The sequence below is a fragment of the Micromonospora sp. CA-111912 genome, from assembly GCF_050948415.1.
Taxonomy (GTDB): Bacteria; Actinomycetota; Actinomycetes; order Mycobacteriales; family Micromonosporaceae; genus Micromonospora.
On sequence record NZ_CP192007.1, the window covers coordinates 2,760,001 to 2,817,671 of the forward strand.

48 protein-coding genes, 1 tRNA gene, 2 rRNA genes and 3 pseudogenes (2 of these 54 only partly in view) are annotated in these 57,671 nt (G+C 70.6%); 36 read left to right on the forward strand and 18 right to left on the reverse strand.

Annotated features, from left to right (window positions below):
* Both ACQPZO_RS11645 and rrf read left to right on the forward strand, forming a co-directional pair.
* Window positions 1-2,207: ribosomal RNA gene (locus ACQPZO_RS11645) — 23S ribosomal RNA — on the forward strand; it begins 901 nt to the left of the window's first position.
* Between the two features lie 85 nt (window positions 2,208-2,292).
* Window positions 2,293-2,409, forward strand: a 5S ribosomal RNA gene (gene rrf, locus ACQPZO_RS11650).
* 91 nt (window positions 2,410-2,500) lie between these two features.
* On the opposite strand, the gene ACQPZO_RS11655 is transcribed toward rrf, so the two are convergent.
* Entirely contained in the window at window positions 2,501-4,285 is a 1,785-nt protein-coding gene (locus tag ACQPZO_RS11655; protein WP_433349602.1) for a hypothetical protein, read from the reverse strand.
* On the opposite strand from ACQPZO_RS11655, the gene ACQPZO_RS11660 reads away from it, so the two are divergent.
* Entirely contained in the window at window positions 4,262-5,164 is a 903-nt protein-coding gene (locus ACQPZO_RS11660; RefSeq protein ID WP_433349604.1) for a Replicase polyprotein 1ab, read from the forward strand. The two genes, ACQPZO_RS11655 and ACQPZO_RS11660, sit on opposite strands and share 24 nt — an antisense overlap.
* Entirely contained in the window at window positions 5,161-6,183 is a 1,023-nt protein-coding gene (locus ACQPZO_RS11665; RefSeq protein WP_433349606.1) for an HAD-IIA family hydrolase, read from the forward strand. The genes ACQPZO_RS11660 and ACQPZO_RS11665 overlap by 4 nt, the downstream gene beginning before the upstream one ends.
* Window positions 6,184-6,206: 23 nt before the next feature.
* Here the strand turns inward: ACQPZO_RS11665 and ACQPZO_RS11670 are convergent, their stop codons facing one another.
* Window positions 6,207-6,545: an SCP2 sterol-binding domain-containing protein gene (locus ACQPZO_RS11670; RefSeq protein ID WP_396672091.1), complete on the reverse strand. Its 339-nt coding sequence runs from the start codon at window positions 6,543-6,545 to the stop codon at window positions 6,207-6,209.
* Between the two features lie 113 nt (window positions 6,546-6,658).
* On the opposite strand from ACQPZO_RS11670, the gene ACQPZO_RS11675 reads away from it, so the two are divergent.
* From ACQPZO_RS11675 to ACQPZO_RS11735, 13 genes are all read left to right on the forward strand, one after another.
* Window positions 6,659-7,243 (forward strand): hypothetical protein, encoded by a 585-nt coding sequence (locus tag ACQPZO_RS11675; RefSeq protein WP_433349608.1) that lies wholly within the window; start codon window positions 6,659-6,661, stop codon window positions 7,241-7,243.
* A gap of 28 nt (window positions 7,244-7,271) precedes the next feature.
* The gene (locus tag ACQPZO_RS11680; RefSeq protein ID WP_433349610.1) at window positions 7,272-7,517 is read left to right on the forward strand and encodes a hypothetical protein; all 246 of its coding nucleotides are present in this window, start codon (window positions 7,272-7,274) and stop codon (window positions 7,515-7,517) included.
* A 19-nt stretch (window positions 7,518-7,536) separates the two neighbouring features.
* The gene (locus ACQPZO_RS11685; protein ID WP_433349612.1) at window positions 7,537-8,418 is read left to right on the forward strand and encodes a TlyA family RNA methyltransferase; all 882 of its coding nucleotides are present in this window, start codon (window positions 7,537-7,539) and stop codon (window positions 8,416-8,418) included.
* A 52-nt stretch (window positions 8,419-8,470) separates the two neighbouring features.
* On the forward strand, window positions 8,471-9,355 hold the full coding sequence (locus tag ACQPZO_RS11690) for an NAD kinase (protein WP_387025896.1): 885 nt from the start codon (window positions 8,471-8,473) through the stop codon (window positions 9,353-9,355).
* A gap of 151 nt (window positions 9,356-9,506) precedes the next feature.
* Window positions 9,507-11,264, forward strand: a complete 1,758-nt coding sequence (gene recN, locus ACQPZO_RS11695; RefSeq protein WP_433350946.1) for a DNA repair protein RecN — start codon at window positions 9,507-9,509, stop codon at window positions 11,262-11,264.
* 120 nt (window positions 11,265-11,384) lie between these two features.
* A complete protein-coding gene (gene steA, locus ACQPZO_RS11700; RefSeq protein ID WP_433349614.1) occupies window positions 11,385-12,563 on the forward strand; it encodes a putative cytokinetic ring protein SteA in 1,179 nt (392 codons plus the stop codon).
* Between the two features lie 27 nt (window positions 12,564-12,590).
* Complete coding sequence (locus ACQPZO_RS11705; RefSeq protein WP_433349616.1) at window positions 12,591-13,526, forward strand: copper transporter; 936 nt, start codon at window positions 12,591-12,593, stop codon at window positions 13,524-13,526.
* A 67-nt stretch (window positions 13,527-13,593) separates the two neighbouring features.
* Window positions 13,594-14,460 (forward strand): hypothetical protein, encoded by an 867-nt coding sequence (locus ACQPZO_RS11710; protein ID WP_433349618.1) that lies wholly within the window; start codon window positions 13,594-13,596, stop codon window positions 14,458-14,460.
* Between the two features lies 1 nt (window position 14,461).
* On the forward strand, window positions 14,462-16,159 hold the full coding sequence (gene murJ / locus ACQPZO_RS11715) for a murein biosynthesis integral membrane protein MurJ (protein ID WP_433349620.1): 1,698 nt from the start codon (window positions 14,462-14,464) through the stop codon (window positions 16,157-16,159).
* 52 nt (window positions 16,160-16,211) lie between these two features.
* A complete protein-coding gene (locus ACQPZO_RS11720) occupies window positions 16,212-17,372 on the forward strand; it encodes a glycosyltransferase family 4 protein (protein ID WP_433349622.1) in 1,161 nt (386 codons plus the stop codon).
* Window positions 17,372-19,663, forward strand: a complete 2,292-nt coding sequence (locus tag ACQPZO_RS11725) for a hypothetical protein (RefSeq protein WP_433349624.1) — start codon at window positions 17,372-17,374, stop codon at window positions 19,661-19,663. Before ACQPZO_RS11720 ends, ACQPZO_RS11725 begins: the two co-directional genes overlap by 1 nt.
* Before the next feature lie 151 nt (window positions 19,664-19,814).
* Window positions 19,815-21,575 (forward strand): CTP synthase, encoded by a 1,761-nt coding sequence (locus ACQPZO_RS11730; protein ID WP_433349626.1) that lies wholly within the window; start codon window positions 19,815-19,817, stop codon window positions 21,573-21,575.
* Window positions 21,572-22,177: an NUDIX domain-containing protein gene (locus ACQPZO_RS11735; protein WP_433349628.1), complete on the forward strand. Its 606-nt coding sequence runs from the start codon at window positions 21,572-21,574 to the stop codon at window positions 22,175-22,177. Before ACQPZO_RS11730 ends, ACQPZO_RS11735 begins: the two co-directional genes overlap by 4 nt.
* A 155-nt stretch (window positions 22,178-22,332) precedes the next feature.
* On the opposite strand, the gene ACQPZO_RS11740 is transcribed toward ACQPZO_RS11735, so the two are convergent.
* Entirely contained in the window at window positions 22,333-22,587 is a 255-nt protein-coding gene (locus ACQPZO_RS11740; RefSeq protein ID WP_433349629.1) for a TM2 domain-containing protein, read from the reverse strand.
* Window positions 22,588-22,874: 287 nt separating this feature from the next.
* On the opposite strand from ACQPZO_RS11740, the gene ald reads away from it, so the two are divergent.
* From ald to ACQPZO_RS11785, 9 genes are all read left to right on the forward strand, one after another.
* On the forward strand, window positions 22,875-23,990 hold the full coding sequence (gene ald, locus ACQPZO_RS11745) for an alanine dehydrogenase (protein WP_350888769.1): 1,116 nt from the start codon (window positions 22,875-22,877) through the stop codon (window positions 23,988-23,990).
* Window positions 23,987-24,994, forward strand: coding sequence for a site-specific tyrosine recombinase XerD (locus ACQPZO_RS11750; RefSeq protein WP_433350948.1), 1,008 nt, complete (start codon window positions 23,987-23,989; stop codon window positions 24,992-24,994). The genes ald and ACQPZO_RS11750 overlap by 4 nt, the downstream gene beginning before the upstream one ends.
* Window positions 24,995-25,213: 219 nt before the next feature.
* Window positions 25,214-26,137, forward strand: coding sequence for a ParA family protein (locus ACQPZO_RS11755; RefSeq protein WP_433349632.1), 924 nt, complete (start codon window positions 25,214-25,216; stop codon window positions 26,135-26,137).
* A gap of 87 nt (window positions 26,138-26,224) precedes the next feature.
* Window positions 26,225-27,262, forward strand: coding sequence for a segregation and condensation protein A (locus tag ACQPZO_RS11760; RefSeq protein ID WP_433349635.1), 1,038 nt, complete (start codon window positions 26,225-26,227; stop codon window positions 27,260-27,262).
* Window positions 27,259-28,221, forward strand: coding sequence for an SMC-Scp complex subunit ScpB (gene scpB, locus ACQPZO_RS11765; RefSeq protein WP_433349636.1), 963 nt, complete (start codon window positions 27,259-27,261; stop codon window positions 28,219-28,221). Before ACQPZO_RS11760 ends, scpB begins: the two co-directional genes overlap by 4 nt.
* Window positions 28,208-28,978: a pseudouridine synthase gene (locus ACQPZO_RS11770; RefSeq protein WP_433349638.1), complete on the forward strand. Its 771-nt coding sequence runs from the start codon at window positions 28,208-28,210 to the stop codon at window positions 28,976-28,978. Before scpB ends, ACQPZO_RS11770 begins: the two co-directional genes overlap by 14 nt.
* Before the next feature lie 188 nt (window positions 28,979-29,166).
* Complete coding sequence (cmk, locus tag ACQPZO_RS11775; protein ID WP_433349639.1) at window positions 29,167-29,847, forward strand: (d)CMP kinase; 681 nt, start codon at window positions 29,167-29,169, stop codon at window positions 29,845-29,847.
* Window positions 29,844-31,247, forward strand: a complete 1,404-nt coding sequence (gene der, locus ACQPZO_RS11780) for a ribosome biogenesis GTPase Der (RefSeq protein WP_433349641.1) — start codon at window positions 29,844-29,846, stop codon at window positions 31,245-31,247. The genes cmk and der overlap by 4 nt, the downstream gene beginning before the upstream one ends.
* Window positions 31,248-31,443: 196 nt before the next feature.
* Window positions 31,444-31,517, forward strand: a tRNA-Pro gene (locus tag ACQPZO_RS11785).
* Between the two features lie 352 nt (window positions 31,518-31,869).
* On the opposite strand, the gene ACQPZO_RS11790 is transcribed toward ACQPZO_RS11785, so the two are convergent.
* The gene (locus tag ACQPZO_RS11790; RefSeq protein ID WP_433349643.1) at window positions 31,870-32,706 is read right to left on the reverse strand and encodes an aminopeptidase; all 837 of its coding nucleotides are present in this window, start codon (window positions 32,704-32,706) and stop codon (window positions 31,870-31,872) included.
* Window positions 32,707-33,414: 708 nt separating this feature from the next.
* Window positions 33,415-34,035, reverse strand: a complete 621-nt coding sequence (locus ACQPZO_RS11795) for a DUF3885 domain-containing protein (protein WP_433349645.1) — start codon at window positions 34,033-34,035, stop codon at window positions 33,415-33,417.
* Window positions 34,036-34,583: 548 nt separating this feature from the next.
* On the opposite strand from ACQPZO_RS11795, the gene ACQPZO_RS11800 reads away from it, so the two are divergent.
* A complete protein-coding gene (locus ACQPZO_RS11800; RefSeq protein ID WP_433349647.1) occupies window positions 34,584-34,961 on the forward strand; it encodes a hypothetical protein in 378 nt (125 codons plus the stop codon).
* A 927-nt stretch (window positions 34,962-35,888) separates the two neighbouring features.
* On the opposite strand, the gene ACQPZO_RS11805 is transcribed toward ACQPZO_RS11800, so the two are convergent.
* The 4 genes from ACQPZO_RS11805 to ACQPZO_RS11820 form a co-directional block, all read right to left on the reverse strand.
* Window positions 35,889-36,650 (reverse strand): GNAT family N-acetyltransferase, encoded by a 762-nt coding sequence (locus tag ACQPZO_RS11805; RefSeq protein ID WP_433349649.1) that lies wholly within the window; start codon window positions 36,648-36,650, stop codon window positions 35,889-35,891.
* 68 nt (window positions 36,651-36,718) lie between these two features.
* Window positions 36,719-37,390, reverse strand: coding sequence for an isocitrate lyase/PEP mutase family protein (locus ACQPZO_RS11810; RefSeq protein ID WP_433349651.1), 672 nt, complete (start codon window positions 37,388-37,390; stop codon window positions 36,719-36,721).
* 132 nt (window positions 37,391-37,522) lie between these two features.
* A complete protein-coding gene (locus ACQPZO_RS11815) occupies window positions 37,523-38,656 on the reverse strand; it encodes an MFS transporter (protein ID WP_433349653.1) in 1,134 nt (377 codons plus the stop codon).
* Window positions 38,657-38,729: 73 nt separating this feature from the next.
* A complete protein-coding gene (locus tag ACQPZO_RS11820) occupies window positions 38,730-39,356 on the reverse strand; it encodes a mycothiol-dependent nitroreductase Rv2466c family protein (protein WP_433349655.1) in 627 nt (208 codons plus the stop codon).
* A gap of 39 nt (window positions 39,357-39,395) precedes the next feature.
* Between ACQPZO_RS11820 and ACQPZO_RS11825 the strand changes: the two genes are divergently transcribed.
* From ACQPZO_RS11825 to ACQPZO_RS11845, 5 genes are all read left to right on the forward strand, one after another.
* The gene (locus ACQPZO_RS11825) at window positions 39,396-39,887 is read left to right on the forward strand and encodes a MarR family winged helix-turn-helix transcriptional regulator (protein WP_433349657.1); all 492 of its coding nucleotides are present in this window, start codon (window positions 39,396-39,398) and stop codon (window positions 39,885-39,887) included.
* A 302-nt stretch (window positions 39,888-40,189) separates the two neighbouring features.
* Window positions 40,190-40,540: a YrdB family protein gene (locus ACQPZO_RS11830; RefSeq protein ID WP_433349660.1), complete on the forward strand. Its 351-nt coding sequence runs from the start codon at window positions 40,190-40,192 to the stop codon at window positions 40,538-40,540.
* 194 nt (window positions 40,541-40,734) lie between these two features.
* Window positions 40,735-41,076: a transposase family protein gene (locus ACQPZO_RS11835; RefSeq protein ID WP_433350950.1), complete on the forward strand. Its 342-nt coding sequence runs from the start codon at window positions 40,735-40,737 to the stop codon at window positions 41,074-41,076.
* A gap of 16 nt (window positions 41,077-41,092) precedes the next feature.
* Window positions 41,093-41,761, forward strand: a complete 669-nt coding sequence (locus ACQPZO_RS11840) for a hypothetical protein (protein ID WP_433349662.1) — start codon at window positions 41,093-41,095, stop codon at window positions 41,759-41,761.
* On the forward strand, window positions 41,730-42,083 hold the full coding sequence (locus ACQPZO_RS11845; protein ID WP_433349664.1) for a DUF6086 family protein: 354 nt from the start codon (window positions 41,730-41,732) through the stop codon (window positions 42,081-42,083). The genes ACQPZO_RS11840 and ACQPZO_RS11845 overlap by 32 nt, the downstream gene beginning before the upstream one ends.
* A 396-nt stretch (window positions 42,084-42,479) precedes the next feature.
* On the opposite strand, the gene ACQPZO_RS11850 is transcribed toward ACQPZO_RS11845, so the two are convergent.
* From ACQPZO_RS11850 to ACQPZO_RS11860, 3 genes and pseudogenes are all read right to left on the reverse strand, one after another.
* A complete protein-coding gene (locus ACQPZO_RS11850) occupies window positions 42,480-42,932 on the reverse strand; it encodes a SitI3 family protein (RefSeq protein ID WP_433349666.1) in 453 nt (150 codons plus the stop codon).
* Between the two features lie 12 nt (window positions 42,933-42,944).
* Window positions 42,945-43,357 (reverse strand): annotated as a pseudogene (locus tag ACQPZO_RS11855) (hypothetical protein).
* A 209-nt stretch (window positions 43,358-43,566) separates the two neighbouring features.
* Window positions 43,567-43,791 (reverse strand): annotated as a pseudogene (locus ACQPZO_RS11860) (DUF6244 family protein); the annotation flags it as partial.
* Window positions 43,792-44,115: 324 nt separating this feature from the next.
* Between ACQPZO_RS11860 and ACQPZO_RS11865 the strand changes: the two are divergent.
* Window positions 44,116-44,523, forward strand: coding sequence for a hypothetical protein (locus ACQPZO_RS11865; protein ID WP_433349668.1), 408 nt, complete (start codon window positions 44,116-44,118; stop codon window positions 44,521-44,523).
* 26 nt (window positions 44,524-44,549) lie between these two features.
* Window positions 44,550-45,017: a hypothetical protein gene (locus tag ACQPZO_RS11870; protein ID WP_433349670.1), complete on the forward strand. Its 468-nt coding sequence runs from the start codon at window positions 44,550-44,552 to the stop codon at window positions 45,015-45,017.
* Between the two features lie 518 nt (window positions 45,018-45,535).
* Here ACQPZO_RS11870 and ACQPZO_RS11875 read toward each other — a convergent pair.
* A complete protein-coding gene (locus ACQPZO_RS11875; RefSeq protein WP_433349672.1) occupies window positions 45,536-46,279 on the reverse strand; it encodes a DUF6444 domain-containing protein in 744 nt (247 codons plus the stop codon).
* Window positions 46,280-46,513: 234 nt separating this feature from the next.
* Here ACQPZO_RS11875 and ACQPZO_RS11880 point away from each other — a divergent pair, with 234 nt between their 5' ends.
* Complete coding sequence (locus tag ACQPZO_RS11880) at window positions 46,514-50,638, forward strand: S8 family peptidase (protein WP_433349674.1); 4,125 nt, start codon at window positions 46,514-46,516, stop codon at window positions 50,636-50,638.
* A 214-nt stretch (window positions 50,639-50,852) separates the two neighbouring features.
* Here ACQPZO_RS11880 and ACQPZO_RS11885 read toward each other — a convergent pair.
* The 4 genes and pseudogenes from ACQPZO_RS11885 to ACQPZO_RS11900 form a co-directional block, all read right to left on the reverse strand.
* Window positions 50,853-51,434, reverse strand: a pseudogene (locus ACQPZO_RS11885) (transposase); the annotation flags it as partial.
* A 139-nt stretch (window positions 51,435-51,573) separates the two neighbouring features.
* Window positions 51,574-51,978, reverse strand: a complete 405-nt coding sequence (locus tag ACQPZO_RS11890; RefSeq protein WP_433351409.1) for a hypothetical protein — start codon at window positions 51,976-51,978, stop codon at window positions 51,574-51,576.
* Window positions 51,979-52,621: 643 nt separating this feature from the next.
* Entirely contained in the window at window positions 52,622-53,827 is a 1,206-nt protein-coding gene (locus tag ACQPZO_RS11895) for an MFS transporter (RefSeq protein ID WP_433349676.1), read from the reverse strand.
* Window positions 53,824-54,708, reverse strand: a complete 885-nt coding sequence (locus tag ACQPZO_RS11900; RefSeq protein ID WP_433349678.1) for an NAD(P)-dependent oxidoreductase — start codon at window positions 54,706-54,708, stop codon at window positions 53,824-53,826. The genes ACQPZO_RS11895 and ACQPZO_RS11900 overlap by 4 nt, the downstream gene beginning before the upstream one ends.
* 84 nt (window positions 54,709-54,792) lie before the next feature.
* On the opposite strand from ACQPZO_RS11900, the gene ACQPZO_RS11905 reads away from it, so the two are divergent.
* Window positions 54,793-55,401, forward strand: a complete 609-nt coding sequence (locus ACQPZO_RS11905) for a CGNR zinc finger domain-containing protein (protein ID WP_433349680.1) — start codon at window positions 54,793-54,795, stop codon at window positions 55,399-55,401.
* 1,057 nt (window positions 55,402-56,458) lie between these two features.
* Here the strand turns inward: ACQPZO_RS11905 and ACQPZO_RS11910 are convergent.
* A protein-coding gene (locus tag ACQPZO_RS11910; RefSeq protein ID WP_433349682.1) for a chitinase C-terminal domain-containing protein crosses the window boundary here: on the reverse strand, window positions 56,459-57,671 show its 3' portion. 1,133 nt of this gene lie beyond the right edge of the window; only the last 1,213 of its 2,346 coding nucleotides appear in the window; the start codon falls outside the window, past its right edge — the gene reads right to left on this strand; it ends in the stop codon at window positions 56,459-56,461.

The window sequence follows — 57,671 nt, forward strand, 5'->3', positions numbered from 1 at the left end:
GAAATGCATTTAGGTGCAGCGTCGCGTGTTTCTTGCCGGAGGTAGAGCACTGGATGATCTAGGGGGCCCACAAGCTTACCGAAATCAGCCAAACTCCGAATGCCGGTAAGTGAGAGCGCGGCAGTGAGACTGCGGGGGATAAGCTTCGTAGTCGAGAGGGAAACAGCCCAGATCACCAGCTAAGGCCCCTAAGCGTGTGCTAAGTGGAAAAGGATGTGGGGTCGCATAGACAACCAGGAGGTTGGCTTAGAAGCAGCCACCCTTTAAAGAGTGCGTAATAGCTCACTGGTCAAGTGGTTCCGCGCCGACAATGTAGCGGGGCTCAAGCACACCGCCGAAGCTGTGGCATTCACATTTTAACTTTGCTTGGACTTGATTCCTTGTGCAGGTGTGTGGATGGGTAGGGGAGCGTCGTGCCGGGGGTGAAGCAGCGGGGTGACCCAGTTGTGGACGCGGCACGAGTGAGAATGCAGGCATGAGTAGCGAAAGAAGGGTGAGAAACCCTTCCGCCGGATGACCAAGGGTTCCAGGGCCAGGCTAATCCGCCCTGGGTGAGTCGGGACCTAAGGCGAGGCCGAGAGGCGTAGTCGATGGACAACGGGTTGATATTCCCGTACCCGCGAAAGAGCGCCCATGATGAACCTTGTTGTGCTAACCGCGTGAACTGGCTGATGTCTTCGGATGGATGTTGGGGAGTGTGGGAACCTGGCGGGTAGTAGTCAAGCGATGGGGTGACGCAGGAAGGTAGCTGAGCCCGGCCGGTGGTTGTGCCGGGGTAAGCGTGTAGGCCGTGTTGTAGGCAAATCCGCAACACATTAAGGCTGAGACGTGATGCCGAGCCGATTCAGGTGAAGTCAGTGATCCTATGCTGCCGAGAAAAGCCTCTAGCGAGTTCTTAGCGGCCCGTACCCCAAACCGACACAGGTGGTCAGGTAGAGAATACCGAGGCGATCGGGCGAACTGTGGTTAAGGAACTCGGCAAATTGCCCCCGTAACTTAGGGAGAAGGGGGGCCGGAGACGTGAAGCCCCTTGCGGGTGGAGCGTTGTATGGCCGCAGAGAGCAGGGGGAAGCGACTGTTTACTAAAAACACAGGTCCATGCGAAGAAGTAATTCGATGTATATGGACTGACGCCTGCCCGGTGCTGGAACGTTAAGGGGACCTGTTAGCTCTTCGGGGCGAGGCGGAGAACTTAAGCGCCAGTAAACGGCGGTGGTAACTATAACCATCCTAAGGTAGCGAAATTCCTTGTCGGGTAAGTTCCGACCTGCACGAATGGCGTAACGACTTCCCCACTGTCTCAACCACAGGCCCGGCGAAATTGCATTACGAGTAAAGATGCTCGTTACGCGCGGCAGGACGGAAAGACCCCGGGACCTTTACTATAGCTTGACATTGGTATCCGAATTAGCTTGTGTAGGATAGGTGGGAGCCGGTGAAGTCCATACGCCAGTATGGGTGGAGGCAATCTTGAAATACCACTCTGGTTGATTTGGGTTTCTAACTTCGGGCCGTTATCCGGTTCAGGGACAGTGTCTGGTGGGTAGTTTAACTGGGGCGGTTGCCTCCTAAAAGGTAACGGAGGCGCCCAAAGGTTCCCTCAGCCTGGTTGGCAATCAGGTGTTGAGTGCAAGTACACAAGGGAGCTTGACTGTGAGACTGACAGGTCGAGCAGGGACGAAAGTCGGGACTAGTGATCCGGCACTTGCGAGTGGAAGCGGTGTCGCTCAACGGATAAAAGGTACCCCGGGGATAACAGGCTGATCTTCCCCAAGAGTCCATATCGACGGGATGGTTTGGCACCTCGATGTCGGCTCGTCGCATCCTGGGGCTGTAGCAGGTCCCAAGGGTTGGGCTGTTCGCCCATTAAAGCGGCACGCGAGCTGGGTTTAGAACGTCGTGAGACAGTTCGGTCCCTATCCGCCGTGCGCGTAGGATACTTGAGAAGGGCTGTCCCTAGTACGAGAGGACCGGGACGGACGAACCTCTGGTGTGCCAGTTGTCCCGCCAGGGGCACGGCTGGTTAGCTACGTTCGGAAGGGATAACCGCTGAAAGCATCTAAGCGGGAAGCCTGCTTCAAGATGAGGTATCCCACCCACTTTGGTGGGGTAAGGCCCCCAGCTAGACTACTGGGTTGATAGGCCGGAAATGTAAGCTCGGTAACGGGTTGAGTTGACCGGTACTAATAGGCCGAGGACTTGACTACTAAGCTGCTACGCGTCCACTGTGCAACTCTCGACAAATGAACAACAGACCAGTTGTTGTGGTGTTGTTTGATATGTCGATAGAGTTACGGCGGTCATGGCGGAGGGGAAACGCCCGGTTACATTCCGAACCCGGAAGCTAAGCCCTCCAGCGCCGATGGTACTGCACTCGTGAGGGTGTGGGAGAGTAGGACACCGCCGGACATTCTTTCCAGTCGAGGGCCGCCCCACCCGGGTCGGCCCTCGACTGCGTAGCGTCGGTTCCGGCGCAATCAGGAAGGATGTACCTGTGAGTTCAGGACCGCACGACGGCGACCGTCCTCGTCGTTCCGAAGACCGCTCCGACCGACGTGACGGGGCACCAAACCGACGCGACGACCGTCCCCCGTACCGCGGCGATCGAGCCGGTGGTCAGCACGGCGGCCAGGGCGGTGGTTTCCGTGGCGGTGAGCGCCGCGAGGGCGGGTTCCGGGGTGCTTCCCGTGACGACTCCCGCCCCGCAGGCAGCGGTGACCGCCGGGATGGCGACAGCCGCAGCTTCCGGTCGGGTCCGCGTGAGGGTGGTTTCCGCCGTGACGGGGATGGCCGGCAGGGCGGGTTCCAGGGCGGCGACCGTCGTGAGGGCGGCTTCCGCGGTGGCGACCGTGAGGGTGGCTTCCGTTCCGGTCCGCGTGAGGGTGGCCCGTCGCGTGAGGGCGGTTTCCGTGGTGGTGACCGTCGTGAGGGCGGTTACCAGGGCGGTGACCGTCGTGAAGGCGGTTTCCGTTCCGGCCCGCGTGAGGGCGGCCCGTCGCGTGAGGGCGGTTTCCGTGGTGGTGACCGTCGTGAGGGCGGTTACCAGGGCGGTGACCGTCGTGAAGGCGGTTTCCGTTCCGGCCCGCGTGAGGGCGGCCCGCGTGAGGGTGGTTTCCGTTCCGGTCCGCGTGAGGGCGGATCCGGTGGTGACCGTCGTGAGGGCGGCTTCCGCGGTGGCGACCGTGAAGGCGGTTTCCGTTCCGGTCCGCGTGAGGGCGGCCCGTCGCGTGAGGGCGGTTTCCGTGGTGGTGACCGTCGTGAGGGCGGTTACCAGGGCGGTGACCGTCGTGAAGGCGGTTTCCGTTCCGGCCCGCGTGAGGGCGGCCCGCGTGAGGGTGGTTTCCGTTCCGGTCCGCGTGAGGGCGGATCCGGTGGTGACCGTCGCGAGGGTGGCTTCCGGTCGGGTCCGCGTGAGGGTGGTTTCCGCCGTGACGGGGATGGCCGGCAGGGCGGGTTCCAGGGCGGTGACCGTCGTGAGGGCGGCTTCCGCGGTGGCGACCGTGAAGGCGGTTTCCGTTCCGGTCCGCGTGAGGGCGGCCCGTCGCGTGAGGGCGGTTTCCGTGGTGGTGACCGTCGTGAGGGCGGTTACCAGGGCGGCGACCGTCGTGAAGGCGGCTTCCGCTCCGGCCCGCGTGAGGGTGGTTTCCGTTCCGGTCCGCGTGAGGGCGGATCCGGTGGTGACCGTCGCGAGGGCGGCTTCCGCGGTGGCGACCGTGAAGGCGGTTTCCGTTCCGGTCCGCGTGAGGGCGGCCCGTCGCGTGAGGGCGGTTTCCGTGGTGGTGACCGTCGTGAGGGCGGTTACCAGGGCGGCGACCGTCGTGAAGGCGGCTTCCGCTCCGGCCCGCGTGAGGGCGGCCCGCGCGAGGGTGGCTTCCGTTCCGGTCCGCGTGAAGGTGGCCCGTCGCGTGACGGTGGTTTCCGTGGTGGCGACCGTCGTGAGGGCGGCTTCCGTTCCGGTCCGCGTGAGGGCGGCCCGTCGCGTGACGGCGGCTTCCGTGGTGGTGACCGTCGTGAGGGCGGCTTCGGTGGTGGCGACCGGGCCGGTCAGGGCGAGCGTCCGCGCCGCGATGACCGCCGTGGTCCCGAGGACCGGCGACGGGAGGGCGGTTACGCCGCTGGCCCCGCCCGCGACGACCGGCGGGACCGCGCCGGGTCGGCGGAGGGCGACCGTACTACGGACGCGCCCGCGCTGCCCGACGAGATCGTCGCGACCGACCTGGACTCGACCGTCCGTGCCGAGCTGCTCTCGCTGGCCAAGCCGGTGGCGGACACCGTCGCCCGGCACCTGGTCGCGACCGGCCAGCTGATCGACGAGGCTCCGGTTGAGGCGTTGGCGCACGCGATGGCCGCCCGGCGGCTCGCGTCGCGGATCTCGGCGGTCCGGGAGGCGGTCGGGCTGGCCGCGTACCACACGGGGGAGTGGCAGACGGCCATCGCCGAGCTGCGCACGTACCACCGGATGACCGGGTTGCAGAGCCACTTGGCGGTGCTCGCCGACTGCGAGCGGGCGCTCGGGCGGCCGGAACGGGCGATCGACCTGTTCCGGGGCGCCGACCAGGAGAAGCTGGACCAGGCCGTCGCGATCGAGCTGCTGATCGTGGCCGCCGGCGCCCGTGGTGACCTCGGCCAGAAGGACGCCGCGGTGGCGATGCTCCAGGTTCGTGAGCTAACGAGCGAGGCCACCGAGCCGTGGTCCGGCCGGCTCCGGTACGCGTACGCCGACGCGCTGCTCGCGGTCGGGCGGCGCGAGGAGGCCCGGGAGTGGTTCTCCCGGACGGCCGAGGTCGACACCGACGGCGAGACCGACGCGGCCGAGCGGCTGCTCGAACTCGACGGGGTGTTGATCGAGGGCGACGACGAGGACGACGAGCCGGCCGAGGAGATCGCTGCCGGGCCGGGAAGCCCGGGTGCGGTGCCGGCTGAGCCGGTCGCCGGCCGGTCGGACGACGAGGACGACCTCGGTGCCGACGACCGGGATGAGGACCTCGACTCTTCGGACGCCGCCGACCGCGACGAGGACGAGGACGAGGACGAGGAAGACGAGGACGAGGAAGACGAGGACGAGCTGATCGACGACGAGGCCGGCACCGTTGCAGCGCGGCCCGGGTCGGCGCGTGGCGAGGAGCCGGCCGGCGACCGCGAATCGGGTACGGACCAGCGGTGACCACGGACGCCGGGGGTCGGCTGGCCGACGGGTACTCGCTGGTCGTCTTCGACCTGGACGGGGTGATCTACCTGATCGACCGGCCGATCCCCGGCGCCGTCGCGGCGGTGGGTCGGCTGCGCGCCGAGGGACGGGCGGTCGCGTACGCCACGAACAACGCGTCCCGTCGTTCCAGCGAGGTCGCCGACCTGCTCTCCGGGATGGGCGTGCCCGCCACCCCGGAGGAGGTGCTGACCTCCGCCGCCGCCTCCGCCGAACTGCTGGCGGAGCGGCTGCCCGCCGGTGCGGCGGTCCTGGTGGTGGGTGCGGAGGCGCTGCGTGCCGAGGTCGACGCGGTCGGGCTGCGTCCGGTCTCCCACGCCGACGACGCCCCGGCCGCAGTGGTGCAGGGGTACGGCCCACAGGTCGGCTGGGCGGACCTGGCCGAGGCGTCGCTGGCGGTGCGGGCGGGCGCGATCTGGATCGCCACGAACACCGACCGCACCCTGCCCAGCGGGCGTGGCCCGCTGCCGGGCAACGGATCGCTGGTGGCCGTGCTGCGCACCGCGCTCGACCGGGAACCGGACGTGGTGGTGGGCAAGCCCGAGCCGGCGCTGTTCGCCACCGCCGCCCGCCGGGCCGGCGAGGGGCGCACCCTGGTGGTGGGCGACCGGCTGGACACCGACATCGAGGGCGCGCGCCGGGCCGGACTGGACAGCCTGCTGGTGCTCACCGGCGTCAGCGATGTGCCCGAGCTGCTGGCAGCACCCCCGGCGCGTCGTCCGACGTACGTCTCGGTAGATCTGGCCGGGCTGTTCGATCCGGCGGCGGTGGTCCGGGTGCCCGGCGACCCGGAGACCGGTGGCTGGTCGGCGACCGTGGCCGACGACGGCGTGCTGGAACTGGCCGGGGCGGGACGGCCGCTGGACGCCCTGGCCGCGCTCTGCGCCGTCGCGTGGGCGGCGGACGCCGGCCCGGCGGTCCGGGCGGGGTCGCCGGAGGCCCTTGAGGCGTTGGCCGACCTCGGCCTGACGGACTGATGGGGGACCGGCGTCCCGGCCGGTCAGAGCAGCTTGCGGAGCTTCAGCAGGTCGAACGGGTTCGCCTTGATCGAGACCTGCTTGGACGCCACCGCCCGGGTGACGTCGAGCTCGCCGCGGACGAGGGCGAGCAGATTGTCGCTGCTGGTGCTCAGCGCGATCTTCGCCTTCGGGTCGTCGCCGTCGGTCAGGTCGAGTAGCCGCCCGTCGGCGAGTCGGCCGTGGAAGGCCGTGCCCAGATCGGTCACCCGGCAGGCCAGAGTCCGGTCCAGGTCGATCCGCCCCCGTACGGTCTCGGCGTTGCGGTCCAGCCGGGCGGCCAGATCCTGCAACGCCTGCCGGCACTCGTCCACGCTGGCCACATCGTCTCCTCACACCTCGCCACGCCCGTTTCCCGGCACCGTACCGCAATGGGCGTCGCGCGGCGCCCGGTAGCGTGACACCTGAAACCCCACCCCCGTGGAAGGACTCAGGCATGCAGGACGCGTGGCGCGCCTACCTCGGACTGGCCATGGGCCTGACGGAGGCCCCTCGGAAGAAGGCCCAGGACTTCGTACGCCGGTTGGTCGGCTCTGGTGAGGCGACGGCAACCCAGCTCCAGGCCCTCGCCGAGGAACTGGTCTCGACCGGTGTGGCCAACCGGGAGGCGCTGACCAAACTGGTGCGCTTCGAGGTGGACCGCGCCCTCGGCGCGGTGGGACTGGCGGCCGCCGACGAGGTGGCCGAGCTGACCCGCCGGGTGCACGAGTTGGAGCGTCAGCTCCGGGAGGCCAAGGCGGGCCCGGCCGCCCCCGTCGGGTCCGCACTGCCGGCCGGCGCGGCGGAGCCGGTCCCCCTGCCCTCCACCGCCGCGGAGCCGACGGGCCCCGCCGCCCCGGACGCGCTGGCGACGCAGTCCGTGACGAAGAAGGCGGTGGCCAAGAAGGCCGTCGCGAAGAAGACCATCGCCCGCAAGCCGCCGGCCACGGTGAGCCGTACCGGTATCGACGAGCACGGCGCGGAGCCGGCCCGGCCGGTGAAGGCGGTGCCGCGCAGGCAGCAGCCCGGCGGCGCGAAGTGAGCGTACCCGCGACGGGTCGAGGCGGGCGGTGAGCGCGCCGTTCCGGCCGGGCCCGCCGCCCGGTCCCCGGCCGGGCCCGCCGCCCGGTCCCCGGCCGGGTCCGCCGCAGCGCCCGGTCGGCGTCGACGACGGGGAGGTCCGGCACCCGGCGGTGGACGCCGCCGTCCAGGCGATGGCGAACGCCGCGGCGCTCTCGCCGGCCGACCAGATCCCGCAGTACGAGGCGGCGTACCAGACGCTGCGCGAGACGCTCGCCACCATCGACCAGGCCTGACCGACCGGAGAACCTTCCCATGGCACGTCGCACCCGGCTCGACGCCGAACTCGTCCGCCGCGGGCTGGCCCGCTCCCGGGAGCAGGCCGCCGCGCTCGTGGAGGCCGGGCGGGTCCGGCTTCGCGGGGTGCCGGCCCGCAAGGCCGCCGCGATGGTCGACCCCGCGGACCCGCTGCTGGTCACCGGTGCCGACCCCGTCTCGGAGTACGTCTCCCGGGGCGGGCACAAGCTGGCCGGCGCGCTGGCCGCGTTCGCCCCGGGTGGGCTGCGGGTGGCCGGCCGCCGCTGCCTCGACGCCGGTGCGTCGACCGGCGGCTTCACCGACGTCCTGCTGCGCGCCGACGTGGCCGAGGTGGTCGCCGTGGACGTCGGGTACGGCCAGCTCGCCTGGTCGCTGCGTACCGACGACCGGGTACGCGTCCTCGAACGCACCAACGTCCGCACCCTGACCCCGGAGGTGATCGGTGGGCAGGTCGACCTGACGGTGGCCGACCTGTCGTTCATCTCGCTGCGGCTGGTGCTGCCGGCGCTGGCCGCCTGCACCCGGCCCGACGGAGACCTGGCACTGATGGTCAAGCCCCAGTTCGAGGTGGGCAGGGAACGGGTCGGCGCCGGCGGGGTGGTGCGCGACGAGGCGTTGCGCGCCGAGGCCGTACTCGATGTGGCGGCGGCGGCGGCCACGCTCGGCCTGGGGCTGGCGGACGTTACCGCGAGCCCACTGCCGGGGCCCAGCGGCAACGTCGAGTTCTTCGTATGGTTACGCCGGGGCGCGTCGACGGCCGACCCGCAGCGGGTCCGGGCCGTCGTGGCGGCCGGCCCGCAGGGCCCGCCCCCGTCCGGCACCACGCCGGACGCGGCCCCGCAGGAGCCGGAAACGGCCCCGGAGGAGGTGGCAGGGTGAGCGCGAGGAGTGAGTTTGCGAGCCCCGCAGTCGCGAACGGAAGGCGGATCCGGTGAGTCGTACCGCGCTGCTCGTGACGCACACGGGTCGGCGCCGCAGCACCGAGCACGCCCGGGCGGTCGCGGCGGACCTGATCGCCGCGGGCTTCGAGGTGCGGGTGGTGGCCGAGGAGGCCGAGGACCTGGACCTGCCCGGCGTGGTGCCGGTGACCGGGCCTGAGGCCGCACAGGGCGCGGAGATCGTCTTCGCCCTCGGCGGGGACGGCACGTTCCTGCGCGCAGCCGAGCTGGCCCGCCCGACGAAGGTGCCGCTGCTCGGCATCAACCTCGGCAAGGTCGGCTTCCTCGCCGAGGCGGAGATCGACGACCTCGACGTGGCGGTGCGCGACGTGGTCGAGCGCAACTACACGGTGGACGAACGGCTCACCCTGGACGTGACCGCGGAGTTCGACGGCGGCCCGACGATCGAGTCCTGGGCGCTCAACGAGATCAGCGTCGAGAAGGGCGAGCGGGCCCAGATGCTGGAGCTTCTCGTCGACGTGGACGGCCGGCCGCTGTCGCGGTACGGCTGTGACGGCGTGGTGTGCGCGACCCCGACCGGCTCCACCGCGTACGCGTTCTCCGGCGGCGGGCCGGTGGTCTGGCCGGAGGTGGAGGCGCTGCTGTTGGTGCCGATCAGCGCGCACGCGCTGTTCAGCCGGCCCCTGGTCACCTCGCCGACGTCGACGTTCTCGATCACGGTGGACCCGTTCACCACCCTGGCGGTGCTCTGCTGCGACGGCCGGCGCGTGTACGACCTGCCGCCGGGCGCCCGGGTCACGGTGCGTCGTGGCGCGTTGCCGGTGTGTGTGGTGCGGCTGCAGGCCCGGTCGTTCACCGACCGGTTGGTGGCGAAGTTCGGGCTGCCGGTGCACGGCTGGCGGGGCAACCGTAGGTGAGCGAGGTCTCCCCGGCGTCCCGCCGACGGTGACCAGCAGGCTGGACGGCGGGCCGGTGGCGGCGCCGGGGCGGGTGTTCGCCCGGGTCGGCGCCGCGTCCCGACCGCGCCGGCTGGTCAACTGTCGGGGCCCGCGTCTACTGTCGGGTGCTGTGCTGGAAGAGCTGCGCATCACCGGACTGGGCGTCATCGAGGACACCACGCTGCCGTTGGCCGGCGGGATGAACGTCATCACCGGCGAGACCGGTGCCGGCAAGACGATGGTGGTGACCGGTCTCGGCCTGCTCTTCGGTGGCCGGGCCGACGCCGGCCGGGTGCGCGCCCAGCCGGGCCGTGCATTGGTCGAGGGGCGGCTGCGCCTCGTCGGCCGGGTCGCCGCGGCCGTGCACGCCCGGGTGATCGATGCCGGCGGCGAGCCCGACGACGACGGCGCGCTGCTGCTGAGCCGGACGGTCACCGTGGAGGGGCGCTCCCGGGCGCATCTGGGCGGGCGCAGCATGCCGGTGGCGATGCTCGGCGAGGTCGGCGAGCAGGTGGTGGCGGTGCACGGCCAGTCCGACCAGCTGCGCCTGCTGCGACCGGCCGAGCAGCGGGCCGCGCTGGACCGGTTCGCCGGGCCGGAGCACGAGAAGCTGACAGACGCGCTGCGTGAGGCGTACACCCGGTGGCGGACGGTGGTCGAGGACCTGGCCGACCGGCGGCGCAACGCCCGGGCCCGCAGCCAGGAGGCCGACCTGCTCCGGCTGGGGCTGGACGAGATCAGCCGGGTCGACCCGCAGCCGGGTGAGGACAACGAGCTGAAGGCGGAGGCGCAGCGCCTGGAGCACGCAGAGGGGCTGCGCACGGCGGCGCAGACGGCGCACCAGTGCGTGGCCGGCGGCGCTGAGTCGACCGACGAGACGCCGGACGCCACGGCGCTGCTCGGGCTGGCCCGGCGCACGCTGGCGGCGCAGGCCGGCACCGACGCGGCCCTGGGCGACCTGGCGGCCCGGCTGGAGGAGGCGGCGACCCTGGTCGCCGACGTCTCCGCCGAGCTGTCGGCGTACCTGGCGGCGCTGGACGCCGACCCGGCGCGGTTGCAGACCATCTACGAGCGGCGGGCGGCACTGCGGGGGCTGACCCGCAAGTACGCCGACGACGTCGACGGGGTGGTCGCCTGGGCGGAGCGGGCCCGCGTCCGGCTTTCCGACCTGGGCACCTCCGACGAGTTCCTCGACGAGTTGGGCCGGGAGGCGTCCCGGCTGGGCGGTGAGGTGGCCGAGCTGGCCGGGCGGGTGTCGACATCCCGACAGGAGGCGGCGACCCGGTTCGCCGAGCAGGTCACCGTCGAGCTGGCCGGGCTGGCCATGCCGCACGCCCGGATCGAGGTGGCGGTGCTGCCCCGGTCGGTGGGGAAGTCGGAGCCGAGCCTGCCGGTCAACGGCGTCGAGGTCGGCGTGGGTCCGGACGGCGGTGACGAGGTGGAGCTGCGGCTGCTGGCCCATCCGGGCGCACCGTCGCTGCCGTTGCAGCGCGGCGCGTCCGGCGGTGAGCTGTCCCGGGTGATGCTCGCCATCGAGGTGGTCTTCGCCGGTTCCGGTGGCCCGCCCACCCTGGTTTTCGACGAGGTCGACGCGGGCGTCGGCGGCCAGGCGGCGGTGGAGATCGGCCGTCGGCTGGCCCGGCTGGCCCGCAGCCACCAGGTGCTGGTGGTCACCCACCTGCCGCAGGTGGCCGCGTTCGCGGACCGGCATCTCGTGGTGGCGAAGGACACCGGGGGCGCGGTGACCACCAGCGGGGTGCGGGTGGTGGAGGACACCGCGCGGGCCCGGGAGCTGGCCCGGATGTTGGCGGGTTTGCCGGACTCGGATCTGGGTATCGCCCACGCGGAGGAGCTGTTGGCCGTCGCGGCTCGGGAAAGGCGGCCCTGACCGCGGCCGATTGTGAGCGCAGGCACACCAGTGTGCGCTGCGGTGTGCTTCCCTGGGTAGGCGGCCCTGCTCAGGCATGTCGCGACAGAATTGCCTGCCTCCCATGCCAGGATGGTCACGATGCGTCTACCCACGTTGCGCCGGAACCGGAGCGCGGAACCGGACACAGTCCTCGGCACCGCGCGCCTCGATCGCCGGACGAAACGCCTGGTCGGCCGGCTGCGCCCGGGCGACATCGCGATCATCGACCACGTCGACCTGGACCGGGTGGCGGCCGATTCGCTGGTCGCCGTCGGGGTCGCCGCCGTGCTCAACGCCAAACCGTCGGTCTCCGGTCGGTATCCGAATCTCGGCCCCGAGGTGCTGGTCGCCGGCGGCATCCCGCTCCTGGACGACCTCGGTGAGGGGATCTTCGAGCAGGTCCGGGAGGGCGACACCGTCCGGATCGAGGGCAACACCGTCTACGTCGGCGGCGAGCCGGTCGCGCACGGCGCCCTCCAGGACACCGAGACGGTGGCCAAGGCGATGGCCGGCGCCCGGGAGGGGTTGTCGGTGCAGTTGGAGGCGTTCGCCGCCAACACCATGGACTACCTCAGGCAGGAACGCGACCTGCTCCTCGACGGCGTCGGCGTGCCGGAGATCCAGACCCAGATCCAGGGCCGGCACTGTCTGATCGTGGTGCGCGGTTACGACTACAAGGACGACCTGGACGTGCTGCGCCCGTACATCCGGGAGTTCAAGCCGGTGCTGATCGGCGTGGACGGCGGGGCGGACGCGCTGGTGGAGGCGGGCTACACCCCCGACATGATCATCGGGGACATGGACTCGGTCACCGACGACGTGCTGCGCTGCGGCGCCGAGGTGGTCGTGCACGCGTACCCGGACGGGCGGGCGCCGGGGCTGCCCCGGGTCAACGGGCTGGGCGTCCCGGCGATCACCTTCCCGGCGGCGGCGACCAGCGAGGACCTGGCGATGCTGCTGGCCGACGAGAAGGGCGCCTCGCTCCTGGTGGCGGTCGGCACGCACGCCACCCTGGTCGAGTTCCTCGACAAGGGCCGGGGCGGGATGGCCTCGACGTTCCTCACCCGGCTCAAGGTCGGCGGGAAGCTGGTGGACGCCAAGGGCGTCAGCCGGCTCTACCGGCAGAGCATCTCCGGCTCCTCCCTGCTGCTGCTGGTGCTCGCGGCGGTGGCGGCGATGGCCTCCGCCGTGGCGGTCTCCACCGTCGGCAAGGCATACCTGGGCGTGGTCAGCGAATGGTGGAACAATTTCGTGTTCCAGCTCGGCCAGCTCTTCTAGCTCCCGACCGATCAAGAGGCTGCAAGCGTGATCAACTTTCGCTACCACGTGGTGTCCCTGACCGCGGTCTTCCTGGCATTGGCCATCGGCCTGGTGGTCGGCACGGCCGCCCTCAACGGCCCGGTGGCCGACTCGCTCAAGGAGCGGGTGAACGAGCTGAGCAAGGACAACCAGCAGAGACGCCAGATGGTCAACAGCATGCAGAAGGAACTGGAGATGGAGCAGCAGTTCGCCGCCGAGATCGCCCAGGTCATGCTGCCGGGCAAGCTCACCGGCCGCCGGGTCCTGCTGCTCGACCTGCCCAGCGGGCGGGAGCACACCGACGGCGTGCTGAAGATGCTCCGGACCGCCGGGGCCACCGTCACCGGCCAGGTCAACCTCCAGGACAAGTTCATCAACCCGGACAACAACAGCAACCTGATGGAACTGGCCGTCACCGCCGCCCGGCCCAGCGCCCCCGCCTCCCGCCTGCCCGGCAACGGTCACGGCGTGGAGACCTCCAGCGCCCTGCTGGCCAGCGTCCTGCTGGATCGGGCCGGCGGCACCCCCGTCACCGAGGCCGACCGCAGGGCGGTGCTGGCGTCGTACACCAAAGCCGGTTACCTGACGACCGACGAGAAGGTGACCGGGCCGGCCGAGGCGGTGGTGCTGGTCAGCGGGCAGCCGTACGTGGACAAGGACTCGGCGAAGAAGGACGAGTCGGTGGTCGAGGTCGCCGACCAGTTCGACCGGGCCGGCGCGATCGTGGTGGCCGGCACCGGCTCGGACGGCGGGAACGTGGTGTCGGTGGTCCGGAACGACCCGGTGCTGTCGCAGACCATCTCCACCGTCGACGACGCCAACACCACGCAGGGGCAACTGGTCACCAGCCTGGCGCTGGCGCAGCAGGTCGTCGAGAAGAAGGCCGGCCAGTACGGCGTGGGCGACAACGTCACCGCACTGGTGCCTAGAATGCCCCAGTGAGCGAACGACGTACCCGGCTGTCCGATCCCGCCCGCCACGTCGGCGGCGTCCTGAACGGGGTGATTGCGTGAGCCTGTTGGGCCGCCTGCTGATCGTCGGCGCCGGCGCCGCCGCCGCCCGGTACGCGCTGCGCGAGGTGCGCACCTCGCCGGTCGCCCCGGCCCTGGAACGCACCAACTTCCGGGGCCGCACCCTCACCCTGGCCGCCGGTCCGGCGCTCGCCGCCGGCGCCGCCGCGGCCGGCGCGCTCGGTGCGCCCAGCGGGCCCGCAGGCGCCGCCGCGCTGGTGGCCGGCGTGGGCGGGGGAGCGGTCGGCATCTACGACGACATGGTGGGCGCCCGGCCGGAGCAGAAGGCCGCCAAGGGCTTCGCCGGGCACCTCGCCGCCCTGCGGGAGGGGCGGGTCACCGCCGGCCTCGTCAAGATCGTCGGAGTGGGCGCGGCCGGTCTCGGCGCCGCCGCGCTGCTCGCCGCCGACCCCACCGTCGCCGCCCATCCCCGCCGGCAGCGCCACGGCGCGGTCGGTCGCACCGTCGACGTGCTGCTCGGCGCCGGGGTGATCGCCGGCACCGCCAACCTGCTCAACCTGCTCGACCTGCGGCCGGGGCGGGCACTGAAGTCCGGCCTGCTGCTCGGCGCGCCGCTGGCGAGCGGGCCGCACGGCGGGATCGCCGCCGGTGCGGTGGGTGCCGCCGCCGGCCTGCTCAGCGACGACCTCGACGAGCAGGTGATGATCGGCGACGGCGGAGCCAACGCGCTCGGCGCGCTGCTCGGGGTGGCCCTCGCGGCCCGCACCGGGCCGCTCGGCCGGGCCGGCGCGCTCGCCGTGCTGGCCGGGCTCACCGCGGCCAGCGAGAAGGTCAGCTTCACCCAGGTCATCCAGGCCACCCCGGGCCTGCGCGAGCTGGACGCACTGGGCCGGCGCACCGACTGACGTGAAGACTCCGGCACCCCTCGCCGGCGCCGGCCGGGTGGCCGGAGCGGCCGCGCTCATCGCCGTGCTCACCGTGGTCAGTCGGCTCGCCGGCTTCGGCCGCACGGCCGCGTTCACCTTGGTGATGGAGCGCAGCGACCTCGGCGGCATGTACGTGATCGCGAACACCGTGCCGAACATCATCTTCGAGATCGTGGCCGGTGGGGCGCTGGCCAGCCTGGTCGTACCGCTGCTTGCCGGCCCGGTCGCGGCGGGGGACCGGCGGGCGGTGGGCGCGACAACCGGGGCCCTGCTGACCTGGACGGTGACCCTGCTGGTGCCGCTGGCCGCGGCGGTCGCGCTGCTGGCCGGCCCGATCGTCGAGGCGATCAGCTCCGGCCGCAGCCCGGCGGAGCTGGCCGCCGGCGCCCGGATGTTGCGGGTCTTCGCCCCCCAGCTGCCGCTCTACGGCATCGGCATCGTGCTCGCCGGGGTGCTCCAGGCGCACCGCCGGTTCGCCTGGCCGGTCATCGCCCCGCTGCTGTCCAGCCTCACCGTGATCGTGGTGTACCTGGCCTTCGGGGGCACCGAGGGACGGGGGGCCACGATCGCCGGGGTGAGCCGGGCCGGTGAGCTGGCGCTGTCCGGCGGCACCACCCTCGGCGTGGTGGTGCTGTCGCTGTCGCTGCTGATCCCGCTGCGCCGGTTGGGCCTGCGGCTGCGCCCCGGGTACGCGTTCGACGCCGCCACCCGGGCCCGGGTCGGCGGCCTCGCGGTGGCCGGGGCGGTAACCGTCACCGCCCAGCAGCTCGCCCTCGCGGTGATCATCAAGAGCGTCTCGGGTGGCCCCACCGGCTCGCCGCAGGTGTTCAACCTGGCCCAGACGATGTACCTGCTGCCCTGGGCGGTGCTGGCCGTGCCCCTCGCGGTCGCCGCGTACCCCACCCTGGCGGCGGCGTCGGCAGCCGGCGACGAGGAGGCGTACCGGCGCACCCTCGCCTCGACCACCCGTGGGGTGTTCCTGTTCAGCTGCCTCGGCGCGGCGGCGCTGGCCGGCACCGCAGCTCCGGTCGCCGCGTTCTTCTACCCGGACGACCCCGCCCCGGTCGCCGCCGGGATCGCCGGCTTCGCCCCGGGCCTGCTCGGCTACGGGCTGTTCGCGGTGCTCTCCCGGGCCCTGTACGCCCGGGGCGACACCCGGCCGGCCACCGCCGCGATCAGCGTCGGCTGGCTCGCCGTGCCACTGGCAGTCGCCCCGCTCGCGGCGCTGCTGCCCCGTGCCGACCGGGTGCTCGCGGTGACCCTGGCCAACTCGGCCGGGATGCTGCTGCTCGGCGTCCTGCTGCTGCTCGCGGTGCGCCGCACGGCCGGGCACGTCGCGCTGGCCGGCGGGGCCCGCGCCGGGGCGGCCGGGCTGCTCGGCGGGGCGCTCGGCGCGCTCGCCGGAACGGGCGTCGCCCGGGTGCTGGCCGGGGCCGGCGACGGCACCCCGACGGCACCGGCGGCACTCGTGCAGGGCATGCTGTCCGCAGCCGTGGTCGGCATCGTGTTCCTCGCCGTCGTGTACCTGACCGACCGGCGGGACGTCCGGCCGCTGCTGGCCGCCGTGCGCCGCCGGCTGGGCGGGGCGGGCCGGGGAGCCGGGCGGGCCGAAGGGCCTCGGCAGGAGGGCGTGGTCCCCCCGGAACGGGGCGACGGAAAGGAGACGGTGTCCGGGTGAGCGCGACGACGTGCGGCGGGCCGACGGCGGCGGTGGGCCGGGGGTGGCCGCGATGACGGACGCGACGCCGAACGTCCGCCCAGACGGCACCGTGGCACTGCTGCTCGCCTCCAGCACCGGCGGCGTCGGCCAGCACGTCCGCTCCGTCGCCCGAGGGCTCGCTGAGGCGGGCGCCCCGGTGCTGGTCTGCGGTCCGGCCGCCACCGAGGAGCAGTTCGACTTCACCGGCGTGGGCGCCCGGTTCCGGCCGGTGGAGATCCCGGCCAGCCCCACCCCCGCCGACGCCCGGGCGGTCGCCGCGCTGCGCCGCGCGTTGGCCGCCGAGCCCGTCGCCGTGCTGCACGCGCACGGGCTGCGCGCCGGGCTGGTCGCCGTCCTCTCCAGGCCGGCGGCCCCACTGGTGGTCACCTGGCACAACGCGGTCCTCGCCCGGGGGTTGCGCGGCGGCCTGTCCCGCCTCGCCGAGCGGATCGTCGCCCGGGGCGCCCGGGTCGCGCTCGGCGCCTCGACCGACCTGGTCGAGCGGGTCGCCGCGCTCGGGGCCGCCGACGCCCGGCTCGCCCCGGTCGCCGCGCCGGTGTTGCCCGCGCCGCGCCGCCGCCGGGCCGCTGTCCGCGCCGAGTTCGGGGTGGCCGCCGACCAGCCACTGATCGTCTCGGTCGGCCGGCTGCACCCCCAGAAGCGGTACGACGTGCTCATCGACGCCGCCGCCCGGTGGCGCGGCCGGACCCCGCCGCCGGTCGTGGTGATCGCCGGCAGCGGGCCGGCGTACCTGCCGCTGGCCGCCCGGGTCTCCGCAGCCCGCGCCCCGGTCACCCTGCTCGGGCACCGCACCGACGTGGCCGACCTGCTGGCCGGCGCCGACCTGGCCGTGGTGACCAGCGACTGGGAGGCCCGCCAACTCTTCGCCCAGGAGGCGCTGCACGCCGGCGTACCCCTGGTGGCGACCGCCGTCGGCGGCCTGCCGGAGCTGGTCGGCGACGCGGCCGTGCTGGTGCCCCCCGGCGACGTGGACGCTTTCGACGCCACCGTGCGAGGGCTGCTCGACGACGCCGACCGCCGGGCCGAACTGGGCCGGGCTGGCGTGGCACGGGCCGGGACCTGGCCCACCGAGGCGGACACCGTCGCCGAGTTGGCCGCGCTCTACGCGGAGCTGGCCTCCGACGCGGCCGGCCCGGCCACCCCCGACACCCCGTCGACGGGGCGCCGTTGATGCTACGCAAAGTAACGCCGGCACTGCTGACCCTGATGGTCGTGGTCCTCGGCGTCGCCGCCCTCGCCGCGCGGCCGACCGGGGAGGCCCCCAGGCGCACCGCCGACTTCGTGGTGCTGGCCGGGGTGGCGGGCCTGCGCTGGGACGACGTGGACCCGCAGGCCACCCCGACGCTGTGGCGGATGGCGCAGGAAGGCTCGATCGGCTCCCTGTCGGTGCGCTCCGCGCACCGGCCCACCTGCCCCGTCGACGGTTGGCTCACCCTCGGCGCCGGCAACTTCGCCGCCTGGAACGGCAGCCGCGGCACGGGTACCTGCCCGTCCGTCGGGGTGACCGTGGAGCAGCCCGACGGCATCGGCGCGAACCTGCCCGACCAGGGACGCGTCGTGCAGTACAACCAGCAGCGCCGGTCCTGGGGCGCGGTGCCCGGCGCGCTGTCCGAGTCGGTGCGTTGCTCGGTCGCGGTGGGCCCCGGCGCGGCGGTGGCTGCCGCCCGCCCGTTCGGCCGGGTCGACCGGTACGCCGCGCGGCTGCCCGACGACCCGGCCCCACTGCTCGGCTCCTGCGTGCTGAGCATCGTCGACCTCGGTGCCGTCTCCGGCGAGGACCCGGCGGCCCGGGCCGAGCAGGCCCGCCGGGCGGACGCCGACCTGGCCCGGGTGCTCGCCGCCCGGCCCCCGCGCTCCCTGGTGCTGGTCGCCGGGGTCTCCGACACCGGTCTGCCGTCTCGGCTGCACGTCGCCGTCGCCGACGGCCCCGGCTGGGAGCGGGGTTGGCTCACCTCGCCCACCACCGGGCGGGAGGGCTACCTGCAACTGGTCGACCTGGCGCCGACCGCCCTCGCCGCGCTCGGCCGGCCGATGCCGGAGCGGCTGTTCCTCGGCCGGCCCGCGGTCACCGTCGGCGGCCGGCCGGCGGACCTGCCGACCGCGCTCGCCGCACCGGCCGACGCCGACCGGGAGTCCGCTGCCCAGCGGTGGGTCGCCGGCTGGTTCTTCGCCCTGCTCGCCGGCGCGCAGGTGTTGCTCGCCCTCGCGGTGCTTCCGCTGCTGCGCCGCGCCCGCCGGCACGCCGGGCCGGTCGGCCCGAAGCCGGTTCCCCGGCGGGTGGTGGCGACCGTGGAGCTGCTGCTCGTCGCCGTCGCCCTGGCCGTGCCGGCGGCCCTGCTCGCCGACGTCGTGCCGTGGTGGCGCGGCGACCACGCCGGCTGGTGGTTCGCCATTGTGACGGCTCTGCTGGTGGTCGGGGGGACCGCCGCCGTCCGGTTCGCCCCCGGGCACGCCTCGACGCTCGGCCCACTCGGTGCGGTCGCCGGCCTGGCCACCCTCGTCGTCGCCGCCGACGTGCTCACCGGGGCCCGGCTACAGCTCAACGGAGTGGTCGGCTACTCGGCCCTGCAGGGCGGCCGGTTCGCCGGCCTGGGCACCGTCGGGCTCGGCGTGTTCATCGCCGGGTCGCTGCTCTGCGCCGGCTGGCTGGCCCAGCGGGTCCGCCGCCAGTGGCGGCCCATGGTGGTGGTCGCCGTCGGCGGGCTCGCCGTGGTGGTGGTCGGCAGCCCCTACCTGGGGACGGACTCGATCGGCGCGATCGCGCTGACCGCCGGGGTGAGCGTGGCTGCGGCGATCAGCACCGGCGGTTGGCTGACGGTCAGCCGGCTGGTCTGGGCCACCATGGCCGGGCTGGCCCTCACCATCGGCTACGCGGTGATCGACCTGCGCCGGCCGGCCACCGAGCGGGGCAGCCTCGGCCGGTTCCTGGCCGCCGTCGGCGACGGCACCGGCGGGCTGACCGTGCACCGGTCCGGCGGCGCCAACTTCGAGACGCTGGTCAACAGCCCGCTGACCGTGCTGGCCCTGGCCGGCGCCCTGCTGGTCTGGTTCGCGTTGCTCCAGCCGTGGGGCGGGCTGATGCGGCTGTTCGGCATCTACCCGGCGATGCGGGCCGCGATGGCCGGCACGGCGGTGGCCGCCGTCATCGGTGGGGTGCTCAGCGGCTCCGCCCTCGACGTCGCCGGGGCCGCCGGCGCGCTGGTGGTGCCGATGGCGGCCCTCGCGGCGCTGCGGGTGCTCGACCACTCCACCGACCGGACCCAGCCAGCCGACGGCGGCCCGGCCAACGGCCGTCCCGGCGGGTCCGCGCGAACCCCGGATCGCGGCGACCTGGACGCGGCGGCGGACCAGGCGGCCGGTCCGGCACCGGGCGGTCCGGCCGGCGACGCCGGCGGTGCTGATCCGGCCCGATGCGCGCCGGATCGGGACCCCCGCGCGTCAACCGAGGTCGCGACGGCCTGACCCCCCGGGGCTGCCCTGGCGGGGGACCTCGGGTGCGGCCTGCGGGTCCGGCCCGGGGAGGTGTTAGCGTGGAATCCCGTGGATCGCGTGATCACTTTGCTGATCGGCACGGCGGTCTGCACGACCGCGACGGACGACACGGGAGCAGGCCTTGGCCCCTTCAGCACGGACGACCAGGCACATTTTCGTCACCGGGGGAGTCGCCTCCTCGCTGGGTAAGGGCCTCACCGCCTCCAGCCTCGGCAGTCTGCTGAGCGCGCGCGGGCTACGCGTGGTGATGCAGAAGCTCGACCCCTACCTCAACGTCGACCCGGGGACGATGAACCCGTTCCAGCACGGCGAGGTGTTCGTCACCGAGGACGGCGCCGAGACCGACCTGGACGTCGGGCACTACGAGCGTTTCCTGGACCGGAACCTGTCCGGCAAGGCGAACGTCACCACCGGCCAGATCTACTCCGAGGTGATCGCCAAGGAGCGGCGCGGCGAGTACCTGGGCGACACCGTCCAGGTCATCCCGCACATCACCAACGAGATCAAGGCGCGGATCCTCGGCATGGCCGACCCGGACGGCGACGGCCAGGCTCCGGACGTGGTGATCACCGAGGTCGGCGGCACCGTCGGCGACATCGAGTCGCTGCCGTTCCTCGAGGCGATCCGGCAGGTCCGCCACGACCTGGGCCGGGACAACTGCTTCTACCTGCACGTCTCCCTGGTGCCGTACCTGGCCCCGTCGGGGGAGCTGAAGACCAAGCCGACCCAGCACTCGGTGGCCCAGCTGCGCAACATCGGCATCCAGCCGGACGCGATCGTGCTGCGCTGTGACCGGGAGATCCCGGACAAGCTCAAGGAGAAGCTCTCGCTCTACTGCGACGTGGACCGGGAGGCGGTCGTAGCCGCCCCGGACGCGCCGAGCATCTACGACATTCCGAAGGTGCTGCACCGGGAGGGCCTGGACGCGTACGTGGTGCGTCGGCTCGGCCTGTCCTTCCGCGACGTCGACTGGGCCAGCTGGGACGACCTGCTGGACCGCGTGCACCAGCCGCGCCACACGGTGACGGTGGCGGTGGTCGGCAAGTACGTCGACCTGCCCGACGCGTACCTGTCGGTCAGCGAGGCGATCCGGGCGGCCGGGTTCGGCCACCGGGCCCGGGTGCAGCTGCGCTGGGTGCCCAGCGACGACTGCGTCACCCCGGCCGGCGCGGCGGCGGCCCTGGCCGGCGTGGACGGCGTCGTCATCCCCGGCGGCTTCGGGGTGCGCGGCATCGAGGGCAAGATCGGCACCGCCCGGTACGCCCGGGAGAACGGCGTGCCCCTGCTCGGCCTGTGCCTCGGCCTGCAGTGCATGACCATCGAGGTGGCCCGCCACCTCGCCGGCCTGGACGGGGCGAACTCGCTGGAGTTCGACGAGGAGGCCGCGCACCCGGTCATCGCCACGATGGCCGACCAGGAGGACATCGTCGCCGGCCGGGGCGACCTGGGCGGCACCATGCGGCTCGGTGCGTACCCGGCGACGCTCGCCGAGGGCTCGCTGGTCGCCGAGGCGTACGGCAGCACCGAGGTCAGCGAGCGGCACCGGCACCGGTACGAGGTGAACAACGCCTACCGTGACCAGCTCACCAAGGCCGGGCTGGCCATCTCCGGCACGTCCCCGGACGGCCGGCTGGTCGAGTTCGTCGAGCTGGACCGCGCCCTGCACCCGTTCTTCGTGGCGACCCAGGCGCACCCCGAGCTGAAGAGCCGGCCGACCCGGCCGCACCCGCTGTTCGCGGCGTTCGTGAAGGCCGCCGTGACGTACTCCGAGGCCGACCAGCTACCGGTCAACCTGGACGCCGCACCGACGGAGGAGGCGGCCCGCCGGGCCGACCGCAACGGCGGGGCGGCCGCCGAGAAGAAGCCGGCGTCGGCGTCGTGAGCGCCGTGGAGCACCGTTACGAGGTGACCGGGCGGCGGCAGGTCTGGGCCGGGCGGATCTTCTCGGTGGTCACCGACGAGGTCACCATGCCCGGCGGCGGCACCTCCGCCCGCGACTACGTCAGGCACGTCGGCGCGGTGGCCGTCGTGGCGGTGGACGATGCCGGCCAGGTGGTGCTGATCCGGCAGTACCGTCACCCCGTCGGCCGGCACCTGTGGGAGTTGCCGGCCGGCCTGACGGACGTCTCGGGGGAGGACCTGGCCGCCGCGGCGGCCCGCGAGCTGGCCGAGGAGGTCGACCTCACCGCCGGCACGGTCGACGTGCTGGTCGACCTGCACAGCTCGCCCGGCTTCACCGACGAGGTGGTCCGGGTCTTCCTGGCCCGGGACCTGGCCGATGTGCCTGCCGAGCGGCGTCACCGGCGCAGCGACGAGGAGGCGGATCTCCAGGTGGTCCGGGTCGACCTGGACGAGGCGGTGCGGATGGTGCTGGCCGGGGAGATCACCAACGCGTCCACCGTGGCCGGGCTGCTGGCCGCCGCCCGCGCCCGGGACACCGGCTGGTCGGTGCTGCGCCGCCCGGACGCGCCGCTACCGCGCTGAGCGGCCGGGCCGCCGGGCCGGCCGGCGGCCCGTGACCAGGGGCTTTTCACCAGGCCCGGGACCGGGGCTGATGGAATCCGGGCCCGGCCGGCGGGTACGACGAGGAGAGGGGCCGTGCGGCGAACCGCACGGCCCCTCTCCGTCGCTGTCGGACATCAGTCGCGCAGGGGACGGCCCTGCCCGTCGACGCCGCCGTTGACCAGGATCAGGATGCCGTCGATGAGGCCCCAGATGCCGCCGGCGCCGCAGGTCACCAGGCTCACCACGAGCTGGATCACGCCGGTCTTGGTGTCGCCCATGTAGAAACGCCCGGCGCCGAAGGTGCCGAGGAAGATGCCGAGGAGGCCCGCGACGAGCTTGCTCTTGTCGGAGACGCCGCCCTGCGGGTACTGCTGATAAGGAGTGGTCATGGGGCGACACCCTAGTGATCCACTCACGTCCTGTCCCTACCGCCGTCCGACCCGTGGGACGATCGGGGTCGAATGTGTCCTGATGGCTGAGATGCCCTCCACCATTGGTGCTGTCTATGCCTGACACATCGTCAGCACCGGCGGGGACCGGGTGCCACAGTGTCGGCGCTGTGCGGCGGACGGCGCGCCTAGACTGCCGCCGACGGGACCGGTGGACCGCGGCGGCAACGGAGCCGCCGCGCACCGTGCGGTCGGGGTGGGACGCCCCGAAGAGAGGTGTCTGCATCGTGAAGGTCGGAATCCCCCGCGAGATCAAGAACCACGAGTACCGGGTGGCGATCACGCCCGCGGGCGTCAACGAGTTCACCCGCGGCGGTCATCAGGTCTTCGTCGAGTCCGGTGCCGGCGTCGGATCCAGCATCACCGACGACGAGTTCGCCGCGGCCGGGGCGAAGATCCTGGCCACCGCCGACGAGGTGTGGGAGACCGCCGAGCTGGTGCTCAAGGTCAAGGAGCCGATCGCCGAGGAGTACCACCGGATGCGCGAGGGGCAGGTGCTGTTCACCTACCTGCACCTGGCCGCGTCCAAGGCGTGCACCGACGCGCTGATCGACCGGAAGGTCACCGGCATCGCGTACGAGACCGTCGAGCTTCCCGACCGGTCGCTGCCGCTGCTCGCCCCGATGTCCGAGGTGGCCGGTCGGCTCGCCCCGCAGGTCGGCGCGTACCACCTCCAGCGGCAGGGCGGCGGGCGCGGCATCCTGATGGGCGGCGTCTCCGGCGTGTACGCGGCGAAGACCGTGGTCATCGGCGCCGGCGTGTCCGGGATGAACGCCGCCGCGATCGCGCTCGGCCTGCAGGCCGAGGTGCTGCTGCTGGACAAGAACGTCGCCCGGCTGCGCCAAGCGGACGCCATCTACCGGGGCCACCTGCAGACGGTCGCCTCCAACGCGTACGAGATCGAACGGGCCGTGCTCGACGCGGACCTGGTCATCGGCGCGGTGCTGGTGCCCGGCGCGAAGGCTCCGACGCTGATCTCCAACGAGCTGGTCTCCCGGATGAAGCCGGGCAGCGTGCTGGTCGACATCTCCATCGACCAGGGGGGCTGCTTCGAGGACTCCCGCCCCACCACGCACGCCGAGCCGACGTACCAGGTGCACGAGTCGATCTTCTACTGTGTGGCGAACATGCCCGGCGCGGTGCCGCACACGAGCACGTACGCGCTGACCAACGTCACCCTGCCGTACGCGCTGGAGCTGGCCAACCGGGACTGGCGCGACGCGCTGCGCCGCGACCCGGCCCTGGCGCTGGGCCTGAACACCCACGACGGGCGGGTCGTCTACGGCCCGGTCGCCGAGGCGCACGGCCTGCCGGCCCTGCCGCTGGACGAGGTGCTGGCCTGACCGACGACGCGCGGGGCGCGACGACCGACGGGGCCGGTTCGGGCGAGGAGCCCGCGCCGGCCCTGCGTCGCGCCGTGCGCGGCTACCTCGACCACCTCACCGTCGAACGTGGCCTGTCCGCGAACACGCTGTCGTCGTACCGTCGGGACCTGGAGCGCTACCTCGCGACGCTCGCCGCGGCCGGCGTTGCCGACCTGGCCGCCGTGGACGCCGGCCAGGTCGAGGCGCACCTGGCCCGGCTGCGCGCCGGCGACGACGGCCACCCGCCGCTCGCCGTCTCCTCGGCGGCCCGGGCGGCCAGCGCCGTGCGCGGCCTGCACCGCTTCGCGCTGCGCGAAGGGCTGGCCGGCGTGGACCCGAGCCGCGACGTCCGGCCACCGGCCCCGCCGCGCCGGCTGCCCCGGGCGCTCGCCGTCGACCAGGTGGTCCGGCTGCTGGAGACCGCCGGGTCGGTGGCCGCCACCGGCGAGGGCGCCGCGCTCGCGCTGCGCGACCGGGCGCTGCTGGAGTTCCTGTACGGCACCGGGGCGCGCATCTCCGAGGCCGTCGGCGCCGCCGTGGACGACCTGGACGCCGCCGAGGGGACGGTGCTGCTGCGCGGCAAGGGCGGCCGGACCCGCCTCGTTCCGGTCGGCGGGTACGCCGTCGAGGCGCTGCGCGCCTGGCTGGTGCGGGCCCGCCCCGGGCTGGTCGCCGCCGGCCGGGGCACCCCGGCGGTCTTCGTCAACGCGCGCGGGGCGGCGTTGACCCGGCAGGGCGCGTGGACCATCCTGCGCCGGGCGGCCCAGCGGGCGGGCCTGCCGGTGACCGGCTCCGGCGCGGTCTCCCCGCACACCCTGCGCCACTCGTACGCCACCCACCTGCTCGACGGCGGCGCCGACGTGCGGGTGGTGCAGGAGTTGCTCGGCCACGCCTCGGTGACCACCACCCAGGTGTACACGTTGGTCACCGTGGAGCGGCTGCGCGAGGTGTACGCCACCGCCCACCCCCGGGCCCGGGGCTGACCCGTTCCCGCCCCGCGGCCGGGCCCAGCCCCGGTCGGCCCGACCGGTACGGCGTAGCGGCCGACACGCCGTACCGGTGCCGAACGCCCTGCTGGCCGGTGGCGTACAGTCGGCATGGCGCGGACCTTGCGGGGTGGATGACCGGGGTGCGCCGCGGCGCCGCGAGGGACGTCGGACGGCTCCGACACCGGGTGGTCGTCGGGAGGGGGCAACGAGGACATGGCTGGCAACGGTGACCGTGCCGAGACCTGGACGTCGGAGCTCCGCGAGCAGCAGGCCACGCTCGGTGCGGGGCTCGGCCCGGCGGACCCGGCGGCCTACACGATGCGTAAGCCGATCCCCGAGCCGATGCCCACCGACCGGCACGGGCCGGCCCGGATCATCGCGATGGCCAACCAGAAGGGTGGCGTCGGCAAGACCACCACGACCATCAACCTGGGTGCCGCTCTGGCCGAGTACGGCCGCAAGGTGTTGCTGGTCGACTTCGACCCGCAGGGCGCCCTCTCGGTGGGGCTCGGGGTCAACCCGCACAACCTCGACCTGTCGGTCTACAACCTGCTGATGCAGGACGACGTCACCGCCGAGGACGTCCTGATCAAGACCGACGTGGCCGGCCTGCACCTGCTGCCGGCCAACATCGACCTCTCCGCCGCCGAGATACAGCTCGTCAACGAGGTCGCCCGGGAGATGGCCCTGGCCCGGGTGCTGCGCAGCATCCGCAAGGAGTACGACTACGTCCTGATCGACTGCCAGCCCTCGCTGGGCCTGCTGGCGATCAATGCGCTGACCGTCGCGGACGGCGTGCTCGTCCCCCTCGAATGCGAGTTCTTCAGCCTCCGGGGCGTGGCCCTGCTGCTCGACACGATCGACAAGGTGCGCGAGCGGCTCAACTTCGACCTGGAGTTGGAGGGCATCCTTGCCACCATGTACGACAGCCGCACCACCCACTGCCGACAGGTGCTCCAGCGGGTGGTCGAGGCATTCGGCGACAAGGTCTACCAGACGGTCATCACCAAGACGGTGAAGTTCCCGGAGTCCACGGTGGCCGGTGCTCCCATCACCACCCTCGACCCGGCCTCGTCCGGCGCCCGCAACTACCGCCAGCTTGCCCGCGAGGTGATCGCCCAGCAGGCGGAGCGGTAGCCCCGTGCGCCGTCGTCCCAGCGTGCGCCCTCGATCAGGAGCGTGCCTTCCCGTCGGGGCCCGGGGAGCGTGGACTACGGTCGTCCGGTGACCGCCCCGCCCCTCGACCCGCCCGCCACGCTCCCGCCCGCCGGGGCCGGGGCGGCTGGCGACGTCGACGCCGGCGCGGCGACCGGGTTCACCGTCCGGCTGGACAACTTCACCGGCCCGTTCGACCTGCTGCTGCAACTGATCGGCAAGCACAAGCTCGACGTCACCGAGGTGGCCCTGCACCGGGTCACCGACGAGTTCATCGCCTACATCCGGGCCATGGGCGACCAGTGGGACCTGGACGAGGCCAGCGAGTTCCTGCTGATCGCGGCCACCCTGCTCGACCTGAAGGCGGCCCGGCTGCTGCCCGCCGCCGAGGTGGAGAACGAGGAGGACCTCGCCCTGCTGGAGGCGCGGGACCTGCTCTTCGCCCGGCTGTTGCAGTACAAGGCGTACAAGGAGGCGGCCGCGCACATCGCCGCGCTGGAGGCGGTCGGCGGCCGGCGGTACCCCCGGGCGGTGACCCTGGAGGCCCGGTACGCCGAGGCGCTGCCCGACCTGGTCCTCGGCATCGGACCGGAGCGGCTGCTCCGGATCGCCGTCAGGGCGATGACCCCGAAGCCGGCGCCCGAGGTGTCCATCGCGCACGTGCACATGGTCCGGGTCAGCGTCCGTGAGCACGCCGCGATCCTCGCCGAGCGGCTGCGCCGGGCCGGCACCGCGACCTTCTCGCTGCTCTGCGCCGACTGCGACGCCACCCTGGAGGTGGTGGCCAGGTTCCTGGCCCTGCTGGAGCTGTACCGGGAGGGCCTGGTCTCCTTCGTGCAGGAGCAGGCCCTGGAGGAGCTGACGGTCCGCTGGACCGGCCCCGCCGACGGAGCCGCCGACCTGCACGTCGACGAGTACGCCGGCACCCCGCCCGACCCGGTCGCCGTGTCGCCTGACCTGGTCGCTGTGCTGCCTGACCCGGTCGCCGTGCCGTCCGAGCCGGTCGCCGTGTCGCCCGACGGAGCTGGCGCGGCGCAGGGCGGGCCACGGGCCGAGGCGCGGGCCGAGGCGGAGGCCGAGGCCACGACGGAGGAGCGACCGGAATGAGCGAAGAGGAACGCCGCGACTCCCTGGCCGACCAGGCCGCCGCCTGGATCCCACCCTGGGACCGCCCCGCCCAGCCCCGCCCGGAACCCCCCGCACCTGTCGGCCCCGACCAGACTTCGGAAGATCTTGGAAGCAGACGGCCCCCCGAGGGGCCGAATCCCTCCAAGATCTCCGACGGGGTCGCCGCGGCAGCGGACCCTGGCGGGGATCGGCATCTCCAGGAGGCGGAACCGCCCAGGGGCGTCGACGCGGGCGCACCCGGCGTCGACGCGGGCGCATCGGGGGAGGACGAGGCCGTCCCCGAGGCTCTCGCTGCGGGCGGAGCGGGTGGTGGGGGCGGTGGTGCTCCCGAGGGGGGCGCACCGAGGCGGGGCCGGCGGAGGGCACCCGAGCCGCCCCCGGCCGTGGTGCTCGACGACGCGGAGCTGCGCGGCGCGCTGGAGGCGATCCTGCTGGTGGTGGACGAGCCGGTCGGCGAGCTGACCCTCGCCCAGGTGCTGGAGCAGTCCCCCGAGCGGATCGGCCCGGTGCTCGACGACATCGCGGCCGGCTACACCGCCGCCGGGCACGGCTTCGAGCTGCGCCGGGCGGCTGGCGGCTGGCGGCTGTACACCCGTCCGGAATACGCTACGTACGTCGAGCGGTTCGTGCTGGACGGGCAGTCGGTCCGGCTGACCCAGGCGGCGCTGGAGACACTGGCCGTGGTGGCGTACAAGCAGCCGGTGACCCGGTCGCGGATCTCGGCCATCCGGGGTGTCAACTGCGACGGGGTGATCCGTACGCTGGTCTCCCGCGGCCTGATCGAGGAGTGCGGCACCGAACCGGACAGCGGGGCGTTCCTCTACCGGACCACCACGATGTTCCTGGAAAAGCTGGGGCTGAACTCCGTCGACGAGCTACCGCCGCTCGCCCCGTTCCTCCCCGACGACGTAGAAGAGCTTGCCGATGCCACGCGATGACCGTGCCCCCAAAACCGACGCGCCCGTCTTCGAGGGGGCCGAACGCCTCCAGAAGGTGCTGGCCGCCGCCGGCGTGGGCTCCCGGCGTGCCTGCGAAGACCTGATCTTCCGCCGCCGGGTCACGGTGAACGGCCGGGTGGCCACGCTCGGCGACCGGGCCGACCCCACCCGCGACGTCATCCACGTCGACGGCGAGCGCCTCCAGGCCGACGTCCGCCTGGTGTACCTGGCGATGAACAAGCCGCGCGGGGTGGTTTCCACCATGGCGGACGAGAAGGGACGCGCCGCGCTGTCGGACTTCATCAGCAACCGGGTGGAGCAGCGGGTCTACCACGTCGGGCGGCTCGACGCGGACAGCGAGGGCCTGCTGCTGCTCACCAACGACGGCACCCTCGCCCACCGGCTCATGCACCCGTCGTACGGGGTGTCGAAGACGTACCTGTGCGAGGTGGCCGGCCCGATCCCGCGCAACCTCGGCAGGCGGCTGGCGGCCGGGATCGAGCTGGAGGACGGCCCTGTGACGGTGGACTCCTTCAAGCTGGTGGACACCCTGGGCAAGACCGCCCAGGTGGAGCTGACCCTGCACGAGGGGCGCAAGCACATCGTCCGGCGCCTGTTCGACGAGGTCGGGCACCCGGTGGCCCGGCTGGTGCGTACCGCGATCGGGCCGATCCGCCTCGGCGACCTGCGCGCCGGGCGGACCCGCAGGCTCACCAACGCGGAGGTCGCCGCCCTGTTCAAGGCCGTGGGTGACTGACCCCGCGGTACGGGGTACCACAACCGGTAGGCTTCCGTGGCGCCCCGGACGGGGCGCACGGTGGCGTGGGTCGCCACCGGCGGCGTCGCGCGCGGCCGGAATGCCGGCCGTGGGCATCATTGACGACGACGACAACCGCTTGCGACGGGCCGCCGGGCCCCGCGAGGCACGGGCTGAGGAGGATCACGGTGGAGGAAAACGTACGGGCCGGGCGCTGCGTGGTAGCTGTGGACGGGCCGTCCGGTTCGGGTAAGTCCACCGTTTCCCGGCGGCTCGCCACCGGGCTCGACGCCCGCTATCTGGACACCGGCGCGATGTACCGGGCGATCACCTGGGCGGTGCTGCGTTCCGGGGTCGACCTGACCGACGCCGCCGCGGTGGGCAAGGTCGCCGCAGAGGTCGACCTGCGCATCGGCACCGACCCCCAGGGGTACGGGGTGACCGCTGACGGGGTGACCGTCGACCGGGAGATCCGGGGTTCCGAGGTCACCACCGCGGTCTCCGCCGTGGCCGCCGTGCCGGCGGTGCGAGCGCTGCTGGTGGCCCGGCAGCGGGAGCTGATCGCCAAAGCCGGCCGGATCGTGGTCGAGGGCCGGGACATCGGCTCGGTCGTCGCGCCGGACGCGGACCTGAAGGTCTACCTGACCGCCTCCGAGGTGGCCCGCGCCCAGCGGCGCAGCGTCGAGGACGCCGCCGACGTGGCCGCCACGGCGGCCGACCTGGCCCGCCGGGACCAGCTCGACTCGACCCGCAAGGCCGACCCCCTGCAGCAGGCGGCCGACGCGGTGGTGCTGGACACCACCGAGCTGGGCATCGACGAGGTCGTCGACCGGCTGCGCGCGCTGCTGACCGAGCGGGGAGTGGCATGACGACCGACGAGGGCTGGGTGGAGCTGCGCGAGCCGGACCTCGACGCCGAGGCGTCGACCGGGCCCGTGCCTGTGGTGGCCGTGGTGGGCCGTCCCAACGTCGGCAAGTCCACCCTGGTTAACCGGATCATCGGTCGCCGGCAGGCGGTCGTGGAGGACATTCCGGGGGTGACCCGGGACCGGGTCCCGTACGACGCGCAGTGGTCCGGCCGGGCGTTCACCGTGGTGGACACGGGCGGTTGGGAGCCGGACGCGAAGGACCGGGCTGCGGCGATCGCCGCGCAGGCCGAGATCGCCGTCGTCACCGCCGACGTGGTGCTGTTCGTGGTCGACGCCATGGTCGGCCCCACCGACGTGGACGAAGCCGCGGTGAAGATGCTGCGGCGCAGCGCGAAGCCGGTGATCCTGGTGGCCAACAAGGCCGACAACACCTCGATCGAGATGGAGGCGACGTCGCTCTGGTCGCTCGGGCTGGGCGAGCCGTACCCGGTCTCCGCGCTGCACGGTCGGGGCTCCGGCGACCTGCTCGACAAGATCCTGCAGGCGCTGCCCGAGGCGCCAGCGATCGTGGAGAACCGCCCGCGCGGCCCGCGCCGGGTGGCGCTCGTGGGTCGGCCCAACGTCGGCAAGTCCAGCCTGCTCAACCGGTTCTCCGGTGAGGAGCGGGCGGTCGTCGACTCGGTCGCCGGCACCACCGTCGACCCGGTGGACAGCCTGGTCACCATCGGCGGGGAGACCTGGCAGCTGGTGGACACGGCCGGGCTGCGCAAGCGGGTCGGCAGGGCCAGCGGCACCGAGTACTACGCGAGCCTGCGGACCGCCGGGGCGATCGAGGCCGCCGAGGTGGCGGTGGTGCTGCTCGACTCCAGCGAGCCGATCAGCGAGCAGGACCAGCGGATCCTGGCCATGGTCACCGAGTCCGGCCGGGCGCTGGTGATCGCCTTCAACAAGTGGGACCTGGTCGACGGCGACCGCCGGTACTACCTGGACAAGGAGATCGAGCGGGAGCTGCGCCGCATTCCGTGGGCGCTGCGGCTCAACCTGTCGGCGATGACCGGCCGTGCGGTCGACAAGCTCGCCCCGGCGCTGCGCAAGGCCCTGGCGAGCTGGGAGACCCGGGTGCCGACCGCCCAGCTCAACCAGTGGCTGACCGCGCTGGTGCAGGCCACCCCGCACCCGATCCGCGGCGGCCGGGCACCGAAGATCCTCTTCGCCACCCAGGCGGGCGTCGCCCCGCCGCGGTTCGTGCTCTTCACCACCGCGCCCCTGGACGCCGGCTACCAGCGTTTCGTCGAGCGCAAGCTCCGCGAGGAGTTCGGCTTCGAGGGCAGCCCGGTGGAGATCTCGGTACGCCCGCGCAAGAAGCTCGGCCCCGGCGGCCGGGGCAAGGCGCACGGCTGACCCTCATCATCCGCAGGACCTGAAGCCGGGCGGGGCACGCGACCCCGCCCGGCTTCTCTGTCCTCCCTCCCACCCTATCCTCCTAGGACGCCTTAGGGGGTGTGGGGGTGGCGGGGGCCGATGCGCGTGTGGGGAAGATCGTGCGCTAAGCTGTACCGGCTGTCGCAGGGAGAAAAGAACACCGCGCGGGAGCAATCGGGACGTGGCGCAGCTTGGTAGCGCACTTGACTGGGGGTCAAGGGGTCGTCGGTTCGAATCCGGCCGTCCCGACGCAGGTCAGAGGGCTGATCCGGAGATCGGGTCGGCCCTTTCGCCTTTCTGGGGACCAAGATCAGTCAAATTAGAGCCGGCCTGGCGCTCCTTGACCATCGGTCAAGTTTCAAATGGCTACCCGGGTCATCTGCCGAGATGTTCGCTCTTCGGATCAAGGCGGCCCGCAAGCGGGCCGCGCCAGCCCGGCCCTGGCCTGCTGGCGACCTCCGGCCGGCATCGGCCGCGCCGGCCGGCCACGCTGAGGGACGACAAGTTCTTGAAGACCTCGGGGCTCTGCCCCGAACCCCGGCCCTCCTCAGAGATCCGCTCCCCGAGAGATGTCCATTGCTCGGCCCCAACCTATGAAGCGTCAGCCTCGCCGGGAGCTGCGCAAGGCTCCGACGGCCGCCAGTCCCGGGCCGGCGAGCGCGATCGCCTCCTCTATGGCCCGCGACACCTGAGGGAAGCCTTCCGTTGACGTGCTAACCATCACTCCTAGCGTCAGGACGACGCCGTCGGCAGGTTTGGCCTGGATCCACCAGCCTGACCACACCCGGGCTAGATCCGAGTAAGCGCGAGCCGTTGCAAGTGACAGCAGGAACAACCCCACCGGGAGCAGCCAACGCCGGTCGGCCCGCCACCCTGACAGCGCGAGTGCCCCCATGGCCACGAGGGCAGCGAGCAGCGCAGGCCACACTGTTCCGAGCAGGTCGAGCAGCGGATAACGGCCGAAATTCCGCGCGGAGTTCAACCCGAAGCAGGCGAGTAGCAGAAGCGCCAGGACTGTCGTCGCGACACCCCGCCGCCTGCCGCGTGAAGGTAGCGCCAACGCACCGGCCGCGAGACAGAGAACGCCAAGCGCCAGACCCAGCGCGGCGAGCCTTTCCTGGTCGATCATCTCCCGCCAATGCGCCAACATGGCCGTTTTCGATACCCCTTGGCCGTATGTCAGCCTGCCGGCGCCATCGACCTGCTCCTGGTACCAGAACAGTCTCATCGCCGCCACCACGGCAAGTAGCCCGATACCGGCGGCGACGGCCCACCTCACGCGGCGTACACCTCGATTCGCCAGGACGTAGCCAAGCAGTGCGAGCAGGCTGACTAGGCCGAACTGTAGCGACGCGGCTGGCATGGCGAGCAGCGTCGCCGCAACCGAGAGCAGACCAGCCGCGACGGATGCAACGAGCAGGCCGATGGGAAGACGCATGGCCAAGATCGTGACACATGAGCTGGAAGTGCGGGTGGCCCCAAAATGTGGAGCGGCCCGTAGCAGCACCGTTCGCCGGATAGTCGAAGGCGTGATGGCCGCCGCCGGCCTGGGCGACTGTCGGGCCTCTCACGGGCCACAACGCGGTGTCAGGAGGGGGCGCACCAGGCCAGGTGGGACCATGGCGACAAGGGGAGACGCCGGTCCAAGGTCCAGGTTGTCAAATTCCCAAGCTGATAGTCGACCCATGCCCGCGCGCCCCTTGCGTGCCCGTTGGGATGGAGAACGAGGGTCAACGGCGGTCAGCTCCCGAACGTGCCGGCCAACATGGCGGCGCAGGCCAAGCCCGTCAGGGGCGCGCGACTACCGGCCGTGTCCACACTTCCTAAACCGCGTGCTGCGGTAACCAATCGGGCTAACGCCCGGGGACCAGGTGGGGACCACACGTCGTGCGCGATGGCGGGCAGCATGCCGTCGACTACACGGCCTGATCTTGGGAATAGCGTGCGTGGACGTGTGGCGAAGCGTCCTGGGGGTCAAGGGGTCGTCGGTTCGAATCCGGCCGTCCCGACAGGGTGAAAACGCAGGTCAGAGGGCTGGTCCGAGACGTCGGGCCGGCCTGTTTGGCTTCCTGGGGACCACGTCGGTCAAGTGCGTCCGGCAGGTAGCGCATCTTGACCGCTGGTCAAGCACGAGGCCGTATGGCATCTAGAGTCCGGACGGTAGTCGGGAGAGCCATTCCTGGTGCTGTGCCTTCAGCGTGTCCCGCTGCTCTCGCGTCGGCAGAATGACATCGGCCCCGCCGTCGTAGGGGTGGTACAGCCACCTGAGGTCGGTCGGCGCGAGGATCACGTTCGCCAACTCGTCGTCGGCGACAGTCTTCAGCAGGACGTCAATCGCCCTCGGCCGCCAGGGGATCGTCTCGGCGTAGAGCTGGGTGTAGCTCCGGTACTCCGGTTCTTCCTCGGGGTGCTCCAAGAGGGTCCGCCAGTGCCATGCCGAAGGCGCGATCTCTGAACGCCTCGGCCACCTCTGGGGGGTGGTTGTCGAGCCCTCGGTCCATTCGCTGGTGACAACGAGAAGGACCGCACCTGGGTCGAGCTCCCACAGCACTGTGTAGTGCCGGTCGAGCGTAATCGCATACTCGCTCTCGTCGTCTGGGTGCCGCTTCGATTCCGGCAAGCTGTGGAACCTTACCCACCGGTCTGGGTATTGGGTGCGGAGCCAGTGGGCGAACGGTGGGCACTCGGGGTAGTGCTGGTCCCACAGCGCGGTCAATGCCGGCGGGTTCAGCTCTTGGCTCGATGTCACCGCGTTGTTGTAGCTCACGTCCAGCGAGGGGGGTCCCCGGGGACCAGGAAGGGACCACACGTCATGCACGAGGGCAGACGACGAGACCTCGGCTGCACCGCATCCGCAGACGGCTTGCGTGTGTGACGTGCATGGACGTGTGGCGAAGCGTCCTGGGGGTCAAGGGGTCGTCGGTTCGAATCCGGCCGTCCCGACGCAGGTCAAAGGGCTGATCCGGAAATCGGGTCGGCCCTTTTCGTCGTCCTGGGGACCAAGATCGGTCAAGCTCGAAGCAGTTGACGCGCCTTGACTGCTGGTCAAGCCATGTGGCCAGCCTTGTTACTTGCCGATTTGTTCTCTTCGCTTCGTCAAGGCCCGCATGCGGGCCGCGCGGGCCCGGCCCCGCGCCGGGCTGCTGGCCGCACTTACGAGCCACAAGAGCCGGAAGACCTCGGGGCTCCGCCCCGAACCCCGACCCTCCTCAGAGATCCGCAGCAAAGTCACCCGCACCCGTGTTGTGTGACCAGTTTGTATAGGTCCGTCCTCTGGCTGATCAATTCGGTAGTGTCGGCGGCTACCGTTGACGGATGACGTCTCCCCAACCTCTGCGGACGTGCATCCAACCAGCCGAATCTCCAGAGGCGTCAGTCGAGGTGCCGGTTGGTGGCCGTCCCGCCCCAGCCTCCAAGACCGAGGCGTTGGTGGCGGCGATCTTTACGTCGTTGGCTTGGCTGGGTGCTGCGTGCGGCGGCTGGCTCATGCGTCTCGGCCGGGACATGCCCGAGGCGACATTGAGGGTCTTCGGCTTCCTCTGGCTCGCCGCCTTTGCCGCGACCGCGTTGGTACTCACGGTTGTCATGGCTCTCGTGTTGCGTCGGCGAGGGCTTCCCCGCGCAGCCTTGGTAGCGGGTTCGGTCGCGGTGACCGGGATCGTCGCGACGATTCTGTTCGTGCTCTGGGTGTGATCCGCGACGGCAAATGGGAGAAGGGCTCAGCGGTCACCTGTACAGCCAGTCCGCATCTGGTCCGCAATAGGCCGGCGGACAGCGGGGAGTGGTGTGAGATATCGAGAGGTGTTTCCGCTGCTAAACCGCGTGCTGCAGTCGCCAAGCGTCAGCGCCCGGGGACCAGGTGGGGACCACACGGCATGCGCGATGGTGGCCGGCATGCCGTCGACTACACGGCCTGATCTTGGGGATAGCGTGCGTGACGTGCGTGGACGTGTGGCGAAGCGTCCTGGGGGTCAAGGGGTCGTGGGTTCGAATCCGGCCGTCCCGACAGTAAAACAGCAGGTCAGGGCCTTGATTCACTTCGGTGGGTTGAGGCCTTCTTGCTGTTCCGTCTCACAATTCATCACGTACGCGCGTACTGCCGAATTTCGGGCGCTGGAGTCACCCGAACAGCCCTGATTCGAGGTGCTCGGCCGCCACCTTCAGGTGGCTACTGTCGGGGTGGACGTAGACCCGTTTGGCGAGCGTGCTACAACTATCACCGCCCCCACGGATCCCTCGCGGGCCAAACCCCGTACGAACGCCTCAAGCAAAAGACCCAGACCCAGGTGTAACCAAGCTCCGGCAGATGCACAGGTAGGGCCTGCCGCTCGGTCTCGGCGGTCAGGCCGTCGTCTCAGCAGGCGTGCACGACGGCGGCGACCGCAGCCCGACTACCTGGCCGAACTGTTCCCGCTCGACGAGATCCTCGCTCGGCTGTTCGCGCCGCGCTGAGGGTCGGTCGGACCTGTGCCGGCGGGGGTCCGCGCCGATGACCTGCTGCTCGACCCGGTCCGGCGGCGGGTGTTCCGCAACAGCCGGGAGATCGGCGCGGGAGTCCGACGTCCTCGCGTCGACGCCGGCGGGGTCGCCCCTGTGGAGGAGCGTCGGGGTGGGCGTGCGTCATCGGGACGACCACCAGGTCGAGGTCGCCGTGACCCTGAAGCCCAGGGACTCGTACAGGGGCCTGCCCAGCCGGGACGCGGTCAGGGTGACCGGCAGGCCGGTGATCGGCGCCAGGGAGCCGAGCATGATCGCGCGCCCCACGCCCCGGGAGCGGAACGCCGGCGCCGTTCCCACCCAGTAGTGGCTGCCGAACCCGCCTTCCACCGTGGTGACGCACGCCCCGGCGACCTCGCCGTCCAGTCTGGCGAGGAACACGTCGACACCTGGCTGGTGGATCAGGGTCGCGGGAAACACCTCACCGGCCCGGTAGGGCTCGAACCTGGACAGGGTGAAGGCCGCGATCACGGCCTGTTCGGCCGCGCGCAGGTCCTCCTCGGTCCGCAGCCGGATCACCTGTATCGCCGGCTCGGCGACCGCACCGGGCGCACGCAGCATGATGGGCATCTGCCGACCGTGCATGTCTAGGCTGCTCAGGTCCGTGGCGCTGAACGGATCCTCCGCGTCGATCGGGCCGGATGCCCGGCCGGCCAGGTCGATCAGCTCCGCGAGATCCTCGCGACCAGGGTCGGGCTCCTGGACCAGGATGCGCAGACCCGCGCGCGCATCTCCGGCGACGGCGAGGAAGCCGCGGCGCCGGATCACGGTGTGACCGCGGGCGTGGCCGACGGCCGTCCAGAAGGCGGCGGAGTTGCGGGCCTGGCGCAGAGAGGTTTCGGAGGCGGTCGCGGACCGGTCGCGGGTGTTCAGGTCGATCGTCATGGTGGCAGGTGTTCCTTCTCTTCGGTAGGGCCGGTGCGGCGACCTCGCGCGGTGGTGCCGGCCGTCGGTCACGGACGTGGGCGGGCGTCGCTGGCCCGCCGATCGGGCGCTGCGGCGAGCAGCGTCGCGGCTCTGCTGGTGAGGGCGTCCAGCGTCCACCGCTGGGGGTACGGACCGTAGGAGACCCGGGCGACACCGAGTGTTCCCAACTCGGCGGGCGTGGGCAGGGCGGGCACTCCCAGCAGGCTGAGACGGCCCGGGCCGAAGGCGGCGACGAGTTTCCGGATGTCGCGCGGGTCGCTGCAGCCGGGCACGAAGACGCAGTCGGCGCCGGCCGCGAGGTAGGCGGTGCCACGTTCGACGGAGGCGGCGAGGGCGGTCTCGGGCGGGCCGGTGAGGTAGGCGTCCGTGCGGGCGTTGAGCACGAAGGGCACGCCCTCGTCGCGGCCCGCGGCCACCGCCGCGCGTACCGCCCGCACGGCCTGGTCGACCGGCCTTATGGCGTCCTCGAGGTTGCCGCCGCCGGCGCCGGCGCGGATCGCGGCGCGAACCGTCGCCGCCACGTCGCCGTAGCCGCCCTCCAGATCGGCGGTCACCGGAAGGTCCACGGCGGCGGCGATGCGGGCGATGGCCGCGAGGGCGAGCTCGACCGGGATGTGTTCGCCGTCCTCGTAGCCGTGGGCCGCCGCGATGGAGTGGCTCGCCGTCGCGATCGCGTGGCACCCCGGCAAGGCTGCCACGGCACGGGCCGAGGCAGCGCCACGCGTTGACAAGCACCAGGATCCTCGACTCGTCGTGCAGCGTACGCAGCCGCCGGGCCTTCTCCTGGAGGGTCGGTGTCGAAGTGGTCACGTGGCTCCCGGGTCGAGTGTCTAGAAGGGCCGACGGTGCGCGGCCCAGGCGACGGCGAGGGTCGTGGCGAGCCCGGTGGCCAGGAAGACGAGCCCGAGAACGAGCCACCCCGGACCGGACCAGACCATCACCAGGGTGGTCAGGGCGGCCGGCCCGACGGCACGGGCCAGCGGGACGCCGCTGGAATACACGCCCTGCCACTGCCCGGGGCGGGTGGGATCGGCCAACGCGAATCCGACGCACCACGACCCGGCGGCCAGTCGCAGCTCGCCGGCCACCTGTACGGCCACGGCGGCGAGGAGGAGACCCGCGGCGACGGCAGGGTCGGTGATGGCGGTCGCCGTCCAGAAGAGCACGCAGGCTGCGCAGAGCGCGAGGCCGGCGAGGCGGATCGCCCGGGTCGCCTCGGCCAGGGTGATCACCCGTTGGGCCGTCCGACGCTGCCAGCCGAGGACACCGAGGGTGTTGACGACGAAGACTGCCGCCACGATCCAGCGTGGCGCCGCCGTGCGGCTGGTCAGGTAGAGGGGCAGCAGCACGCTGAGCATCGGCATGTACAGGTACAGCACCGCGTTGAGCGCTGCTACCACGACGTAGCGGGTGTCCCGCGGGGCGTCCCATCCGTGGCCCGTCCGTACGGGGGCCCGTGCGGCGGGCGGCAGCCGGGTGAGCATGATCGCGCTCACGGCGAAGAGCGCCGCGTCACCGACCAGGGCGGCGCGGTAGACGGTGGGGGTACCGGCGAGGAGCGCCAGCCCTCCGGCGGTGGCGCCGAGCCCGATGCCGGCGTTGACGGCGGTCTGGATACCTGCTCGCACCGTGACCAGTTCGGTGGACGGCACCAGGGAGACCAGCAGGGCCTGCCGGGTCGCGCCGGCCCCGCTCTGGGCGATCGCGTACGCGACGCAGGCGGACGAGACCAACCAGGGTGTCGGTGCCGACGCCAATGTCAGCAGGGCGGCCGAGGTGGCCGCGGACAGCAGGATGGTCACCCGCCGCAGTCCGATCCGATCGCCCAAGGCTCCGACGGGATAGGTGAGGAGGAAGCCGGCCCCCCACGCGACGGTCAGCAGGCCGCCGACCTGCGTCGGTCTCAGGTGGCCGACCTGCACCAGGTAGACGACGAAGGTCACGTAGAAGCAGCCGTCGCCCACGGCGGTGACAAGCTGCGCCCCGAGGATGGTGGTGGCTGGCCGCCGGTGAGGGACCGCGGTGAGCGCGGCCGGGCTAGGCGAAGCTGAGGCCATCGGAGCGGGCCCGCTTGAGTTCGGAGAAGGCCCGGCAGCCGGCGAGCAGGCGGGCGCCGTCGAAGACCCGCAGGGCCTCCTCGCCGCGGGGGATGGAGGTCAGCACGGGGCCGAAGAAGGCGACGCCGTCGATCACGACGGTCGGGGTGCCGAGGTCCTCGCCGACGAGTTGCCGGGCCTTGGCGGTGCCGGCGCGCATCTGCGGGTCGAGGTCGCTGCGGTGGGCGGCGTCGGCGAGGTCGGCGGGCAGGCCTGCCTCGGCCAGGGCCGCCGGGACGACGGTGGCGAAGTCCTTGTCGCCCTCGTCGTGGATGCGGCGGCCGAGCGCGGGGTAGAGACGGGTGAGGGCCGCCGGGCTGTGGTGCACCGTGGCTGCCACGCACACCCGCGCCGGCCCCCACGCGCGGTCGTTGAAGACGCGGTACCAGGGCTCCAGCTCGCGGTCTTCGTTGAGGACCGAAAGGCTCATCACCTCGAACCGCAGGTCGATCGGACGCAGCCGCCCCACCTCCATGAGCCAGCGGGAGGTGATCCAGGCGAATGGGCAGGACGGGTCCACGTAGGCCGTGACCACCGGGACCGACGTACGGTCGAATTTATCTTCCATGGAAGGAAAGATATCTTCCGCAGAAGGTAAGATGCAAGCGTGAATGAGGACCGCATCGCCGACATCGTCGCCCAGTGGCATCGTGAACGTCCCGACCTCGACCCCGATCCGTTGCTGATCATCGGGCGGATCCAGTGGCTGGCCGAGGTGCTCGACGCGGCCCTGCGGCCGCCGTTCGCCGAGGCGGATCTGGGAAACGGCGAGTTCGACGTGCTGGCGGCACTCCGCCGGGAAGGCGCGCCGTACACGCTCACGGCCGGGCAGTTGAGCCAACGGATGCTCGTCACCACCGGGGCGGTGACCAAGCGAGTCGACCGGCTCATCGCCCGGGGCCTCGTGTCGCGTTCGGTCTCCGACAGCGACGCTCGGGGCAGAGTGGTGGGGCTGACCCTGGCCGGCGTAGCGTTGACCGACCGCCTCATCGAGCAGCACCTGGCCGGCGAGGCGGCCATCCTCCGCGAGCTGTCCGACGCCGACTGCAGGGAGCTCGAGCGCCTGCTGGCGACGTTGGCCCGGATCGTTGGTTCCTGAGTTTTCGACGGCCGCCCGCCGGTCCGGCGAAGAAGTCCCGCCCTCGATGCGACGCGCCCGGGCTCTCCTCAGGGGGACATCGACCGCAGGCACTTCTGCCCGTGGCGCATACGCGGAGCCGCACCCGGGACCCTGGACTTGCGCATTCCTGACCTATGTTTCAAGGCCGACCCGAAGGACGTGTTGGATAGCTTGTGTTGGCGTGTGTGGCCGAGCAGATATCGGAGGCAAGAAAGGCGCGCTGGGTCACCCGTTCTCGACTCCTGCAGCCTGCGATAATCGACTATGAACGAGGAGATGCGATGAACTTCATGCAACATGTCAACGACCTACTGGCCTTTCTTCTTGAACTTGTGGCACTGGCCGTTCTCGGCTACTGGGGCTTCAAGACTGACTCGGCCGTCCCGGTCAAGGTCGCGCTCGCCGTCGGAGCGCCCCTGTTGGCGGCGATCACATGGGGGCTGTTCGCTTCACCCAAGGCAACAATTGCATTGCCACTCATTGGTGTACTCGTGGTAAAAGCGCTCGTATTCGGCTCGGCCACGCTGGCCCTATATGCGGTTGGAAATCGTGTGATCGCTACTTCGTTCGCAGTAATCGTAGCAATCAACGTTGCCATTGCACTAACTGTCAAATCGGTCGGCGATAATTAAGTCGCTAATACTCCAACGTCACTTGGTTTTGCGTTGGGCGACAACTCCGGATCGCCCTGGCCGACGGCGAGCGCAACCCACCGACCAGCGTCCAGAGGCCGCCAGACGCACATCTCACCACTGAGCTGGCAAAGCTGGTTCATAGGTTCCGGCGCTTGATCCTCCCCCCATAGATAAGGATCGAGATCGACCGTCTGAGCCCCCCAGGGTCCTGCTGGCCGACGGCAGCAGCCGACCCATCTCCGACCGCCCGGACCGAAGCCGGCTTCCACGCCCTGGGCGACCTGGGCTACGAAGGCGAAGCCGCCATCCTCACCGTCCCGATCAAGAAGACACCAGGCGTCAACCTCACCGACGAGCAGAAGCAGATCAACTGGCTGCAGGCCCACGCGAGAGCCCGCGCCGAACAGGCCAACGCCCTGCTCAAGACGACATTCAAAGCCCTACGCCGCGTCAGCCTCGACCCCAGCCAGATCGGTAGAATCGTCGCCGCCGCACTCGTACTCCTACACATCGAACACGGCCGGACCACATGATGACCCACCGTCACAAGTGATTACCGAGAATGGCTCAGTCCTCAAGACCACCCAGAGCCGCCCCTTCTGGGACGCGACCGAACAACACTGGGTCAACGCGGGTCAACTCAAGGCCGGACACCGCCTGCTGGTCCACGACGACAAACGACTTGAGGGCGACGGCACCGGCACCGGCATGGGCGGCGACGGACTTGGCCGCCAGGTCACGGTCACCGCAGTACACAACTTCACCGGCAACCAGCGGATGCACGACCTCACCGTCGCCGACATCCACACGTACTATGTGATCGCCGGTGACACTCCGGTCCTCGTACACAACAACAATGGATGCCTTGAGGGCAAGCGCGACTACGATGTTTACGACCCGGAGTCAGGGGATCGAATTACTGACATCGACCACATTGAAGGCGGTGTGCTATGGGAAGAGAAAAGCGCGATCTTCGGCGATGAGTCGTGGCTGAATAAGCATGTCAACAGGAAGGTGGACGCGTGCCTTCGGGCGCGTCAGAACCTCCCTGGGTACGAGAATGCTCCTATTGGCTTCAGGTTTACGAACCCGGCAAAGACCCGCGCTTCCGGGCTGCCTTGGAGAATCACTTCACTGGACTGCGGCGAGGTAGACCAGAACTTGATCCACGATTGGAGATCGCTGAGTGAGCTACTACTTTACAGTCTCCGGGGATGACGTCTGGGATCCTGCCCTGAGGATCGGACGCCTCTTCGTCTCGCTTGCGGACGGTGCTGCAGATGTTCTCGGTGTGCCAAGTGGGTTGGCCCCCTCCGACAGCGATACATGCGACGTTGACCCACTGGTCTTTCCCCGGTTTGTGAGCGCATTAGTTGAATGCTATTCGGAGAGTCGGCATCCGGTTCGCCGCGAACTGATACGGGGAATCTTGTCGACGTCTCTTGTAATTCTTGAGCGAGGAGGTCTTGAAATGCCTCCCGGTGTTCAGGGTGAGCGGGATTTAGTAGAAGCGGTGCGTTCACTCGCGAAGGCCATGTAGAAGGAATTGTTGCTGACAGCGTTATGTGTTGACATGGCAACATCGTGCAAGAAAGGGTGTGGTCGGGTCCGTACTCCCTCGCCAGCTCACCGTCGGCTGTCCGATGCGGCCCTGGGCCGTCGGCACCGATGTACGCGGGACGCCCTGGACGTGGCCTGATCGGGCGGTTACCCGGCCGCCGTCTGCCGTTCCCCGCAGCTACCTGAGCGGCTCGCCGGACACTTCACGTACGCCGGCCCTGAAACCATCGGTGCGGCGCCGTGTCGAGTTCATCGACCATGACCTGCTCGGCGACGACCGCGGGCCGGGGCCGGTCGGCGTGGTGATGCGTGCTGTACGTGCTCGACCCCGACCAGGTGCGGTGCCGAGGGAGCTGTGTCGAACCGAGGCGCGGGCTCAGCCGGTGATGAGGTGGTCCAGGTGGTAGTGGTTCCACCAGCTTGTGCGGTGTGTGCGGACGACTCCGTTGGTGCGGGTCAGGAGGAGGTGGTTGCCGTCCTGGATCAGGGCCGCGTCTTCGTCCCGGCCGGCCAGTACCCGGGCCACCGTCGTCACCATGTTGGGGATTGCCTTGTCGGCCAGGTCGTCGGCGCGCATGGAAAAGGTGACGTTGACGTACGTCTCGGGTTTCCATTCCCAGCGGGTGCCGCCGTCTGTCTCGGCTTCGTAGTAGCCGTGTGTGCCGGAGCGGACGGTGATGGCGTAGCCGCGCTGGTCGTACAGGCGGGCGGTGAACAGTCGTGGATTCGTTGTCGGCTGCGGCTTCTCGCCGGGTTCCGCGGCGGTCAGGGCGGCGATCTCGTCGACGGGTGGATCGCCGGCCAGGATCAGACGGAACTCGATGCCCATGTCCGCCCCTCCTCAGTCTCGCCGGATGATCTCTTGGATCGTACCGTCGGGTTTCACCGCGACCAGTTCCTTCAGTCCGTCGATGGGCCAGTCGTCGAACTGGCGCCGTAGGGCGGTCATGTCACCTTCCCAGTCCTTGAGGTTCACCACCACCCGCTGGGTCTGCTCGTCGTCGACCTTCTCCCGGACCTGGCTCCAGACGTTGCGCACAGACGTGCGGGGCCCTGGCGCGAGTAGCAGTCGAAGACATGACCTTCGACGAGGTAGTCCGGGTCCTTGTCCGGGTTGCCGCTGTCGCCGGTGCGAACGCGGGCTTCGCCGGTTTCTTGTGGGGTGGGGTTCTGGTGTACCCGATAGCCCTTGCCGGCCACGCTGTCGGCACATTCGTTCTCCAACTCCAGCGCTCGTCGGGTGCTGGCATCCACCTTGGGCCCGATCCTGGTACGTGGTCCGGTCGGTGTGCCGTTGCTGGCCCCGGTGGGTTGCCGGCTCCACGGCGGGAACTCGTCGGGAAAGCCCTGCCCGTAGTCGGACATGGCGCGTGAGGACTCGTTGCTGGTGATCGGCGCAGGGCTGGCCGGTGGATGACGGTCAGCCCCGGTCAGTTTCCCGAGGACCCCAACTGCCGGGCCTTCGCCTCCCTGATCGCAGCGGCAAGGCTGCCCAGGCCGCCCTGGATGGTGGAGACAGCCGCGCGCACCCGGGTCATTCCGGCGGTGACTGCGGCGAATCCGGCGCCGGCGGCCCGTGCGGCGATCTCCTGGGCCTGCCTGTCGACCGCCGCCGTTAGGTTCTGGGCCCGCTCGATGCCCGCCGTCAGGGCGCGCAGATCCCGGATGATCTGTTCCATGCTCGACATTTGTCAGTCACCCCGACCGAGAACGAGTTTCGGAGCCTGCAACCTACCCGGCCGATTCGGCCAACGGGCACCCCGAGCCGCGCGGATGCCACTGCTGCCGCCATCGCCTGGCGCTATCTGCCCCACGACTTCTCGCCCCACGCGACGGTCTACGGCAATTTCGCCGCCTGGAGCAAGGAAGGCATCAACCCGGGGCAGTCCCGAGCGAGAAGCGCAACTGTACGGCCGGTGACTGTCGGTCGGTCTGACAGGAGCTCTGCGGTGAAGGGGGGCGGCCGGTGTCGGCGTGCTGGGCTGGCTTGTCTTGCGTGGGAGACTCGCGGGGTGAGCTCAGGTGTTCCACGTACGGTCAAGGCGGTTGACACGTCGGAGTTGGTCCGGCTCGATGCGGAGGCGATCGAGTGCGGGCTGAACCGCCATCACGGTGCCGGATGGCTGGTGCAGTTCGCCGATCCCGGAGCGGTGCACTATCTGTGGCCGGTGCTGGTGCACCGGGCCAGTCACCGGCCTGAGTTTTCGCCGCACTGGCGGTGCATGCTGTTGTTGACGATGCGAGACGGCCAGCAGGTTTTTTCCTTGCTGGATGTTCTGCCCGCCTCGTTCGAGGACCTGCCCGAGACGCTGGATGCGGCCACGAAGACGGAGATCAGCCACCGGCTGGAGCATGAGGGCCTGCTGACGCAGGCTCAGTGGGCCGACCTCAACTCCTGCCCGGGTACTGGTTGGCGGTGACGTGCCGATCGGCCGATACTCGACGGGTGATCTATGCGGCAGCGGGGGATTCGGCACCGGAGGGCGACGACGCCGAGCCCGTTGGCCTTGACTGGGAGCGGGGCGGCAATCTCAACCGCTGTCGGGAGCTCGGGGATGTCGACGCGGCCTTCGACCGTGGGGAAGAGCGCGTCGGGGCTGCGTTGATCGCTCTGGTCTACAACAATCTCGACACGGATGCGGTCCTGCCCAGGGTTGCCCGGGGGCTGCGGTCGCCGAATCCGGAGATCCGCCGGCAGAGCCTGCTTGCTTTGATGCACACGGCCAGGCTCCACGGCCGGGTGGATGCCACCGCCTTGGATCTGCTTCATGGCCTGCTGTACGACTGCACCCCGATTAGCGTTGGGAGCCCGTACGAGGTGCGGGGCACGGCGGCCCAGACTGTCGGGGACCTCCAGGCGTTTCTACCGTCCGAGCAGTTGCCTGCCTGGGTGAACGACTTCACCGACTACTGACGGTCGAATACCCACGGCCAGCAGGCCTGCGCAGGGGGCCGGCGGCCGGTGGCGTGGCCAGCCCACCGGTCTGGCCGTCGCGGCCGATGGCTTCCGGTGTCCGCGAAGATGCCGGCAGGCCGCGCACTTGATTCTCTGTGGTCACGGCCCTGGTCACAGGCCCGAGGGGAGGTGGCGGTGCTGGCGGCATTGCGGTATCGGGCGGTATCGAAGAATCCGGATTCGCGCACTTTTAAGTATGATTCGGCATGCCGTGACACAACTGTTATGTAACTGGGGGTCAAGGGGTCGTCGGTTCGAATCCGGCCGTCCCGACAGCACGAAAAGAGGCCGTCGACCGGGGCATACGCCCTGGCCAACGGCCTCTAATTCGTACTGGAACAGTGGGGATTTGCTGATCTAGACGGCGCGTAGTGCTTCATCACCATCTGTCAGGGGTTCCTGATCTCCCCGGACCATCACGAGGGCCTGTCTCACGCAGTGACCGGCCCGACAAGCGGACCAGATCAACAGCGTCCCTACGGAACTGCTCGGGGTACTTCGATGGACGTGGCACCAGGCCATCCTTCCCCAGACCACCGTCTGGGCTCAGGGTGTCCGGTCCACAGGTGGAACCTCAGACCGGTCAACCCGCAGTGCTGCGGGGCCACCCCGACACTCTTGGTCCCCTTCTTGATCGCTTGCGTGTCATCCAGGACCAAAGCCCCGCTGGCGACGGCGGGACGGTGATCCGCCCGCACCCGGCGCACTCGACCGCGATCAGCTGGTACTCGGTGACCACCGGCCGCGGATCCGGCAGCTCGACCACCTGCCGGCGCTGCCGCCCGTACTCGCGGCCACCGGACAGGTCGGCGCCGCAGGCAGGGCCGGCACGCCGGTCCGGCGGATGCTGCACCACCCGGTCCGGGTCCGCGACCAACCCCAGCGGCGCCCCCCGGCTGCTTACCCCGCCGCTGGTCACTGCCCTCACCCTTGCCCGGCTGCGGACGCGGCCGGGCCAGCCCGTCCGGCGCCGGAGGCTTGGAGGAGTTCGACGAGTTCAACCCCAGCCGACGCCGCAGTTCGGCGTTCTCGGCCCGCAGCCGCGCGTTGTCCGCCCGCCGTCGCTTAACCTCGGCCCGCAGCTCAGCCACCACCGCCACAAGCTGCTCAACAGAGGGAAGCTGCGGGCCCGGCTGCACGGTCAAGATCATGCCAGCCCCAGCTGCCACAGTGGACGAAAGCCCTGCCCAGCCGATCATCTCAAGCTGGATACCTACCATCGATGGTCTGCTATTTCAATCCCGATCTGGCTAATTTGGTCAGACACACGTCAGTGCGGCGCAACCCGAACGGCGCCCGTAACACCACATCAGACGGTTCCTCGAAGAAGCCGCACCCATACGCTGTCGGTGCTCTGAAACTGGTTCTGACCAGCCCGACGAGCTGGAGCTCTTCCTGCTAAAAGAACGTCGTCATGAGCAATTTGTCTCAAAAACCTGGGCTAGAGGAGCAACATGAGTAGTCGACATTGGCGGCGCCTAGTAGGTGCTGTCACAGTGGTGCTGGCGGTCGCCGCGGCAGCCCCCACCGGGCTGGCCGCGGCGGCCCCCGGCGCGGGTCTTACCGGTGCTGCGGTTCCAGCGACACCGCTGAACCCGGTCACCCTCGGCGGCGCTGCTGGGGCGGCGGTCACTCCGGTGGAGCTCGCCCAAGGTTCGCTCTCGGGTGCGACGAAGGTGACGCTGGTAACCGGTGACGTGGTGTCGTACCTGGCTGATCCTGCGGGTGGTGCCCCGCAGGTGCAGGTGACTCCTGCGCCGCGGGCGAACGGGCGCCTGGTGGCGTTCACGCAGGTGAAGGACGGGGACGCGTTCTACGTCATTCCGTCCGACACGCGGGGACTGTTGGGGTCGGACCGCCTGGACAAGAGCCTGTTCGATGTGGCGTACCTGGTGAATAACGGGTATGCCGACGACAAAGCCACCCAACTGCCCGTCATCGTGCAGTACCCCACGAGGACCTCCTCGGACGCGAGGGCGCTGTCCACCAAGGCCGACGCGCTGCCGGCGACGGCCAAGGTCACCGCACTGCCGGCGGCGCGTTCCGCTGCGGTGAAGGTGTCCAAGACCCAGGCCCGCGCGTTCTGGGCCGGTGTTGACGCGGTGAGCCCGACCTCGACCACGCTCGACGCGGGTGTGTCGAAGATCTGGCTGGACCACCGGACCAGGGCCACCCTCGATGTGAGCGTGCCGCAGATCGGCGCGCCCGGAGCGTGGCAGGCCGGCTACGACGGCACCGGGGTGAAGGTCGCGGTCCTCGACACCGGTATCGACGAGAGCCACCCGGACTTCGCCGGGAAGATCATCGAGGCCCGCAGCTTCGTCGAGGGTGAGACCGCTAGGGACGGGCACGGCCACGGCACGCACGTCGCCTCCACGATCGTGGGTTCCGGTGCGGCGTCGGGCGGCAAGTACAAGGGGGTCGCCCCGGGGGCGAAGCTGCTGATCGGCAAGGTTCTCGGCGACGCCGGTACCGGTTCGGACACGGAGATCATCGCCGGGATGCAGTGGGCCGCCGAGCAGGGCGCGAAGATCGTCAGCATCAGCGTCGGCGGCGCGTTCACCGACGGCACCGACCCGATGTCCCAGACGGTGAACGAGCTGTCCGCCCAGTACGGCATGCTGTTCGTGATCGCGGCGGGCAACAGTGGCCGCAGCGGCCCGCGCACGATCGAGGCGCCGGGTGTGGCCGACGGGGCGTTGACCGTCGCGGCGGTGACCAAGCAGGACGAGATGGCGGACTTCTCCAGCCGCGGTCCGCGGTTGGGCAACTTCGGTCTGAAGCCGGACATCGCCGCGCCTGGTGTGGACATCACCGCGGCGAAGGCCGACGGCACCGCCCTCGGCCCGGTCGTCGACGACAGCTACACCACCATCTCCGGTACCTCGATGGCCACCCCGCACGTCTCTGGCGCCGCCGCGATCCTCGCCCAGCAGCACCCGGACTGGTCCGGCCAGAAACTCAAGGCGGTGCTCACCAGCACGAGCAAGAACGACGGGTTCAGTTCCTATGAGCAGGGCGCCGGCCGGGTCGACATTGCCCGTGCCCGGGGCCAGATGGTTTACGCGACCAACAACGTCGACTTCGGCCGGGTCGTGTTCCCGTACAAGACCCCGGTGGGCAAGACCCTCACCTACGTCAACGACGGCGACGCACCGGTCACCCTGAACCTGACGAGCAGCCTCACGCCCAACGGCGGCGGGACCGCGCCCGCGGGGATGCTCACCCTCGACCGGGGCACCGTCACCGTCCCCGCGCACGGCAGCGCCGACGTGACGACGACGTTCGACGCCACCAAGGGTGGCGCGACCACCTGGTACGGCGGCGCGGTGGAGGCGATCGACGCGGCCGGTGCCGTTCGGGTGCGTACCGCGGTGGGCGCGTACAAGGAACCGAAGATGTCGAACATCACGACGCGCTGGGTCGACCCTGCCGCCGCCAACGACATCCAGTACTTCGGCATCCTGCTGCTGCGGCTCGACGAGGCGCCCGGCGTCGACAGCAAGTTCGTGTCGCTGCCGGCCAAGGAACACACCGGCCGGATCCCGGCTGGCACCTACGCCGTCGTGTCCGACGCGACCTGGCTCGGCGCGAACGGCCAGCTTAACTACGCAATGGTCGGAGAACCCACCGTCGTCGTCGACGGCGACACCACCGTCACCTTCGACCTGCGCAGGCTCAAGCGGGTACAGGTCACGACCCCGAAGAAGGCCGTCCCCTACGAGACGCTGGTCGGTGCCAAGGTCGTCTCGGAGAACGCGAAGTCCCTCATGCAGGACTTCTGGAAGGTTCCCTACGGCAACGACCACAACATGTGGACGCTGCCGTCGAAAAGCAAGGCCACGCTCGGCGACTTCACCTACTACAGCAAGTTTTTTCTCGGCCCCGACCCGGTCACCATGACAGTGCCCGGCCAGCGCGGCAGCAAACCGATCCGGCTGCACCCGATGTACTCGGCTATCCACACGGACAGCTACGGCCAGCCGGTGGCCATGCTTGACAAGCGGGGGTCGGTGCCGCTGGTTCACGCCGGACACGGGCTGCCGGAAGACTTCACGAACGTCGACGCGCGCGGCAAGCTTGTGCTGCTCGACCTGTCCGACATCTGTCCCGCGGATGCCGAGAAGAAATTCGGCTTCCCGTGCGAGACCGGTGGTCTGGACCGGGTGGAGAACGCCCAGCGGGCCGGCGCTCTCGGGGTACTCGGCTACGGTGAGGTCGGGCGGTCGTTCCTCGGTGGGCTCGGCCGCAACGGCTTCTACTTCGGCTGGGATCTCTACCCCATCCCGACGATGGGCCTGCTCGCGGACGAGGGCAGGATGCTCGCCGACCGGCTGTCGCGGCAGCCGGTCACGCTGGATGTCACCGCGTCGTCGACCACGCCATATGTCTACAACCTGTTCTACACCGACACCAGACGGTTGCCCTCCGCCGTCAACTACAGGCTCACCGACCGGCAGCTCTACGCGATCAAGAACCGCATGCACGGCGACGCACCCGGCGAGGCGGGTCTGGCGTGGACGCCGAACACGGACAGGGGCCTCATAATGCTGGGGGCGAGCCTGCCCCTTCGCGGCCAGAGCGCCGTTACCTCCTACTTCGGCCCGGTGGGCAGGGACCTCGGGTGGACCCGCGCGGCCGGGTATGTGTACGACACCGGTGGGCAGGCGTGGAGCGCCAGCACGAGCGATCGCTTCATCCGGGCGGGCAGCCGGGTCCAGGACTGGGGCGAGCAGCCGCTGGTGCCCGCGGTCCAGCGGGTCGACCCGAAGCAGACCCGGCACGGCCTGTACTTCTGCACGTCATGTCGGTCCGGGGACATGTTCAACCCCGCACACGTCCTCACCCGTGACGGCGAGGGCGGCGGACTCGCCCCCTACCGGTACAACGCGAACCAGCCGGAAATCACCAAGGTGCGCCTGTACAAGAAGGACGGCACCGAAGTCCCGCGCAAGGACGGGCAGTGGTTCTTCTTCCTCTCGGGTTTCCTGAACCCGTACTTCGACCTGCCGGCGGAGAAGGCCGAGTACCGGCTGGTCGAGCGCTTCGAGACACCCCTCGAGCAGCGCTACGCCCGCATCGTCGACACGACCCGCACGTTCACCTCGCAGCGGGGGACCGGGGGTATCGTCGGACCGCGCAACGTCGAACGCGGGCTGAACTGCTACTCGTGGTTCACCCACATCCGCAACGCCGACGGTACGTTGAGCCCGCCATCGCAGGAGAGTTGTCAGCCGAACAGGGAGTTGTACCTCGGGTACGACTTCGACCTGGATCTGGACAACACCCTGCCGGCGGAGAGCAAGCAGAAGTTCACCGTGAACGGCTACTACAGCCCGTACCTGACGAAAGCCCCGAGGATGACGTCGCTGAAGCTGTGGATCTCCACTGACGACGGCGCGCACTGGACCGCCATCCGGACCAAGGCGGCCGGAAACGGCACCTTCACCGGCACGGTCACCCACCCCGCACTGTCCCAGACCACCGGTGCGGTGAGCATCAAGGCCGAGGCCACCGACTCCGAGGGCGGCACCGTCTCACAGGTCGTCCACCGCGCCTACGGCCTGCGCGCCAACTGACCACTTACCCGTGACAACTGACAACTGACCGAGCTTCACCAGAGCACGACTTACGTACCAGACGGGCGCCGGGGTGGGGAATGATCCTCTCCACCCCGGCGCCTTGTCGTCTGCGGGCAGCCCTCACCGGCTGTGACCGCCGTCATCCTTCCCGCGGTCGCGAGTTTCTCGCCGGTCGTTCCGGAACGTGTCAAGGGATTGAGGCCAGCGGGAGTTAAGCGGCCTGTGGTTCCGGCTCGGGTTTGTTGATCCAGACTTGGTCGGGGAGGTCGAGGATCTTGGGCAGGAGTCGGGTCGTGCTGAACCGTTGCGGGTGCGTCGCGCGGGCCGCGGCCAGGGTGTCTTTCCGGTTCGCGCGGACCGTGTGGTGGCGGCCGTAGTGGACCTCGGCCGGGGTGTGCAGGCCGATACCGGAGTGCCGGTGGGCGTGGTTGTACCAGGTGACGAAGTCGGTCATGAACGCTCGCGCGTCGGCGAGGGACGCGAACCGGTCCGGAAAGATCGGCGTGTACTTCAACGTTCTGAACCAGGCCTCGCTGTACGGATTGTCGTTGGACACCCTCGGCCGCGAGTGTGACCTGGTCACGGTCAGGTCTTCGAGGAGGTCGGCGACCGATTTCGAGGTCATCGAGGTGCCCCGGTCGGCGTGGACCACGTGCGGGACGCCGTGGACGTCGAACACCTGGCGGATCATGGCCTCCGCGAGGGGCCCAGACTCGCGGGCGTGCACCCGCGCCCCGACGATGTAGCGGGAGAAGATGTCGATCATCACGTAGGCGTCGAAACAGGTGCCTTGGCCGCCGGCCTCCGCAGCAGCGGGGCCGTCGGGCTCGGCCGGCGCCGGTCCCGATCGGCGCTGGCCCGCGCGATCCCGGTCACCCGCGCCGCGTCCCGGGTCGTGGTCCCCGCCCCGGGCAACGCCTGGTAGGCGTCCATCAGCGTCTGCCGAGCCCGAACACGTCCGGACCGTCCGGCTCGCTCCTGGAGATGTCCTCCAAGAGCTCGCGCGCTTTTCCCATGACCTGCAACGCCGTCTCCGTGCGCGCCAACCGGCTCTGCGTGCGTTCCAACTCGCGCCGCAACCGGGCGATCTCAGCCTGCTCAGCCGACGGCCGCCCGACCGTTTCCCCAGCCGGTTTGCCCTGCAACAACCCAGCATCCCGAGCCCGGCGCCACTCCGACATCAACGACGAGTACAAGCCCTCCCGACGCAGGAACGCCCCGCCCTCACCCGCGGCGACGGCCTGCTCATACCCGGCCAGCAACTCCAGTTTCTGGCCCGGTGTGAACGACCGACGCGCTCGCGGCCCGTCCGAACGAGGACCTCTCTTGCGACTCATGACCCCATCCCGGGCCGCCACCACGTCAACAGCAGTATTCAACGCTTCTCGATCCTGAACTCGCCCTGTCAGACGGACTTGCTACGAGCCGCTGGCCTCAACTCACCCTGACAGACAGGGGGCCGCCCACCGCGACCCGCCCCAGCAGCACTGGCACGACGAACCACGTGAGCAGCGAGTTGACCAGACCGCCGACGCCGAGGAGCAGCACCTCGCCTGTCGAGAGCCCCGCGATCGTCAGGGGTGGCGCGTCGGAGAACTGGTCAGCCCGCCCACCAGCGCGCCCGACGTCGGACCGACCAGCACGGCCCACGCCACGCGGCCCAACTCCCCGCCGCTGACTCCCTCACCGCGCGAGACTTCGGATGCCCACGGCCTGCACCCTACCGAGTTGAACATGGCGCACAAGATCAGCGACAGACCCCCGCATTCACTGGCTGCCGACATCCGACTGAGCGATGAATCGTGCGCGTGCGGGCCAGCAGCACCTGGTAGTCGTTCAGCGCCCGGCTTCTCATGGTCGCTCGCCGCCGTGCCCACGACAGGGTGATGCGGTGTCGTGACCCCGACGACGCACCGCTGCACCGCGGAACACATGGCGGTCGAGCAGAACTTCACGGAGCCACGACAATTCCGCCTCACCTCAGACGTTCCGTGGCCCTCGGGGGAACGCCTTGACCTGGGTCAGCACGACGACGATCGCCAGGACCGCCAACGCGACCGCCGCCCACGCTAGCGCCGGGGCCGGTGCGGCGGTGGCGAGGATCATGCCGCCGAGCAGTCCGCCGCCGGCGACTGCGGTGTTGAACACGGTTACGAACACCGATTGCGCCGCATCGGTGTGCTCACCGGCCCGGTCCGCCAGAGCGGTCTGCAACAGCGCGGGCGCGCCGCCGAAGCTGAACCCCCACACCGCCACCGCGACAGCGATCAGAATCGCGCCGGGTGCCGGGGTCGCCAGGCCCAGGCTCGCGATCGCCATCATCGTCAGCACGCCAAGGACGGTGGCGCGCAGGCCGCGGTCGATGACGACGCCGGTGGCGGTGATTCCGAGGAAGGAAGCGATGCCGAAGATCGCCAGGCCGACGTCCAGGCGCAGCCCGGTCGGTGTGAGCAGCGGGGCAATGTAGGTGTAGAGGATGTTGTGCGCGAGTACCCACACCAGCGCCACGACCAAGATCGCTCGGGTGCCGGGCAGCAACACGACCCGCCGCAGCGGCAGGTGCGCGGCCGGGGCCTGTCCGGACACGTCGGGCACGGCCACGGCGATCCAGGCGGCGAGGAGGGCGGCTGCCGCGGATATGGCGACGAACACCCACCGCCAGTCGATGAGGGAACCGGCGAGTACGCCAAGTGGCACCCCGCAGGCCAGGGCGATGGGTTGTCCGATCCCGGTGACTGTCAGTGCACGGCCCTGCAAGGCAGGGGCGACCAGGTGGCGGGCGTACCCGGCCAGTACGCCCCAGATCAGCGCGGCGGCAGCCCCGGCGATGAACCGAGCGACGAGGATTAACGGGTACCACGGGGCGATCGCGGTGACGGTGTTGAACACCAGTAGCCCGAGCACCGCCGCCAGAAGGACTTTCTTCCGGCTGACCGCGCGGGTCGCGGCGACCAGCGGGATGGCTGCGACCACGGAACCGATCGCGTAGAGGGTGACGAGTTGCCCGGCGGCGGACTCCGAGATACCGAGCTCGGTCGCGAGCTGAGGCAGCAGCCCGGCGGGGATGGTCTCGGTGAAGATCGCCAGGAAGCCAGCCGCCGCCAGTGCCAGCAGCGCACCCCACGGCAGACGACAATTTTCTGGTCTCTGGGTGGTGATCGTGCCGGCGGTCGATGCGCTGGTCATCGGGTCGCCTCGGCGTCGCGGTGGCGCTGCACCTCGGCGAGCGAGGCCCAGTCCCGCTGCCCGTGTCCGGCGCCGATCGCCTCGGTCAGCAGGGCCGAGAGCAGGTCGCCCACTGGCAGGTGCAGTCCCGTGGCCGCGGCTTGAGCGCGAGCGAGATCGACGTCCTTGCGGCCCAGCACCGGGGTGAACCCGGCCGGCTCGTACCGGGAGGCGGCGATGAGGTTGCCGTAGCGGGTGTAGACCGGGCCGGGGGTGATCGTGGAGGTGAACAGCTCCACGAGCACTGCGGCGTCGATCCCGCCGCGCTCGCCCACCGCGACGGCTTCGGACATCGTCTGGATCGCCGAGGCGATCAGCAGCTGCCCGGCGACCTTCACCACGTTTGCCTGCCGAGGCTCGGTGCCCACCGGCCACACCTTCGCGCTCACTGCCTCCAGCAGCGGGCGCACACGGTGCACGGGTTCGGGGTCGCCGGCGGTGACGATGTTGAGCTTGCCGGCCTCGGCGACCGGGACGCCGCCGAACATCGGCGCCGCCACATACCCGACACCGTGCTCGGCGTGTACGGTGTCGGCCTCCTCGGCGAGGGCGGGGCTGATCGTCGCGAGATTCACATGCACCGCCCCCTCACGAGCAGCCATCAGGGCGCCACTGTCCAGGAACATCTCACGCACCGCCGCGTCATCGGCCAGCACCGACAGCACCACGCCCGAGGCGAACACCTCGGTCGGTTCCTGGACCTCGGTAGCGCCAAGCTCTACGAGCGGCGCGATCCGCGAACGGTTCCGATTCCACACCGCGACCTCGAACCCTGCCTTCAGCAGGTTCCGCGCGATCGGGGCCCCCATCGCTCCTGTACCCACCACGGTTACCTCAGCCATCACACACACCTTCCACGTGGAACCGTCTAAGACGGTTCCAACGTTACACCGGCGAGGATGGGTAGAACCATCTAGACTGGTTCCATGGGTGACGTGACGGTCGAGTTGACCGAGACGAGCGTGGCCGAGGCCCCGCCTTTCCGGCTGGACAACGAACAGATCGCCTTCCGCTTCACCGCGACCCTCAGCGACCGCAGCGGTACCCCGGTCGACCGCCTGCCCACCCCCAGACGTTTAGACGACTGGCTCGCCGCGAACGACCTGAGCCTCGGGTCCGCCGACGCCACGGACGCTGACCTAGACCTCGCCCGCCGGCTCCGCGAGGCCATCCATCGCACCGGCACCGCTACCGTCACCAACACCACCCCCGACGACGCGGACCTCGACCTCATCAACACCCTCGCCCGAGACAGCCAGACATTCCCCGAACTCAGCAAGACCCGGCTGCGCTGGCGCACCCGGTCGAAGCATCCGGTCCACGCCGCACTCGGCCTCATCGCCCAGGACGCGATCATTGCCCTCGGCGGGAATCAGCGCGGCCAGGCCAAGGCGTGCGAGCACCCGGACTGCGGTGGTCTCTACCTCGACACCAGTCGGGGTCAGAACCGCCGGTGGTGCTCGATGAACACGTGCGGCAACCGCGCCAAAAAAGCCAAGTTCCGGCACCAGACCGTCACGAAGTCTCCGATGTGATCCTTGCGAGGTCGGTGCGCCGTGGGCTCGGCTTAGAGGACGTCTGATTCGAGTAGTTCGTCGGTTATGTGGGGGCGACGACCCCACCTGTACGCCCTCATCGGCGAGTGTGGCGTCGAACGATGCGGCGTACTTGGTGTCGCGGTCGCGGATCATGAACCGGAAGCCGCTGGTCCGTTCGCCGAGGTCCATGAGCAGGTTGCGGGCCTGCTGGGTCACCCATGCCTGGGTCGGGTGGTCGGTTACGCCGAGCAGGTGGACCCGGCGGGTGGCGATCTCCATGACGACCAGCACGTACAGGCGGCGTAGCCACACGGTGTCGACGTGGAAGAAGTCGGCGGCCAGCAGGCATGTGGCCTGGGTGCCGCAGAAACCTCCGCCAGGAGTCGGTTTCCCGGGGTGCGGGGCCGAGGCGGCCACGGGCCAGGATTCGGCGGATGGTGCCGAGGCCGACGCGGTGGCCCAGTCCGAGCAGCTCGCCCTGGATTCTCTTGTGGCCCCAGCGGGGGTTGTCCAGGGCTATCTGGCGGATGAGTTCGCGGATCTCGTCGCTGACGGGTGGTCGGCCAACGCGGTGGGGGGTAGGTCCAGTGGCGTTGGACCAGCCGGCGGTGCCAGGCGAGCAGGGTCGCCGGGGTCACGATCCGGTGAGCGCGGACCGCGCGGGGCAGCCGCCGGGACAGCGCGGACAGGATCGCCCGGTCTGGCCAGGACAGGTGCGGTCGGCCGTGGACCTGACGGCGCAGCACCGCGACCTCATGGCGAAGAGCCAGCAGTTCCGCGAGCACGACCCTGTCGCTCCGGGCCGCGTAGCAGGGCGTCGAACATGCGAATCGTGACCAGATAGATCAGCGCGAACACCATGACCACGACGGTGCCTCAAGCTCACAGAGCCCAGCTCACCGCAGGCGCGACAGGTATTGGCACCGTACAGGGTGGCGCGGCGCGGCTGTGCCTGACCAGCGCGACCGGCAGGAGTGAGTGAAAGGCGGGTGCCCCAGGGAGGCACCCGCCTTCGCATCAGCCCTGACTCTGCTGGATCAGGAGCGCTCCTCGGTCAGCAGGGGCCCTGCGACTCCCAGGGGCCCCACTGCCCGCTGTTGGCCGGGTTGTCGCCCTGCGTCCACCACTTGGCCCGGTAGCGGTTTCCCTCGTGCGAGACCTGCTGGCCGCCGGTGTAGACGGTCGTCGGGTTCCACGTCGGGGCGGAGCAGGTGCCGGAGGTGGGGGACGTCGATACCGTGGGCGACGCGGATGCCGTGGGCGACGGAGTGACCGCGCCGCGGGCGTGGTCGGCCGTCAGGGCGTAGGTCTGGCCGCCGAAGCTGAGCGTGAAGTTCGATGGGCCGGCGATCGGCAGGCTGTAGTTGAGGGTGACCTCGGTGAACGAGCCTGGTGCGATGGCCGACGGCACGTTGAGCCGTACCCGGTGGAAGTCGCCCTTCAGTCCGCCGACGTTGCTGCCGGTGTGGCCGGTGGACACCACGGACAGCGCCCACCCGGACTGCTGTCCGAGCGTGCCGGGTGCGGAGGTGGGGTAGTCGAACTCGAGCTGGGCGCCGGCGGGGATGGTGGCACCCGAGTTGTTGGTCAGGCGCAGTTCGGGGTTGATCGGATAGTTGTTGTCGCCGAGCGCGAAGCCGCCCATTGTCGCCGCGACGTTCAGCGTCTGGGTCGGCATGGCGATCTTTGCCTTCCGCTCCCCGTACGGGCTGGCGGTCTGGAACTTGTCGTAGACCAGGTTGGTCATGGTGTTGCCCATGTAGTATTCGCCGCGCTGAGCGTTCCACGCGTAGTCGCCGGCCAGCTCCCAGATCATGATGCCGCCGAGGCCCTTGGCCGCGACGTAGTCCGCCTTCGCGGCGATCGACTGCTCGTCCTCCGTGGACAGGAAGACCTGCTTCTGGGAGTTCCACAGCCACGGCGCGACCAGGCTGGACGAGTAGTGGCGGGTGTAGCTGCCGGTCAGCACGTCGGTCGGGTCGGTCTGCGGGGTCAGCCCGTACGCCTCCAGGTAGCTGCCGCTGCGCCCGTCCTGGAGGTTCTTCGCGTGCCACATCGGGTTGGCTCCGCCCGCCACCTCGGCACCGTTCTCCAAGTCGTGCCAGACGTTGTCGATGCCGATCGCGCCGTTGCCGCACGGGGTGGTCGATCCGACCGAACCTCCTGTTCCGGCGGGACACTTGGTCTGGTCTGGCAGCGCGGCCCGGCCCCACAGTCCGTTGCTGCCGCCGGTCACGCCCCGCCAGCCGCGCGTGTAGTACGGCACG

What these genes read in the sequence shown, in the direction of transcription:
- ACQPZO_RS11675 (WP_433349608.1), top strand. Translation starts at nt 6,659, where the DNA reads ATGCAGGACGCGTGGCGCGCCTACCTCGGACTGGCCATGGGCCTGACG.
- ACQPZO_RS11685 (WP_433349612.1), top strand. Translation starts at nt 7,537, where the DNA reads ATGGCACGTCGCACCCGGCTCGACGCCGAACTCGTCCGCCGCGGGCTG.
- steA (WP_433349614.1), top strand. Translation starts at nt 11,385, where the DNA reads ATGCGTCTACCCACGTTGCGCCGGAACCGGAGCGCGGAACCGGACACA.
- ACQPZO_RS11720 (WP_433349622.1), top strand. Translation starts at nt 16,212, where the DNA reads ATGACGGACGCGACGCCGAACGTCCGCCCAGACGGCACCGTGGCACTG.
- ACQPZO_RS11725 (WP_433349624.1), top strand. Translation starts at nt 17,372, where the DNA reads ATGCTACGCAAAGTAACGCCGGCACTGCTGACCCTGATGGTCGTGGTC.
- ACQPZO_RS11740 (WP_433349629.1), bottom strand. Translation starts at nt 22,587, where the DNA reads ATGACCACTCCTTATCAGCAGTACCCGCAGGGCGGCGTCTCCGACAAG.
- ACQPZO_RS11755 (WP_433349632.1), top strand. Translation starts at nt 25,214, where the DNA reads ATGGCTGGCAACGGTGACCGTGCCGAGACCTGGACGTCGGAGCTCCGC.
- scpB (WP_433349636.1), top strand. Translation starts at nt 27,259, where the DNA reads ATGAGCGAAGAGGAACGCCGCGACTCCCTGGCCGACCAGGCCGCCGCC.
- ACQPZO_RS11770 (WP_433349638.1), top strand. Translation starts at nt 28,208, where the DNA reads ATGCCACGCGATGACCGTGCCCCCAAAACCGACGCGCCCGTCTTCGAG.
- der (WP_433349641.1), top strand. Translation starts at nt 29,844, where the DNA reads ATGACGACCGACGAGGGCTGGGTGGAGCTGCGCGAGCCGGACCTCGAC.
- ACQPZO_RS11790 (WP_433349643.1), bottom strand. Translation starts at nt 32,706, where the DNA reads ATGCGTCTTCCCATCGGCCTGCTCGTTGCATCCGTCGCGGCTGGTCTG.
- ACQPZO_RS11800 (WP_433349647.1), top strand. Translation starts at nt 34,584, where the DNA reads ATGACGTCTCCCCAACCTCTGCGGACGTGCATCCAACCAGCCGAATCT.
- ACQPZO_RS11805 (WP_433349649.1), bottom strand. Translation starts at nt 36,650, where the DNA reads ATGACGATCGACCTGAACACCCGCGACCGGTCCGCGACCGCCTCCGAA.
- ACQPZO_RS11820 (WP_433349655.1), bottom strand. Translation starts at nt 39,356, where the DNA reads ATGGAAGATAAATTCGACCGTACGTCGGTCCCGGTGGTCACGGCCTAC.
- ACQPZO_RS11830 (WP_433349660.1), top strand. Translation starts at nt 40,190, where the DNA reads ATGAACTTCATGCAACATGTCAACGACCTACTGGCCTTTCTTCTTGAA.
- ACQPZO_RS11850 (WP_433349666.1), bottom strand. Translation starts at nt 42,932, where the DNA reads ATGGGCATCGAGTTCCGTCTGATCCTGGCCGGCGATCCACCCGTCGAC.
- ACQPZO_RS11875 (WP_433349672.1), bottom strand. Translation starts at nt 46,279, where the DNA reads ATGGTAGGTATCCAGCTTGAGATGATCGGCTGGGCAGGGCTTTCGTCC.
- ACQPZO_RS11880 (WP_433349674.1), top strand. Translation starts at nt 46,514, where the DNA reads ATGAGTAGTCGACATTGGCGGCGCCTAGTAGGTGCTGTCACAGTGGTG.
- ACQPZO_RS11890 (WP_433351409.1), bottom strand. Translation starts at nt 51,978, where the DNA reads ATGAGTCGCAAGAGAGGTCCTCGTTCGGACGGGCCGCGAGCGCGTCGG.
- ACQPZO_RS11895 (WP_433349676.1), bottom strand. Translation starts at nt 53,827, where the DNA reads ATGACCAGCGCATCGACCGCCGGCACGATCACCACCCAGAGACCAGAA.
- ACQPZO_RS11900 (WP_433349678.1), bottom strand. Translation starts at nt 54,708, where the DNA reads ATGGCTGAGGTAACCGTGGTGGGTACAGGAGCGATGGGGGCCCCGATC.
- ACQPZO_RS11905 (WP_433349680.1), top strand. Translation starts at nt 54,793, where the DNA reads ATGGGTGACGTGACGGTCGAGTTGACCGAGACGAGCGTGGCCGAGGCC.